The sequence below is a fragment of the Streptomyces termitum genome, from assembly GCF_014650175.1.
GTDB classification, from domain to species: domain Bacteria; phylum Actinomycetota; class Actinomycetes; order Streptomycetales; family Streptomycetaceae; genus Streptomyces; species Streptomyces termitum.
Window position 1 is genome coordinate 1 of the sequence record NZ_BMUL01000006.1, and the last position, 54,832, is coordinate 54,832.

A 54,832-nucleotide genomic window follows, 5' to 3' on the forward strand; every position below is an offset into this window, starting at 1 on the left:
GAAACCGGCCGGACGGGGTATCAACTAATCTGGCGTTGATTTTTGGCACGCTGTTGAGTTCTCAAGGTGCGGACGCTTCCTTCGGTCCCGTTTCCGGGCCCTCCGGGCGCTTCCTTCGTTTCCGACTCTATCAGATCTTTCCGATCCGATTTCCCCGGTGCTTTCCGGGCCTTTTCGCTTTCGCTCCGGGCCCTTCCGGCGTGTCCACTACTTTAGCCGATTTCCCCGGCGACTCATAATCGAGCCTTTCGGAACTTAATTACGGCATGCCGAAATAAGCCCCGGAGGGATTCGTCGTGATCAGTGGATGGCCGCTCTCGGCGTGTCAGGAAAAACCACGACCTTCTCAAGCGGCTCGGGCCACGTTACGCCTCCGCTCGTCCCGGGTCAAGTCGTCGCTTCCGGGGCGTGTGGGGACGGTACGGACTCACGGTGGGGTCGCCGGCGATCCAGAAGCGCCCCTGTGCTCAGTCGGACGGCGCCAAGGAGGTGTGCGCCTGCCGTACGGGATCGCTGTCAGGGGTGCCGGTGAGCCAGGTGCCGTCGCCCAGGGGCACCAGTTCGTAGGCGCTGGTCGCCTCGATGGTGAGCTCACCGTCGACCTTGCCGGTGCGCACGTCGACCAGGTGGCAGCGGAACCACTCGTCCCCCTCCCTCTCGCCCTGGCCTTCGCGGCCCACGGTGACGATGGCCAGGTCCGGAGTCAGGTAGCCGCCGCTCCATTCCACCCACGTTTCCTCCGGGTCGTGTCCGAGGGCTTCCACCGGCAGGGTGAACAGGACGTCCCCGCTGGGATGGTGGTGGAAGGCGACGTCCGCCTGGCCGTGGTCGACGGTCATGAACTGCTTGCCGTCCGGCGCCAGGTCGATCAGACAGCGGTCCGACCACGGATACGTCACGAATTCCGGCTCGCCGTCGGCCCCTGCCGCCATTCTGACGATGACGGAGCCGTCCTGGCCCTCCCCGACGTCGAGGTACATGCCGCCGTCCGAAGGGTGCACGTGCTGGAAGGCAGCATGCCCGACCGTGTCCAGCTCCCGGCGGGCGAGAACAGCCCCGCTGTCGGCGTCGTGCATCACCCACTGGTCCGCACCCCCGCGTCCGGCCATCCCGTCCGGGCGGAAGACCCATACGCTCCGGCCGTCCAGGGACAGCTCACAACCAGGGTGGTGGCCGTGGGGCCGGTCCGAGTGCGGTTCGAACTTCGACGTCCACACCACGTCACCGGCGCGCGTGAGGCAGACGACGCCGTTCAGCGTCGTGTAGACGACCCGTTCCAGACTCGGCCAGACCGCCGACTCCACCACCTCGTCCCCGCGCCGGGGCCGGAACACCGCGGCGGGCTCCAGCGTCCCCAGCGCTCCGGAGTCCACCACGTACGCGAGGATCGCCCCGTCGCGGTGGCGCGTGACCACCTTCGAAGGCCGCACAGGATTCATGCACGGAGGCTAGCCCCCCGCTCGTCCGGCCCGGCTTCCGCACCGACTCACCCGCGGGCCGTGGGAAAAGGCGCGCGGCGGCTCAGGATCCGGCGGGCGGTTCGGCTCGCGGGCTCAGTCGGTACGCCGAGACCGTCGGATCACCGGCGAGGTAGAACCGGTGTTCCCAGTCGTGGGCCTTGCTCACGCCCACCCGGGGGCCGACCCGGATGAGCGCGCCGGGCACCGGCTCGCCCTCGGACAGCGTGACCGAGGTGCCCGTCAGGAGGTCCGCGCCGTTGTGCTCCGCCGTGATGCCGAGTGCCTGGCCGACGTTCCCCGGGCCTCGGGCGAGACGTGGGGTCTCGACCCTTTCGCCCCGCCGCCTGCGGGCCAGGTCCTCGCCCTCGACGACCCGGCCCGCCCGGACGAGGACACCCGAGGCGATGCCGTCCGTTCCGGTGACGACGTTGGCGCACCAGTGGAGGCCGTGGGACCGGTAGACGTAGAGGTGTCCCGCGGGCCCGAACATGGTGGCGTTGCGGGCAGTCCGGCCGCGGTACGCGTGGGAGGCCGGGTCGGCCGTACCGGAGTACGCCTCGGTCTCCGTGATGGCGATGCTCACCGTCCCCTCGGAGGTCGTGCAGGTGAGGACGCATCCGAGCAGCTTGGGGGCGACTTCTTCGGCGGGGTGCGCGAGGAGATCGACGTTCATGCGGACCACCTTGGCATGCGGTGGGTGAAGTGGCGGCCCGGGAGGTCGGGGGCGGCCTCCAGGACGGGGCGGTCGAAGGAGCTCCGCGGGAGCGGCGTACGGTCAGGGCTCTCGCTCATGGCGTCCGAGCGCGACGGGGAACACGGGGAACACGGGGGACACGGTGGAACCGGCTACGGTCGTCGGGCGTATCTAGGGGACAGGACCGACGAGGAAGACGAGGAAGAGGTTCGACATGGGATTCAAGAAGCTGCTGGCGAGTCTGGGTGCCGGTGGGGCGACCGTGGAGACGGTGCTCACCGAGGAGAACGTGGTGCCGGGCGGCGTCGTCCAGGGCGAGGTCCGGATCCAGGGCGGCACCGTCGACCAGCAGATCGAGGGCCTGTCCGTCGGGCTCCAGGCGCGCGTCGAGGTCGAGGGCGGCGACCAGGAGCACAAGCAGGACGTCGAATTCGTGAAGGTGCGGCTCGGCGGGGCCTTCGAGGTGAAGGCCGGGGCGGTGCACGTGGTGCCGTTCGGGCTGGAGATCCCGTGGGAGACGCCGGTCAACACGATCGCCGGGCAGCGGCTGCGCGGCATGGAGATCGGGGTGAAGACCGAGCTGGAGATCGCGCGCGCGGTGGACTCCGGCGACCTCGACCCGATCAACGTGCACCCGCTTCCGGCGCAGCAGGCGATCCTCGACGCCTTCCTCCAGCTGGGCTTCCGCTTCAAGAGCGCCGACATGGAGCGCGGGCACATCCGCGGCACGCGCCAGCGGCTCCCCTTCTACCAGGAGATCGAGTTCTTCGCGCCGCAGCAGTACCGGGGCCTGAACCAGGTGGAGGTCAGCTTCGTCGCGGACGACCGCGAGATGGACGTCGTCCTGGAGATGGACAAGAAGCCGGGCCTGTTCACCGAGGGCAGCGACTCCTTCCGGGCGTTCAAGGTGGGGCTGCACGACTACCAGGGCACCGACTGGGCGGCGTACCTGAACGCGTGGCTCGCCGAGGTCGGCGGCCGGCGCAACTGGCTCTAGGCTCGACCGCGCAAGACGAGACGGACGATTGCGAGGTTCCGACATGTCCGAGGGTCAGCGGGCGCCGCTCCCCCACGCCTTCCATCCGCCGGTCGCCGCGTTCACCGCGACGAGCGACGACGTGGCGCCGGGCGGGGTGCTGAAGGACGACCAGGTGTACGCGGCGGGGAACACCTCCCCCCAGCTGAGCTGGGAGGGGTTCCCGGAGGGGACCAGGAGCTTCGCCGTCACCTGCTTCGATCCGGACGCGCCGACCGGCAGCGGGTTCTGGCACTGGGTCCTCTTCGACCTCCCGGCGTCGGTGACGGAGCTCCCGGCGGGCGCCGGGTCCGGCTCCTTCGCGGGGCTGCCGGCCGGCGCCGTGCACGTACGGAACGACTACGGGTCGAAGGAGTTCGGCGGGGCGGCCCCGCCGGCCGGGGACCCGGCGCACCGCTACGTCTTCACGGTGTACGCCGTGGACACGGAGAAGCTGGGGCCCGACTCCGACGCGTCGCCCGCCGCGGTCGGCTTCCACCTGCGGTTCCACACGCTGGGCCGGGCCCAGTTGATCGGTGAGTACGCGGCTCCCGCGGCAGGCTGATCGTTCGTTTGTTGTTTGCCCGCTTCTGGTCTTGGAGAGATCAGAAGCGGGCATCTTTTGTTTCGCACGAAATTACGTTGTCCGACCCGGCCGGCCCGGCCATCGTTGATCCAAGCCCGCGGTCCTAGGGAAGGACCGGGCCGGCACACGGGAGGTGGGCACCATGCGGGACACGCTGGTTCTGAACGCGAGCTTCGAGCCGCTTTCGACGGTCACTCTCAACCGCGCGGTGGTGCTCGTCCTCCAGGACAAGGCCGTCGTGGAGCAGTCCCATCCCGATCTGCGGGTGCGTGCCGCCGCCGTCGACCTTCCGGTGCCGCGGGTGATCAGGCTCTGCCGCTTCGTCCGGGTGCCGTTCCGAAGACAGGCCCCGTGGTCGAGGAGGGGGGTGCTGGTCCGGGACCAGCACCGGTGCGCGTACTGCGGGAAACGGGCGTCGACCGTGGACCACGTCGTGCCGAGGGCGCAGGGCGGTGGGGACAGCTGGCTGAACACGGTCGCCTCGTGCGCGGAGGACAACCACCGCAAGGCGGACCGGACGCCGGAGCAGGCGGGGATGCCGCTGCTGTACCAGCCGTTCGTGCCGACGCCCGCGGACGCGATGCTGCTGGCGATGCGGGCGGGCGAGCGGTCGGAGCTGCCGGAGTGGCTGGCGCGCGCCGCCGCCTGAGCCGTACCGCGTGGTGAGGGCCCGTCCCTGGTGAGGGGCGGGCCCTTCGGCGTGCCGGGGCTACCTCAGGGTGAGCTGGAGAATGGCGACCACGCCGACGGCGATGATCACGCCGCGCAGGACGGCGGGCTTGAGGCGGCGGCCGACCTTGGCGCCGATCTGGCCGCCGAGGGTGGAGCCGACGGCGATGAGGAGGACGGCGGTCCAGTCGAAGTCGGCGACGAAGAGGAAGAAGACGGCGGCGACGCCGTTGACGAGGGCGCCGAGGATGTTCTTGACCGCGTTGATCCGCTGGAGGTCGTCGTGGAGGAGCAGGCCCATCAGGGAGAGGTAGAGGACTCCCTGCGCGGCGCCGAAGTAGCCACCGTACATGCTGGCGAGGGTGAGGCCGACGAGGAGGACGGGGCCGCCGTCGGGGTGGGCCTCGCTGCCGGTCCGTTCGCGGCGGCGCTGGACGGCGGCGGCGATGCGCGGCTGGAAGAGGACCAGGACGAGGGCGAGTCCGATGAGGACGGGGACGATCGCGTCGAACGCCTCGGACGGCAGGGCCAGCAGGAGGACCGCGCCGATCAGGCCGCCGACGAGGGCGGCGGCGCCGAGGCGGAGCACCCGGCGGGTCTGGCCCTTGAGTTCGCGGCGGTAGCCGATGGCCCCGCTGATGGAGCCGGGGACGAGGCCGAGGGCGTTGGAGACGTTCGCGGTGATCGGGGGCAGGCCGGTCGCCAGGAGGACCGGGAACGTCAGGAGCGTCCCCGATCCGACGATGGTGTTGATGGCGCCGGCCCCGATGCCGGCGGCGAAGACCGCCAGGGCTTCCCAGATGGACAAAGCCGCTTCCTCACATGGTCGGTGAATCGCCTCCCCGCCCTGCGTGGAGCAGGGTCGAGGGGCTCGCACCGATCATGCCCGGGATTACGTGTACGTGTCAGTCAGTCGACGGTGGGTTCTTCGCGCCGCGCGGACGGGACGTCCTTGGTGAGCGGGGAGGGCGCGGGGGCGCCGGGCGCCATGCCGCCGAGGGCGCCGGAGAGGCCCTTGAGGGCGTCGCCGATCTCGCTGGGCACGATCCAGAGCTTGTTGGCGTCGCCCTCGGCGATCTTCGGGAGCATCTGGAGGTACTGGTACGAGAGGAGCTTCTGGTCCGGGTCTCCGGCGTGGATGGCCTCGAAGACGGTGCGGACGGCCTGGGCCTCGCCCTCGGCCTTCAGCGCGGCGGCCCGGGACTCGCCCTCGGCGCGGAGGATCGCGGACTGCTTCTCGCCCTCGGCGCGGAGGATCTCGGACTGCCGGACGCCTTCGGCCTGGAGGATCGCGGCGCGCTTGTCGCGGTCGGCGCGCATCTGCTTCTCCATCGAGTCCTGGATGGAGGTCGGCGGCTCGATCGCCTTGAGCTCGACGCGGTTGACGCGGATGCCCCACTTGCCGGTGGCCTCGTCGAGGACGCCGCGGAGGGCGGCGTTGATGTCCTCGCGGGAGGTGAGGGTCCGCTCCAGGTCCATGCCGCCGATGATGTTGCGGAGCGTGGTGACGGTGAGCTGCTCGATGGCCTGGATGTAGCTGGCGACCTCGTAGGTCGCGGCCCGGGCGTCCGTCACCTGGTAGTAGATGACGGTGTCGATGTTGACGACCAGGTTGTCCTGGGTGATCACCGGCTGGGGCGGGAAGGGGACGACCTGCTCGCGGAGGTCGATGCGGTTGCGGATCGTGTCGATGAACGGGACCACGATGTTGAGGCCGGCGTTGAGGGTGCGGGTGTAGCGCCCGAAGCGCTCCACGATCGCGGCGCTGGCCTGCGGGATGACCTGGATCGTCTTGATCAGGGCGATGAAGACGAGCACCACCAGAATGATCAGGACGATGATGACTGCTGACATCGTGTTCCCCGTGCCCTTCGCTGCCGGTTGTCTGCCGGGTTTCTTCCGATGATCGAGTTTCCCAGACGCCGGGGCGTCGTGGGGCGGGGTTCGGTCAGATGACCACGGCGGTGGCCCCTTCGATCTCGACCACGTCGACCTCGTCGCCCGGCTCGAAGGTCCGGGTCGCGTCGAGCGCGCGGGCGGACCAGATCTCCCCGGCGAGCTTGATGCGGCCCCCTTCGGCGTCCACCCGCTCCACGACCCGGGCCTGACGGCCCTTCAGGGCGTCGATGCCGGTGGCGAGGGCGGGATCGGCCGCGCGGTGGCGGGCGGCGATGGGCCGCACCACGGCGATGAGGGCGACCGAGACCACCACGAAGACGATCACCTGTGCCACGACCCCGAAGCCGAGGGCGGCCGTGACCGCCCCGGCGACCGCGCCGACGGCGAACATGCCGAACTCCGGCATCGCGGTCAGGACGAGGGGGATGCCGAGCCCCACCGCGCCGATCAGCCACCAGACCCATGCGTCGATGTCCACGGGTCCCATGGTAGGCGGGTGGGGTCGAACGGGACAGGGCGCGGCGCCGGAACTGTGCGGGTCACGGCGTCAACGGCCCTTTCCGGCCGGGCTACTTGAGGGGCAGGCCCCGGGCGGTCCAGCGGTCGCCGAGGCGCTCGACGACGAGCGGAAGGCCGAAACAGAGCGACAGGTTGCGGGAGTTGAGCTCGGTCTCCATGGGTCCGGCGGCGAGCACCTTGCCCTGACGGATCATCAGGACGTGGGTGAAGCCGGGCGCGATCTCCTCGACGTGGTGGGTGACCATGACCATGGAGGGGGCGTACGGGTCCCGGGCCAGCCGGCCGAGGCGGCGGACCAGGTCCTCGCGGCCGCCGAGGTCGAGGCCGGCGGCGGGCTCGTCGAGGAGGAGGAGCTCGGGGTCGGTCATCATCGCGCGGGCGATGAGGGTGCGCTTGCGCTCGCCCTCGGAGAGGGTGCCGAAGCGGCGGTCCAGGTACTCGTTCATGCCGAGGCGGTCGAGGAAGGCGCGGGCGCGGGCCTCGTCGACCGGGTCGTAGTCCTCGTGCCAGGTGGCGGTCATGCCGTACGCGGCGGTGAGGACGGTCTGGAGGACGGTCTGCCGCTTGGGCATCTTCTCCGCCATCGCGATGCCGGCCATGCCGATGCGGGGGCGCAGCTCGAAGACGTCGACGCCGCCGAGGCGGTCGCCGAGGATGGTGACGGAGCCCGTGGTGGGGAAGAGGTAGCTGGACGCGAGGTTGAGGAGGGTGGTCTTGCCGGCGCCGTTCGGGCCGAGGATGACCCAGCGCTCCCCCTCCTTGACCGACCAGGAGACCTCGTCCACCAGAGCGCGTCCGTCGCGGACCACGGATACGTCCACCAGCTCCAGTACATCGCTCATGAGCGCGTTGTCTCCCCTTGCCGTCGAGTCGTGTCGGCTCGTGTCGTCACCTCGCGCCGCGGGCGCGGCGTCCACGGGAAAACCTACGTCATCGGCGGGGCGGGCCGGTCCCTAGGGCTGGTCCCCGGGGCCGGTCCGGGTGCCTACTCTGGGGGGATGCTTTCGGAACCACGTTCAGGACGCCTGGCCGCCTGGGGCAATGCCCTGCTGGCCGGGGCGGTGTCGCCGGACGACGCGGCGCAGGCGATTGTCGGGGAGGACGCGGCGCACCGGGTGGTGGGGCTGCCGGGTGAGGCGGGGCCGGTGGGGCTGACGCTGGCGCTGGGGCGGCTGCGGCGGCTCGGGGTGACCGGGTGGCGGGTCGCGCTGCCCGCGCCGGGGCATCCGCTGGGGCTGAGCGGGCCGCCGGAGTTCAACGCGCGGGCGCTGGACGCGGCGGAGGCCGCGGTCGGCTTCGGCGCGCCGTACGGGCTGGTGCCGGAGGTCTCGGAGGCGGGGCCCGCGGGGGACGTGCACGTGGAGGTGGTGTGGCGCTGCCTGGCCGTGCGGGAGGCGCCGCCGGCGGACGTGCCCTCGCTGGGCGAGGCGGAGCGCGAGCTGGCGGAGGCGCTGCGGGAGGCGACGGCGGCGCTCACCCGGTTGGACGTGGCCGCGTCGGGCCCGGCGGCGGAGGCGGCGCGGGACGCCTACCGGGCGCGGTCGGAGGCGGGCGGCGAGGTCCTGGCCCCCGGCTACCCGCCGCGCGCGGTGCGGGTCCTGGAGCTGGCCCGGCGGATCGGCCTCCTGGTGGAGCTGGCGTACGGCGGCGGCCACGGCGGCGCGGTCACCTCTTCGGAGATCGCGGCGCGGGGTGCCGCGCTGGCGCCGGTGGAGCGGGTGGCCCGGCGGGCCCAGGTCGCCGCGTACAACGCGTACGTGGAGGAACGGGAGCGCGGGCGGGGGTTCTGAGCAAGGGCTGAGCGGGCGGGGACGCTTCCGGTCGGTGGTCGGGGTCCGGCGCGGCGGGCCGGACCCCGGGAGGCGCCCCGGCGCCGCGCGGTGCGAGGGACGCGGGAGGCAGAAGGGCCCCGCGGCGCGGGGTGCGCGCGGTGCGAGGGCTGCCGCGCCGGGGCCGGGAAGGGGTCGGCCCCCGGAGGGGACGCCGGGGGCCGGGAGGGGTGCGCGGGTCAGCCGTTGACGGCGCCGTTGCCGAAGGCGGGGTTGAGCAGGCCGATCACGTTGACCGTGTTGCCGGAGACGTTCACGGGGACGTGGACCGGGACCTGTACGAGGTTGCCGGAGGCGACGCCCGGGGAGTTGAGGGCCTTGCCGGTGGCCTCGGCGCCGTGGGCGGAGGCGACACCCGCGCCGGCGGCGACGATGCCACCGGCGACCATGGTGAGGGCGGCGGCCTTCTTGAGGTTCTTCACTTGGTACTTCCTCCTGGTCCCGCTGCGGCCGGTCCGCCGCAGCACGCCCTGGAGAACGCCGCTCCCCCCTTGAGGTTGCGCCGAACGGGGGACATACACCCGACGGTATGACGTATTGAACGGTCGTGCGCCCGGCGTGTTCGGGGGGCGCGTCAGCCGGTGAGGCCGTTCCGGACCGCCCAGAGCGCGGCCTGGGTGCGGTCGGCCAGGTCGAGTTTCATGAGGATGTTCGAGACGTGCGTCTTGACCGTCTTCTCGGAGAGGACGAGGGCGCGGGCGATCTCGCGGTTGGAGCGCCCGTCGGCGATGAGGCCGAGGACCTCCCGCTCGCGCTCGGTGAGGGTGGTGCCCCGGCCCGTGCCGCCCTGGGCGTCGTCCTGGGCGAGGAGGGCGCCCGCGACCTCCGGCTGGAGCAGGACGTGCCCGGCGTGGACCGCGCGGATGGCCCCGGCGAGGGCGTCGGGGTCGATGTCCTTGTAGACGTACCCGGAGGCGCCGGCGCGCAGGGCGGGGACGACGGTGCGCTGCTCGGTGAAGCTGGTGACGATGAGGACCCGCGCCGGGTTGTCGAGGGCGCGCAGCCGCCGCAGGGCCTCGATGCCGTCGGTGCCGGGCATCTTGATGTCCATGAGGACGACGTCGGGGCGGAGCTCCTCGGCGCGGGCGACGCCCTCGGCGCCGTCGGCCGCCTCGCCGACGACGGCTATGTCGTCCTGCACCTCCAGGAAGGTGCGCAGGCCGCGGCGGACGACCTGGTGGTCGTCGACCAGGAGCACGCGGATGGGCTTGTCAGCCACCGGGGACCTCCATGTCGATCGTGGTGCCCTCGCCGGGTGCGGAGGTCACGGTGAGGGCGCCGCCGACGCCCGCGGCGCGGTCCCGCATGGAGACCAGGCCGAGGTGGCGGCCGGCGCTGTGGACCCGCCCGGGGTCGAAGCCGCGGCCGTCGTCGGCGACGGTGAGCCGGGCGCCCTGGCCGTGCCGGGCGAGGGTGACGGTGACGAGTCCGGCGCCGGAGTGCCGCAGGGCGTTGTGCAGGGCCTCCTGGGCGACCCGGAGGACGGCCTCCTCCTGGGCTGCGGGCAGGGCCCGTACACCGGGACTGTCGAAGACGACGCGGGCGGCGTGGGCCCGGTCGAGGACCTGGATCTGGGTGCGCAGGGTGTGGACCAGGCCGTCCTCGTCGAGGGCGGCCGGGCGGAGCTCGACGACGGCGGCCCGCAGCTCGTCGGCGGCCTCGGCGGCAAGGTAGGCGACCTGCTGGAGCTCGCCCTTGGCGCGGGCCGGGTCGCGGTCGACGAGGGCGGCGGCGGCCTGGGCGGTGAGCCGGAGGGAGAAGAGCTTCTGGCTGACGGCGTCGTGCAGCTCGTGGGCGAGCCGGGAGCGCTCCTCGGCGATGGTCAGCTCGCGGCTGCGCTCGTACAGCCGGGCGTTGGTGAGGGCGATGGCGGCGTGCTGGGCGAGGATGCCGAGCAGTTCCTCGTCCTCGGCGGTGAAGCCGCAGCTCCCCTCGGGCTTGGGGCAGCGCTTGTTGGCGAGGAAGAGGGCGCCGAGGGTCTCGTCGCCGTCGCGGATCGGGAGGCCCAGGAAGTCGGAGAGGTCGGGATGGGCCTCGGGCCAGCCGCCGAAGCGGGGGTCCGCGCGGACGTCGGCGAGCCGCTCGGGCTCGGCCCGGTGGAGCATCGCGGCCAGGACGCCGTGCTGCCGGGGCAGCGGGCCGATGGCCTTCCACTGCGCGTCGGTGACGCCGTCGACGACGAACTGGGCGAAGCCGCCGTGGTCGTCGGGGACGCCCAGGGCCGCGTACTCGGCGTCGAGCAGTTCGCGGGCGGAGGCGACGATCGTCCTGAGGACGTCGCGGACCTCCATCCGCCTGCTCATCGCGAGGAGGGCGGTGCTCACGGCGGCGAGGCCGGAGCCGGGTCGGTGGCTCATGTCCTCACCGTACCGGCGGGGTACGGCCCTCCGGATGGGGCTGTGGACGGCGGTGGGGCGGGGCGCGGGACCTAGGTCGAAGTACCCCCCTCCCGCCTCGGACCGGTCCCGGAGGGGCGCCGGGCCCGGAGGGAGGAAAGGGGAGCACGCGCGCGTACGTGCGTACGCGCGTGCACGCCCGTTCCGGGAGGACGGGGCCGGGCGGGGCCGGACCGGGGGCGGAGCGGGGGCGGGCCCGGAGGACGAGGGGCGGGCGGGAGTTCGTCCTCCTCGGGGAGGAGAAGGCTCACTGTGTGAATTGCTTGCGCAACCCGGAGTAATTCCAGCGGGGTCGACGTGTGAGCCGCCACATAGGGCGCAGATCACTTACGAAGCGGGCTAGTGGAGGTTTATGGGGCGTTTCCTGCCGGGACGAACTGGACTTGTTGCCAACTGTCGGGCAGGGGTGCAGGGGCCGGGTCCACTATCCGGCTTCGTACGTCACCCCTTTGCCACGCAATTTTGCTGCCGCTAAGAATTGCCCCCGTCGCCGCCGAGCAGGCGCAGCGCCGCCCCGGCCCAGCGACCCCCAGCGATCCGAAGAGGTAGTCCTGCATGTCTCAGAACACCCCTGGCCACAGTCGTGGTCTGAAGAAGACCCACAAGGCCACGATCGCCGGTGTCGCCGCTCTGGGCGCCGCGGCCCTGACCCTCTCGCTCGCCACCGGCGGCCAGGGCTCGACCGAGGTCGAGCCGCAGGCGCTGACCGCGAACCAGAAGGTGGCGTGGGGGTACGACGCGGGCGACCCTCAGACGAAGGCGCTGGCCGCGAGCCTCGGCGACCAGCACACCGCGCTGGGCCTGAAGGCCAAGCAGGACGCGGAGACGCGCGCCAAGGCGCAGGCCGCCGCTCAGGCGAAGGAGAAGGCGGCGAAGACGAAGGCCGCCGCCAAGGCGAAGGCGGACGCCCGTGAGCGCGCCGCGCGGGCCGAGGCGAAGGCGAAGACCTCGGCGAAGAAGCGGAGCTCCACGAAGGCGGCCGCGAGCCGCTCCACGACCCGTGCGCCGATCTTCTCGAACAACCTCGACGGCTGGATCCGCGAGGCGCTGTTCATCATGGACAAGAACGACATCCCGGGCAGCTACCACGGCCTGCACAAGAACATCATGCGCGAGTCCAGCGGCAACCCGCTCGCGATCAACAACTGGGACATCAACGCCCGCAACGGCGTCCCGTCCAAGGGCCTGCTCCAGATCATCTACCCGACCTTCAAGGCGTACCACGTGCCGGGCACCAAGTTCGACCAGTACGACCCGGTCGCCAACATCGTCGCCTCGGCCAACTACGCGGCCGACCGCTACGGCTCGATCGACAACGTCAACAGCGCGTACTGAGCCCCGCCCCCGCCGGGCCCGGGAACGCGGAAGGGCGGCACCCTGTGCGGGGTGCCGCCCTCCTCGCGTACGCGCTCGGGGCCGTTACTTGCGCATGACCTCGGGCTCGTGGCGGCGCAGCAGCCGGACGACGACGAAGCCGAGGACCGTGGCCATCAGCAGCAGTACGCCGACGTTGATGCCCCACTGGCCGGCGCTGTGCTCCCACAGCGGGTCCAGGTCCGTGGGGTTCTTCGGGTCCCACGGCGCCATCAGGTGGGCCAGGTCGAGGGTGGTGCCGGCACCGGCGATGGCCCAGCGGGAGGGCATCAGCCAGGCGAACTGCTCCAGGCCGGGCGAGCCGAACACCTTGAAGAGGATGCCGGTGAAGACGACCTGGACGATCGCGAACATGACCAGCAGCGGCATGGTCTTCTCGGCGGTCTTCACCAGCGAGGAGATGACCAGGCCGACCATCATCGAGGTGAAGCCGAGCGCGATGACGACGAGGCACAGCTCGACGGCGGGCGGCATGATCAGGCCCTCGGCGGGCAGGTCGCGGATGGCGAAGCCGATGACGCAGAGGATGACGCCTTGGAAGGCCGTGATGACGCCGAGGACGATCACCTTCGACATCAGGTACGCCGAGCGGGACAGGCCGGTGGCGCGCTCCCGCTCGTAGATGACCCGTTCCTTGATCAGCTCTCGGACCGAGTTGGCCGCGCCGGAGAAGCACATGCCGACCGTGAGGATCAGCATGATGATGCCGGCGTCGCCGTTGAACCGGGACGGCGGCGTGGGCGGGGCCAGGCCGAAGTCGGAGGGGATGACGACCGAGACCGAGCCGATGACCGCCGGGAGGATCACCATGAGGGCGAGGAAGCCCTTGTCGGAGACGATCACCGAGGTGTAGCGGCGGATCAGGGTCCACAGCTGGGAGCCCCAGCCCTGCGGCTTGGGCGGGCGGGACATCGCCTGCTGCGGCATCTGGACCGGCTGCGCGGCGACGGCGTCGATGTCGGCGGCGTACAGCTGGTAGTGCTGCGAGCCCTTCCAGCGGCCGGCCCAGTCGTAGTCGCGGTAGTTCTCGAAGGCGGAGAAGACGTCGGCCCAGGTCGAGTAGCCGAAGAAGTTCAGCGCCTCGTCCGGCGGGCCGAAGTAGGCCACCGAGCCGCCGGGCGCCATCACCAGGAGCTTGTCGCAGAGCGCCAGCTCGGCCACCGAGTGGGTGACGACGAGGACGGTGCGGCCGTCGTCGGCGAGGCCGCGGAGCAGCTGCATGACGTCGCGGTCCATGCCCGGGTCGAGGCCGGAGGTCGGCTCGTCCAGGAAGATCAGCGAGGGCTTGGTCAGCAGCTCCAGGGCGACGGAGACGCGCTTGCGCTGGCCGCCGGAGAGGGAGGTGACCTTCTTCTCCTTGTGGATGTCCAGCTTGAGCTCGCGCAGCACCTCGTCGATGCGGGCCTCGCGCTCGGCGGTGGCGGTGTCACCGGGGAAGCGGAGCTTGGCCGCGTACCGGAGCGCCTTCTGGACGGTCAGCTCCTTGTGCAGGATGTCGTCCTGCGGGACCAGGCCGATGCGCTGGCGCAGCTCGGCGAACTGCTTGTAGAGGCTGCGGTTGTCGTAGAGGACGTCGCCCTCGTTGGCGGGCCGGTAGCCGGTGAGCGCCTTGAGGAGGGTCGACTTGCCGGAGCCGGAGGGGCCGATGACGCCGATGAGCGACTTCTCCGGGACGCCGAAGGTGACGTCCTTGAGGATCTGCTTGCCGCCGTCGACCGTGACGGTGAGGTGGCGGGCCGAGAAGGAGACCGAGCCGGTGTCGACGAACTCTTCGAGCTGGCCGCCGACGATCCGGAAGGTCGAGTGGCCGACGCCGACGATGTCGGACGGGCCGAGGAGGGCGGTGCCGCCCTTCGGGATCGGCTGGCCGTTGACGTAGGTGCCGTTGTGCGAGCCGAGGTCGCGGATCTCCATGCGGCCGTCGGGCGTGACGTGGAACTCGGCGTGGTGGCGCGAGACCTGGAGGTCGGAGACGACCAGCTGGTTCTCCAGCGCGCGGCCGATCCGCATCACGTGGCCGAGGGCCAGCTGGTGGAAGGTGGTCGGGCTGCGGTCGGAGTAGGCCGACGACGCCCCCGCGGCGGCGCCGGGCCGGGCCTGGCCCTGGTCCTGCTGGACCGGCGGCTGCGCCGGGTGGCCCTGGTGGGGCACCTGCGACGGGGCCTGTCCCGCGTGGCCCTGCTGCGGGCCGGGCTGCTGCCAGCCGCCCTGCTGTGCGGGGGCCTGGGCGGCCCAGTCGGCCTGCGCCGGAGCGCCCTGCGGGACGTGGGCCTGCGGCGCGTGGGCCTGGGCCTGCGGTGCGGCCTGCTGTGCCGCCGGGGCGCCGGCCGGTGCGGCGAGGTTCAGCCGCGGTCCGTCGGTCGGGTTGCCCAGGTGGACGGTCGTGCCGGGGCCGACCTCCAGCTGCTGGATCCGCTGTCCCCCGACGAAGGAGCCGTTGGTGGAGCCGTGGTCCTCCATGACCCAGCTCCGGCCGTTCCAGCTGATGGTCGCGTGCCGCCAGGAGACCCTGGCGTCGTCGATGACCAGATCGCCCTGCGGGTCGCGCCCCAGGGTGTACGACCGGGACGGCTCCAGCGTCCAGGTCCTGCCGTTCAATTCGAGTACGAGTTCTGGCACTCCATGCCCCACTGTGTGTCCCCCGTTGCACCCCCGTGGGGGCCAGGGATGGCGAATCATCCTGGGGAACTATTTCAGGCCGGGTCCCCGATCCGGAAGTCGGGCGGTGTGAAGTGCTCGGGAAGCACCGGGGGCGGGGGCGGACGGGGTCCGCGCGGAGCCCGTGCACGGGTGCGTCCGGACGGGTGTCCGGTACGCGGGACGGGCCGCCGGGCGGCGTCGGGTGCCCGATACGGTGGGAGCACCATGAGCGCATCGCAGACACCGGACGTTCCCGCCGTGCCCACCGTTCCCGCCGCGGACGTGCCCACGCTTCTCGTCAAGATCTTCGGGAAGGACCGCCCCGGGATCACCGCCGGCCTGTTCGACACCCTGGCCGCCTTCTCCGTCGACGTCGTGGACATCGAGCAGGTCGTCTCGCGCGGCCGGCTCGTGCTGTGCGCGCTCGTCACCGAGCCCACCGTCGCCCCGCCCGGCGAGCTGCGGGCCACCGTGCACAGCTGGGCCGAGTCCCTGAAGCTCCAGGCCGAGATCATCTCGGGCACCGGTGACAACCGGCCGCGCGGCGAGGGCCGCTCGCACGTGACCGTGCTCGGGCACCCGCTGACGGCGGAGCAGACGGCGGCCATAGCGGCCAGGATCGCCGGGGCGGGCGGCAACATCGACCGTATCTTCCGGCTGGCGAAGTATCCGGTGACGGCGGTCGAGTTCGCCGTCTCGGGCTGTGCGACCGAGGTGCTGCGGACGGCGCTGGCCACCGAGTCGCACACGATCGGCGTGGACGTGGCCGTGGTCTCCGCCGGGCTGCACCGCCGGGCGCAGCGGCTGGTCGTGATGGACGTGGACTCGACGCTGATCCAGGACGAGGTCATCGAGCTGTTCGCGGCGCACGCGGGGTGCGAGGACCGGGTCGCCGAGGTGACGGCGGCGGCGATGCGGGGCGAGCTGGACTTCGAGCAGTCGCTGCACGCGCGGGTGGCTCTCCTGGAGGGCCTGGACGCGTCCGTGGTGGACAAGGTGCGGTCCGAGGTGCGGCTGACGCCGGGGGCGCGGACCCTGATCCGGACCCTCAAGCGGCTCGGCTACCAGGTGGGCGTGGTCTCCGGCGGGTTCACTCAGGTCACCGACGACCTGAAGGAGCGCCTCGGGCTCGACTTCGCCCAGGCGAACACCCTGGAGATCGTGGACGGGCGGCTCACCGGGCGGGTGACGGGCGAGATCGTGGACCGGGCGGGCAAGGCGCGGCTGCTGCGCCGGTTCGCGGAGGAGGCCGGGGTGCCGCTGGCCCAGACGGTCGCGATCGGCGACGGCGCCAACGACCTGGACATGCTGAACGCGGCGGGCCTCGGGGTGGCGTTCAACGCCAAGCCGGTGGTGCGCGAGGCGGCCCACACGGCGGTCAACGTGCCCTTCCTCGACACGGTCCTCTACCTGCTGGGGATCACCCGCGAGGAGGTCGAGGCGGCGGACGGCCGGGAGGACGGCGCGGAGCCGGCGCCGCACTGAGCGGTCCCTCGCGCCCTTCTCGTACGGGTGGCGGGGCCCGGTCTCGTACGGGTGGTGGGCCCGGTCGCCTCGGTGGCGGCCGGGCCCCTTCGCGTACGGGTGTACGGGTGTCCTCGTGTACGGGTGTGTACGGGTATGTACGGGACCGGGGCGGGTGGGTCAGGAGTGCGGGGCCCAGAAGTCGGTGAGGCGACCGGTGCCGTGCTCGACGTCCTTCCAGGAGCCGCCGAAGGCGAGGACGGCGTAGGCGGCGGTCGGGAAGCCGCTGCGGTTCATCCGGGCGAGGAGGTCGTCCTCGGCCTCTCCGGCGAGGGCGTCGGCCATCGCGTGCATGCCGGGGTTGTGGCCGACGAGGAGGAGGTCGCGGACCTCGTCCGGGACCTCGTTGACGAGCGCGATCAGTTCGCCGAGGGACGCCTCGTACATCCGGTCCTCGTAGACGGTCCTGGGGCGCTCGGGCAGTTCCTGGACGGCGAGCTTCCAGGTCTCGCGGGTGCGGGTCGCGGTGGAGCAGAGGGCCAGGTCGAAGCCGATGCCGGCGTCGGCGAGGCGGCGGCCGGCCACGGGGGCGTCCTGGCGGCCCCGGTCGGCGAGCGGGCGCTCGTGGTCGGACTCCTGGCCCCAGTCGGCCTTCGCGTGCCGGAGGAGCACGATCCTGCGGGAAGTTTCGACGCTCATGGTCAACAGCTTGGCACGGAACGGCCCGTCCTGACTCAGAGAGTGAGGGTTTGCCCGATCCGCTGGAGGAGCTCTCCCATCCCGGGGGCCCCGCCGGTCGCGGCGGCGCCGTCGGCTCCGGTGACCAGCAGGAGCAGGAAGGTGAAGGCGGCGACCGGGAGGGCGAGGGCCCACCAGGGCAGCCGGGTGTCGACGCCGGCGGGCGCGGTCCGGTCGCCGGTGCGGGTGAGGGCCGTCATGGCCGCCTCCGTGGAGTGGTGGTGGAGCCGCGTGGATCGCGGCGTGTCTCCACCGTAGGGAGCGCGGACGGTGCGGCCCATCCGGCGGTCCACCCACTCACCCCTGAGGCCGTCCCCTAGGGGACAGGGGGGCAGGCCCTACCCCTGGAGGCGTGGGCGGGGAGTCGGCTTCCCGGTGGCGCGGGGGCGCGGCGGCGCGGAATCACCGGGTCGGCGGGGCGCCGGGGCGGTGGCTCACCGGCTCGGTGGGGCCCTGGTTCACGGGGAGGCGAAGCTGGCGATGACGGCGATGACGACCGTGATGCCGAGCATCGCGCCGAGCACGATGAGCAGCTTCTTCTGGCCGCCCTGGGGATTGGGTTCGAGAACGGGCATGGGCCCAGTCTCGCATCCCGGCCCCGGTCCCCGGCTCTCAGCCCTCGTCCTCGACCGTCCGGTCGCGTCCGGCGAGGAAGCCCACGACGATCTGCGGCACGAGCAGGCCGCCCATGAGGGCGATCGGCACGTTCCAGCCGCCGGTGTGCTGGTAGAGCACGCCGACCAGGAGCGGGCCGGGGATGGAGATCAGGTAGCCGACGCTCTGCGCGAAGGCGGAGAGCCGGACGACGCCCGCGCCGGTGCGCGAGCGCAGGCCGATCATGGTGAGGGCGAGCGGGAAGGAGCAGTTGGAGACGCCGAGGAGGATGGCCCAGACCCAGGCGCCGCCGGACGGGGCGAGGAGGAGGCCGGTGTAGCCGATGAGGCCGCAGCTGCCGAGGGCGATGACGATCGGGCCCTGGTGGCGCATCCGGCCGGCGAGCCGGGGGATGACGAAGGCGAGCGGGACGCCCATGGCCATGGTGACCGCGAGCAGCACGCCGGCGGTGGAGGCGGGGACGCCAGCGTCGCGGAAGATCTGCGGCATCCAGCCCATGGTGATGTAGGCGCCGGTGGCCTGGAGGCCGAAGAAGCAGGCCAGGGCCCAGGCGGTGCGGCTGCGGACCATCGGGCGGACCGGGGCCTCGGCGGCCGGGGCGGCGGTCACCGGGCCGGTCTCGGTGCGCGGCGTGCCCGCGCGGTCCCTGACGAGCGGAAGCCAGGGCAGGACGGCGAAGGCGGCGAGCACCGCCCAGACGCCGAGGCCGAGCCGCCAGTCGCCGCCGAGGGAGTCGGTGACGGGCACGGTGAGGGCGGCGGCGAGCGAGGTGCCGAGGGCCAGCGCCATGGAGTACAGCCCGGTCATGCTGCCGATGCGGTCGGGGAAGTACCGCTTGACCAGCACCGGCATGAGGACGTTGCTGACGGCGATGCCCATGAGGGCGAGGGCGCTGGCGGCGAGGAAGGCCGCGGTGCCGGTGGCGAAGGGGCGCAGCAGCAGGCCCGCGAAGATGGCGGCCATGCCGGCGCAGACGACGGCGGCGGGGCCGAAGCGGCGGGCGAGGCGGGGGGCCATGACGCCGAACAGCGCGAAGCAGAGGGGCGGCACGGAGGTGAGGACGCCGGCGACGGTGCCGCTCATGTGCAGGTCGGCGCTGACCTCTTCGAGGAGGGCGCCGAGGCTGGTGATCGCGGGGCGCAGGTTGAGGGCGGCGAGGACGAGGCCGACGGGGACGAGGCCGAGGGCCCAGCGGGAGGCCCGGCCGGGGGCGGGCGCGGGCTCGGACGGGGCCCGGGGCGCGGCGGTGGGCGGCCGGGCGGCGGTGGGGTCGAGGGTCTTCGGCTCGTCTGACATGGAGCCATCATAGAATCATGGGATGATTGGTTGTCCAATCTCGAACAAAAGACGTCCACTCGTCACCTCACCGCTCCGTATCCTCACAGAACGTCCCGATTGCCCTCCCTCACCCGTGAAGGCGGACCCACCATGGCCCTCGGCCACCCCCGGCGCACCGGTCTCACCGACCAGGTGATCGCCGAGCTGCGGAACCAGATCACCTCCGGCGAATGGCCGGTCGGATCCAGGATCCCGACCGAACCCGAACTGGTCGAGCAGCTGGGCGTGGCCCGCAACACCGTCCGCGAGGCCGTCCGGGCCCTCGCCCACAACGGGCTGCTGGACATCCGGCAGGGCTCCGGCACCTATGTGGCCGCCACCAGCGAGCTGGCCGGGGTGATGCACCGCCGGTTCGCCGGCTCCGACCCCCGGCACGTGGCCGAGCTGCGCTCCACCCTGGAGTCGGCGGCGGCCCGGTTCGCGGCGCGGCGGCGCTCCGAGCGGGACCTCAAGCAGCTGGACGCACTGCTGGCGCGGCGCGAGGAGGCGTGGGAGTCGGGGGACGCGGAGCGGTTCGTGACCGCGGACGCGGCCTTCCACCACGCGGTGGTCGCCGCCTCGGGCAACGACGTCCTCACCGAGCTCTACGCGGACCTCGGGGACCTGCTGCGGGACTGGCTGCGCGACGACGTCGGGCGGGTGCTGCGGCCGGAGAACCACATGGACCACGCGCGGCTGGTGGACGCCATCAGGACCGGGGACGCGGAGCGGGCGGCGGAGGAGGCGGCCGGCTACCCCTTCATGTGCCTCAGGGCCGCGGCGCCGGATCCGGAGTGACGGCCGCGGGCGGGCCGGGGTCCGTCACCGGTTCGTGGGTGATCCACGCCGAGCCGACCCGCTTCCAGCAGCGGCCGGAGACGGTGGCGTAGTCCGCGGGGCCGACGTCCACGGGGGCGCTGTCGTTGTCGACGTCCCACCAGAGCGCGCACTCGACGTGGAGCCGGATCCGGTCGGTGCGGGGGTAGGGGTTGCGGCAGTGGGCCGTGACCCGGGAGCCCTCGACGAGGGTCTGGCAGGAGGCGCCGAAGTCCTCCGGTTCCCCGGCGGCCGGGGCCCGTACCGCGGCCTCCTCGGCGGGCGGCGCCGCGTGGACCTCCGCGGCGACGGCGGTGCCGGTCAGCAGGGCGGCGACCGAGGCGTAGGCGGCGAAGCCGCGGTGGAGCGCGCGCATGCCCGTACCTCCTCCCCGTGAGTCGTCGGAACACCACGACACGCTCCGACCAGTCTGCGGTGGTTCGCGGCATTCTTCGAATCGGGGACGCGTCCGGGAGCGGCGGCGTCGGGTCGGGGGCACGCCGGGAGCGGCGTTCTTCGGGGCGGGCGCGCGCACCGGAGGGGGCGTTCTTCGGGGCGGGGCGCGTCCCGGAGGGGCGGGAACGACGCGGGGCCGGGTGCCCGGTCCGGGAAGGACCGGGCACCCGGCCCCTGCCGGTGCGGTGCGGGCGCGGTCAGGCGCCGATCGCGTGCAGACCGCCGTCGACGTGGATGATCTCGCCGGTGGTCTTCGGGAACCAGTCGGAGAGCAGCGCGACGACGCCGCGGCCGGCCGGCTCCGGGTCGGTGAGCTCCCACTCCAGCGGGGAGCGGCTGTCCCAGACGGAGGCCAGCTCGCCGAAGCCCGGGATGGACTTGGCGGCCATCGAGCCGAGCGGACCCGCCGAGATCAGGTTGCAGCGGATGTTCTGCTTGCCCAGGTCGCGGGCCATGTAGCGGCTGGTGGCCTCCAGGGCGGCCTTGGCCGGGCCCATCCAGTCGTACTGCGGCCAGGCGAACTTCGCGTCGAAGGTGAGGCCGACGACCGAGCCGCCCTCGCTCATCAGCGGCAGCAGCGCCATCGTCAGGGACTTCAGGGAGAAGGCCGAGACGTGCATCGCGGTGGCGACGGACTCGAACGGCGTGTTGAGGAAGTTGCCGCCGAGGGCGTCCTGCGGGGCGAAGCCGATGGAGTGCACGACGCCGTCGAGACGGTCGCCCAGGTGCTCGCGGACCTGGCCCTCCAGGCGGGCGAGGTGCTCGTCGTTGGAGACGTCGAGCTCCAGGACCTTCACGTTCTCCGGGTGGGGCAGCTTCTTGGCGATGCGCTCGGTCAGCGTCGGCCGGGGCCAGGCGGTGAGGATGATCTCCGCGCCCTGCTCCTGCGCCAGCTTCGCCGTGTGGAAGGCGATGGAGGACTCCATCAGCACACCGGTGATGAGGATCTTCTTGCCCTCGAGGATTCCAGCCATGGTGATCAGTGACCCATTCCCAGTCCGCCGTCAACCGGGATGACGGCTCCAGTGATGTACGAGGCGTCGTCGGAGGCCAGGAACCTCACGGCCGCGGCGATCTCCTCCGGCTGCGCGTAGCGGCCGAGCGGGACCTGGGACACGATGCCCGCGCGCTGCTCGTCGGTGAGCACGGCGGTCATGTCGGTGTCGACGAAGCCGGGGGCGACGACGTTGAAGGTGATGTTCCGCGAGCCCAGCTCGCGGGCGAGGGAGCGGGCGAAGCCGACCAGACCGGCCTTGGAGGCGGCGTAGTTGGCCTGGCCCGCGGAGCCCAGCAGACCGACGACCGAGGAGATGAGGACGACGCGGCCCTTCTTGGCGCGCAGCATGCCGCGGTTGGCCCGCTTCACGACGCGGAAGGTGCCGGTGAGGTTGGTGTCGACGACCGAGGTGAAGTCGTCCTCGGTCATGCGCATGAGGAGCTGGTCGCGGGTCACGCCGGCGTTGGCCACGAGGACCTCGACCGGGCCGTGCTTCTCCTCGATCTCCTTGTACGCCTGCTCCACCTGCTCGGCGTCGGTGATGTCGCACCGGACCGCGAGGCAGCCCAGCTCGGCGAGCTCGGCCGGGGGCTCGCCCGAACGGTGGGTGTACGCGACCTTGTCGCCCGCCTCGGCGAACGCGCGGGCGATGGCGAGGCCGATGCCCCGGTTTCCTCCGGTGACGAGAACCGAGCGGCTCAACGGATCACCCTTTCGATCAGCGGTCTGGTACACCGAAAACCTATCGGTCCGTTCCGCGATCCGCGGAATCGGGCCCTGACAGTGGCTTCCGCATGCCACTGTCGGGTCCCTACAGAATTGCCTGGGCATCCCGGCCCAAAGCGCGACATGATCGGGACGACCGGTGCCACACGACAGGAGAGAGCTGTGCCAACTGGGGCCCATTCCATCGATCCGGCCTTCACGGCCCTTCCGCTGAGGGCGCTCGCCGACGCGGCGCTCGCGCGGGCGCGGGCGCTCGGCGCCGAGCACGCGGACTTCCGCCTGGAGCGGGTGCGCAGTGCCGCGTGGCGGCTGCGGGACGCCAAGCCGGCGGGTTCGTCGGACACCACCGACCTCGGGTACGCGGTGCGGGTGGTGCACGGCGGGGCCTGGGGCTTCGCCTCCGGGGTGGACCTGACCATGGACGGGGCGGCGAAGGTCGCCTCGCAGGCGGTCGCCATGGCCAAGCTGTCCGCGCGGGTGATCGCGGCGGCCGGGTCGGACGAGCGGGTGGAGCTGGCCGCGGAGCCGGTGCACGCCGACAAGGTGTGGGTGTCGGCGTACGAGGTCGACCCCTTCACGGTGCCCGCCGAGGAGAAGGGCGCGCTGCTCGCCGACTGGTCGGCGCGGCTGCTGCGGGCCGACGGGGTGGCGCACGTGGACGCGTCGCTGCTGACCGTCTTCGAGAACAAGTTCTACGCGGACACCGCGGGGACCGTCACCACCCAGCAGCGGGTGCGGATCCACCCGCAGTTCACGGCGGTCGCCGTGGACGGGACGACCGGCGAGTTCGACTCGATGCGGACGATCGCGCCGCCGGCCGGGCGGGGCTGGGAGTACCTGACCGGGACCGGCTGGGACTGGGACCGGGAGCTGGAGGAGATCCCGGGGCTGCTCGCGGAGAAGATGCGGGCGCCGAGCGTCGAGGCGGGCCGGTACGACCTGGTCGTGGACCCGTCGAACCTGTGGCTGACGATCCACGAGTCGATCGGCCACGCCACCGAGCTGGACCGGGCGCTGGGCTACGAGGCGGCGTACGCGGGCACCTCCTTCGCCACCTTCGACCAGCTGGGGAAGCTGGCGTACGGCTCCTCGGTGATGAACGTGACCGGCGACCGCACGGCGGAGCACGGGCTGGCGACCATCGGGTACGACGACGAGGGCGTCGAGGCGCAGTCCTGGGACCTGGTGAAGGACGGCACGCTCGTCGGCTACCAGACGGACCGGCGGATCGCGCGCCTCACCGGCCTCGGCCGGTCGAACGGCTGCGCGTACGCGGACTCCCCCGGCCATGTGCCGGTGCAGCGGATGGCGAACGTGTCGCTCCGGCCGGACCCGGGCGGCCTGTCCACGGAGGACCTGATCGGCGGGGTCGAGCGCGGCGTCTACGTGGTCGGCGACCGGTCCTGGTCGATCGACATGCAGCGGTACAACTTCCAGTTCACCGGCCAGCGCTTCTTCCGCATCGAGAACGGCCGGCTGGCCGGGCAGCTGCGGGACGTGGCGTACCAGGCGACGACCACCGACTTCTGGGGCTCGATGGAGCAGGTCGGCGGCCCGCAGACGTACGTGCTCGGCGGCGCCTTCAACTGCGGCAAGGCCCAGCCGGGCCAGGTCGCGGCCGTCTCCCACGGCTGCCCCTCCGCCCTCTTCCGCGGCGTCAACATCCTCAACACCACCCAGGAGGCCGGTCGATGAGCCCGGTGAGCAAGCCGTACGAGATCGTCGAGCGGGCCCTGGAGCTGTCCCGCGCGGACGGCTGCGTCGTCATCGCCGACGAGGAGTCCTCGGCCAACCTCCGCTGGGCGGGCAACACGCTCACCACGAACGGCGTGACCCGGGGCCGTACCCTCACCGTGATCGCGACCGTGGACGGCGCCGAGGGCACCGCCTCCGGCGTGGTGTCCCGCTCCGCGGTGACCGCCGGGGACCTGGAGCCGCTGGTGCGGGCCGCCGAGGCGGCGGCGCGGGCGGCCGGGCCCGCCGAGGACGCGCAGCCGCTGGTCACCGGCGTGCCGTCGTCCCCCGACTTCACCGACGCCCCGGCGGAGACCTCCTCCGCCGTCTTCGCGGACTTCGCGCCGGCGCTCGGCGAGGCGTTCGCCCGCGCGCGGGCGGGCGGGCGGGAGCTGTACGGCTTCGCGAACCACGAGCTGACCTCCACCTACCTGGGCACCTCGACCGGGCTGCGGCTGCGGCACGACCAGCCCACCGGCACCCTGGAGCTCAACGCCAAGTCCCCGGACCGGAGCCGGTCCGCCTGGGCGGGGCGCTCGACCCGGGACTTCAAGGACGTGGACCCGGCGGCGCTCGACGCGGAGCTGGCCGTGCGGCTGGGCTGGGCGGAGCGCCGGATCGAGCTGCCGGCCGGGCGGTACGAGACGCTGCTGCCGCCGACGGCCGTGGCCGACCTGCTGATCTACCAGCTGTGGTCCTCGGCGGCCCGGGACGCGGTGGAGGGCCGGACGGTCTTCTCCCGGCCCGGCGGCGGGACCCGGATCGGGGAGACCCTCTCCCCGCTGCCGCTGACCCTGCGCAGCGACCCGTACGAGCCGGGCCTGGAGTCCGCGCCGTTCGTGATCGCGCACGCCTCCGGCGACGAGGAGTCCGTCTTCGACAACGGGCTGCCGGTCGGCCCGGTGGAGTGGATGCGGGCGGGCGCCCTGGACCGGCTGATCACCACCCGGCACACGGCGGGCCTCACCGGTCTGCCGGTGGCGCCGGGGGCGGGGAACCTGATCCTGGACGGGGGCGGCGAGCGCTCCCTGGAGGAGATGGTGGCGTCCACCGAGCGGGGGCTGCTGCTGACCTGCCTGTGGTACATCCGCGAGGTGGATCCGGCGACGCTGCTGCTGACCGGCCTGACCCGGGACGGCGTCTACCTCGTCGAGAACGGCGAGGTGGTCGGCGAGGTCAACAACTTCCGGTTCAACGAGTCGCCGGTGGACCTGCTGTCGCGGGCCACCGAGGCGGGCCGGACGGAGCGGACCCTGCCGCGCGAGTGGAGCGACTGGTTCACCCGGGCCGCGATGCCCGCGCTGCGGGTCCCCGACTTCAACATGAGCTCGGTCAGCAAGGGCGTCTGACCCGCCTAGACTGGGCTGTCACCCGTATCTATCCAAGGAGACTGACGACCGTGACGGACATCGTCGACGAGCTGAAGTGGCGCGGGCTCTTCGCCCAGTCCACCGACGAGGACGCCCTGCGCAAGGCGCTCGCGGACGGTCCCGTCACCTTCTATTGCGGTTTCGACCCGACCGCGGCCAGTCTCCACGTCGGCCACCTGGTGCAGGTGCTCACCGTCCGCCGGCTCCAGCGGGCCGGGCACCGGCCGCTGGCGCTGGTCGGCGGGGCCACCGGCCAGATCGGCGACCCCCGTCCGACCGCCGAGCGCACCCTGAACGACCCGGAGACGGTCGCGAACTGGGTGACCCGGCTGCGTTCGCAGATCGAGCCGTTCCTGTCCTTCGAGGGCGAGAACGCGGCGGTCATGGTGAACAACCTGGACTGGACCGCCGGCCTGTCGGCGATCGAGTTCCTGCGGGACATCGGCAAGCACTTCCGGGTCAACAAGATGCTGACCAAGGACTCCGTGGCCCGCCGCCTGGAGTCCGAGCAGGGCATCAGCTACACCGAGTTCAGCTACCAGCTGCTCCAGGGCATGGACTTCCTGGAGCTGTACCGGCGGTACGGCTGCACGCTCCAGCAGGGCGGCTCCGACCAGTGGGGCAACCTGGTGGCGGGCCTGGACCTGATCCACCGCCTGGAGCCGGGCGCCGAGGCGCACGCGCTGGCGACGCCGCTGATGGTCAAGGCGGACGGCACCAAGTTCGGCAAGACCGAGGGCGGCGCCGTCTGGCTGGACCCGGAGATGACCACCCCGTACGCGTTCTACCAGTTCTGGCTGAACGTGGACGACCGGGACATCTCCACCTACATGCGGATCCTCTCCTTCAAGTCCCGCGAGGAGCTGGAGGAACTGGAGGCGCAGACCGCCGAGCGGCCGCAGGCGCGGGCCGCGCAGCGGGCGCTGGCGGAGGAGCTGACCACGCTGGTGCACGGCGCCGAGCAGTGCGCGGCCGTCATCGGCGCCTCCCGGGCGCTGTTCGGGCAGGGCGACCTGGCCGAGCTGGACGGGCCGACGCTGGCCGCCGCCCTCTCCGAGCTGCCGCACGCGCGCGTGACCGAGCTGGGCCAGGTGGTGGACCTGTTCGCCGAGGTCGGGCTGGTCGCGAGCAAGTCGGCGGCCCGCCGCACGGTGAAGGAGGGCGGCGCCTACGTGAACAACGTGAAGGTGACCGCCGAGGACGCCGTCGTCGGGGCGGACGAGCTGCTGCACGGCCGGTGGCTGGTGCTGCGGCGCGGCAAGAAGAACCTGGCGGCGATCGAGTTCGCCGGCTAGCCGGCGCGCGTCTTCGCACGAGCGCGCCGGAGGCCCGGTACGGCGGTCCGCCGTACCGGGCCTCCGGCGTATCCGGGGTCAGCCGCGTTGCCGGTTGCCCTTGACGGAGACCCACAGCATGTCTCCGACGCCGACCACCGCCACGGCACCGATGATCTGGAGCAGGTGCCGGGTCCAGTCGATGCCCTTGGTGTCGTTGACGCCGAGCCAGGTCGCGACGGCGTTGCCGAGGACGCTGCCGAGAATGCCGAAGATCGTCGTCAGCCAGAGGGGGATCTGCTGCTTCCCCGGCAGGATCGCCTTCGCGATCAGACCGAGGACGAAACCCACGATGATCGCCCACAACCAACCCATAGTCGCCTCCTCGTGCGCCGATGGCCCCAGTGTCGTCCCCTCGCCCATACGGCGCATGTCGGGCGCCGCCGTCCGTGCCCCGGCCTCGTCGGCCGGGAGCCGGGGGCGTACCGTGAGGCGAGGTCCGGACCGGGGAGGTTCCGGCGCGAGCGGCGGGTGGTGGAACACGATGCGGAAGCGGGGCGGGTCCGAGGTCTTCCGGATCACCGGGGCCCGGCAGGGACTCGCGGAGGACGTCCGGGGCAGGCAGCGGCGGTACGTCATCTCGATGTCGGTGCGGACGGTCTCGGTGATCGCGACGGCGGTGCTGTGGAACGTGGAACGGCACGTGGCGATCGTGACGCTGGCGCTCGGCGTGCTGCTGCCGTACATCGCGGTGGTGATCGCCAACGCGGGCCGCGAGACGGCGCCCTCGCTCCCCTCCACCTTCGTCCCGGCGCCGGTGCGGCCGGCACTCGGCGCGGACGGCTCCGCACCGGAATCCGGAGCGGAACGCCCCTGAGCGGCGGCCCCGTGCGGAGTCCCGCCGTCCGGTCACGGAACGTGGTGAGGACCCCGTCGGGAAGCTCAAGAAAAGCTCAGATCAATCGTGAAGTTCTGGTGCACCTCCCCCCGGGTGCCGTGACATACTGCGTACGCGCTCCGCATCCCCCGTCGGAGCGACGGACCGATGCCGGGCAGCTCCCCCCGTGGCTGCTCGGCATCGCTGTTGCTGGACAATGTTCCGGTGATCCAGGGTCCCGTGAGTGACGAGAAGCCGATCTGTTCCGCCAAGGGCTGCCGGGCCGCCGCCGTGTGGGTGCTGGCGTGGAACAACCCCAAGCTGCACACGCCGGAGCGGCGCAAGACGTGGCTGGCCTGCGAGGAGCACCGCGAGCACCTCTCCCAGTTCCTGGGGGTGCGGGGGTTCCTGAAGGACGTCGTCGCGCTCGCCGAGTGGGAGTCCGCCGAAGCCGACGGTACCGGCACCGGCGGCTGACCGCTCCTAGCCGCCGATCGCCGACATCGGGCGGTCGGGCTGGAGGAAGCCGGGGTCGTCCAGGCCGGAGCCGGCCTTCTTGCCCCACATCGCCTTCCGCCACAGCTCCGCGACGGCCTCGTCCCCCGCGTCGGAGCGGAGGGCGGCCCGCAGGTCGGTCTCCTCGGTGGCGAAGAGGCAGGTGCGGACCTGGCCGTCGGCGGTGAGCCGGGTCCTGTCGCAGGCCCGGCAGAACGGGCGGGTGACCGAGGCGATGACGCCGACCGTGTGCGGTCCGCCGTCGACGGTCCACCGCTCGGCGGGGGCCGAGCCGCGCTCCCCGGCGCCCTCGGGGGCGAGGTCGAAGCGGGTGCGGAGGGACTCCAGGATGTCCCCGGCGGTGATCATGCCGTCGCGCTTCCAGCCGTGCTGGGCGTCGAGGGGCATCTGCTCGATGAAGCGGAGCTCGTACCCCTGCTCGATCGCCCAGGCGAGGAGGTCGGGGGCCTCGTCCTCGTTGAGTCCCGGCATCAGGACGGCGTTGACCTTGACGGGGGTGAGGCCGGCCTCGCGGGCGGCGGCCATGCCGTCGAGGACGTCCTGGTGGCGGTCGCGGCGGGTGAGGGTCTTGAAGACGTCGGGGCGCAGGGTGTCCAGCGAGACGTTGACCCGGTCCAGGCCGGCCGCCTTCAGGGCGGTGGCGGTGCGCTTGAGTCCGATGCCGTTGGTCGTCAGGGACATCCGGGGGCGGGGCTCCAGGGCGGCGCAGCGCTCGACGATCCCGACGAGGCCGGGCCGGAGCAGCGGTTCGCCGCCGGTGAAGCGGACCTCGGTGACGCCGAGTTCGGTGACGGCGATGCGGATCAGCCGGACGATCTCGTCGTCGGTGAGGAGGTCGGGCTTGGCCAGCCACCGCAGGCCCTCCTCGGGCATGCAGTAGGTGCAGCGCAGGTTGCACCGGTCGGTGAGGGAGACGCGCAGATCGGTGGCGACCCGCCCGTACGTGTCGATGAGCACTGGGCCCCCTCCCCCTTCTTCCGGTTTCTTCCGCTCTCGGCTTCTTCTCTTCGAGCGTACGTGACCCCTGTGACGGGGGGCACGGCCCGATTGTCACGAGGACGGCACCGGCCGCGTCGTAGAACTCTACGACGCGGCCGGTGTCCGGTCGCGGACCGTATACGGCCCGGTGCGCTGCGGTCAGTGGCGGACCGCCTCGGCGGTACCCACGCCGGTGAGGGAGCGGACCTCCAGCTCGGCGTACTTGACCGGGTCGGGCTCCTCCTTGGAGAGGAGGGAGCCGAGCCAGCCGAGGAGGAAGCCGAGCGGGATGGAGACCAGGCCGGGGTTCTCCAGCGGGAACCAGTGGAAGTCGACGTCCTTGATCATCGAGGAGGCGGCGCCGGAGACCACCGGGGAGAAGACGACGAGGACGACGGAGGAGATCAGGCCGCCGTAGATGGACCAGAGGGCGCCCTGGGTGGTGAAGCGCTTCCAGAAGAGGGAGTAGAGGATCGTCGGCAGGTTGGCCGAGGCGGCGACCGCGAAGGCGAGGGCGACCAGCCCCGCGACGTTGAGGTCGCGGGCGAGGGCGCCGAGCGCGATCGAGACGATGCCGATGAGGACGGTGGCCCAGCGGGCGGCCTTCATCTCCTGCTTCTCGGTGGCCTTCCCGCGCTTGATCACATTGGCGTAGATGTCGTGGGCGAAGGACGAGGAGGAGGCCAGGGTCAGGCCGGCGACCACGGCGAGGATGGTGGCGAAGGCGACCGCGGAGATGACGGCGAGGAGGATCGATCCGCCGGTGGAGCCGGCGCCGCCGCCGACCTCCAGGGCAGTCAGCGGGGCCGCCGTGTTGCCCGCCTTGTTGGACGCCTTGATGGTGTCGCCGCTGAGCAGGGCGGCGGCGCCGAAGCCGAGGACGATGGTCATCAGGTAGAAGGCGCCGATGATGCCGATGGCCCAGTTGACCGACTTCCGGGCGGCCTTGGCGGTGGGCACCGTGTAGAAGCGGATGAGGATGTGCGGCAGGCCGGCGGTGCCGAGGACCAGGGCGATGCCGAGGGAGAGGAAGTCGAGCTTGGAGACCTCGGAGACGCCGTACTTGAGGCCGGGCTCCAGGAAGGCGTCGCCCTTGCCGCTGTTGGTGGCGGCGGCGCCGAGCAGGTCGGAGAGGTTGAAGTCGAACTTGAGCAGGATGAGGAAGGTGATGAGCAGGGTGCCCGCGATGAGGAGGACGGCCTTGACCATCTGCACCCAGGTGGTGCCCTTCATGCCGCCGATGGTCACGTAGACGATCATCAGGACGCCGACCAGGGCGACGATGGCGATCTTGCCACCGTCGCTGGTGATGCCGAGGAGCAGGGAGACGAGGACGCCCGCGCCGGCCATCTGGGCGAGCAGGTAGAAGATCGAGACGACGATGGTGGAGGTGCCGGCGGCGGTGCGGATGGGGCGCTGGCGCATCCGGTAGGCGAGGACGTCGCCCATGGTGAACCGGCCGGAGTTGCGCAGGGGTTCGGCGACCAGGAGGAGGGCGACGAGCCAGGCGACGAGGAAGCCGATGGAGTAGAGGAAGCCGTCGTAGCCGTAGAGGGCGATGGCGCCGCTGATGCCGAGGAAGGACGCGGCGGACATGTAGTCGCCGGAGATGGCGAGGCCGTTCTGGAAGCCGGTGAACTGGCCGCCGCCGGCGTAGAAGTCGGCGGCGCTGCGGGTCTGCCGGCCGGCCCAGATGGTGATGCCGAGGGTGGCGAGGACGAAGGCGGCGAAGAGGGCGATGATCAGCGGCCGGTGCTCGGTGGTGGCGCTGTCGGCGGCGAGCAGGGCGGAGGCGGCGGGGATGGTCATGCGTCGCCCTCCATACGGGCCTTGATGGCCTCGGCCCGGGGGTCGAGGCGGTGGGCGGCGTGGCGGGAGTAGAGCCAGGCGATGAGGAAGGTGGTGGCGAACTGGCCGAGGCCCAGGACGAGCGCCACGTTGATGTGGCCGAAGAGGCGGATGGCCATGAAGCCGCCCGCGTAGTTGGAGAGCAGGACGTAGAGCAGGTACCAGGCGATGAAGGCGATCGTCAGGGGGAAGGCGAACGAGCGGTAGGTGCGGCGGAGTTCGCCGAACTCCTCGCCGCGCTGGACCTCGACGAAACGCTCCGGGGCGGGGCCTGCCCCCGTGCCGGAGGGGCCGGGACCGGGGTCGGTCCCCCTGCCGTTTCTCTGCGGTGGTACTTCGGTGGCCACGGTCTCTCCTGGTGACGCGGGGGCGGGCGGCATGGTCATGGGGGCCTCACCTGGGGGTGCGGGAAACGGGGTCGCCGGCCGGCGCCCCTCCCCTGCTCAACGGCACGGGGCCGGATGTGAAGCGGTTCACCGGCGGGGAATCTTCGCGCGAATCTTCATCAAGTCTTCTCAACTCATTGATGACCAGGGAAGATCAGCGATAGCTTCGGCCGTCATGCACCTGCTCAGACGCAACCCCGCGTCCGGGCAGTACAGACGGATGATGTGGAGAACCCATGGCTCATCTGGGATCGAGGCGCGGCCGAGTACTCGCTCTGCCTGCTGGTCTCGCGCTCACCGCCTCGCTCGGCTTCCTTCCCTCCGGCGCCGCCTCCGCCGCGGAGCTGAGCGATGCCCCGGCGTCCGCCGCCGTCGCGACGAGCGGTGCGAAGCTCACCTACGTCGTGAACGTGGCGAACGGCCGCGGCACCGCGACCGCGGTGAAGAAGGCCGTGAAGGCCGCGGGCGGCGAGGTCGTCGCCGACTACGACCGCATAGGCGTGCTGGTCGTCCACTCGCAGAACCCGGCCTTCGCCCAGCAGATACGCAAGGCGCGCGGCGTGGTGTCGGCGGGTGCGACGCGCACCGCCCCGCTCTCCGCGCAGCGCGACGACTCCGTCGGCGGCGCGGCCGAGGCGCTGACGGCCGCCGAGGCGCTGTCCGCCGCCGCGAACGCCTCCGACGAGCAGGACCCGCTGGAGCCGTTGCAGTGGGACCTGCCGGCCATCAAGGCCGACAAGGCGCACAAGAAGACCCTCGGCAGCAGCCGGGTCACCGTCGGCGTCATCGACACCGGCGTGGACGACACCCACCCGGACCTGGCGCCGAACTTCGACGCCCGCAAGTCCGCGAACTGCGTCTCCGGCGTGCCGGACACCACGCCCGGTTCGTGGCGTCCCAACCCGGGCGAGTCGGACCACGGCACCCACGTCGCCGGCACGATCGGCGCGGCCAAGAACGGCGTCGGCGTCACCGGTGTCGCCCCGGGCGTGAAGCTCGCCGGCATCAAGGTGTCCACCCCGGACGGCTTCTTCTACACCGAGGCCGTGGTCTGCGGCTTCATGTGGGCCGCCGAGAACGACATCGACATCACGAACAACAGCTACTACACCGACCCGTGGATGTTCGCCTGCAAGAACGACGCGGACCAGAAGGCCCTCGTCGAGGCGGTCACCCGGGCGACCCGGTACGCGGAGAAGAAGGGCACGGTCAACGTGGCCGCGGCCGGCAACTCCAAGTTCGACCTGGCGGCCGACTCCATCCTGGACAACTCCAGCCCGAACGACACCACTCCGGGCGACCGGGTCATCGACCCGAAGAAGTGCGTGGACTACCCGGCGATGCTGCCGGGCGTCGTGACGGTCTCCGCGACCGGCGCGAAGGGCCTGAAGGCCTCGTACTCGAACTACGGCCGCGGGGTCATCGACGTCTCCGCCCCCGGCGGCGACCGCACGGCCTACCAGACCCCGGACGCCCCGGCGACCAACGGTCTGATCCTGTCGACCACGGTCAACGGCGGCTACAACTACAAGGCCGGCACGTCGATGGCGTCGCCGCACGCCGCCGGTGTGCTGGCGCTGCTGAAGTCGACGCACCCGAAGGCGAGCCCGGCCTCGCTGAAGGCGCTGCTGTACGCGCAGGCCGACGAGCACGCCTGCACCAACCCGTACGACATCGAGGGCGACGGCACGATCGACGCCGTCTGCGAGGGCGGCAAGCAGAAGAACGGCTTCTACGGGGCCGGTCTGGTGGACGCGCTGGAGGCCGTCCGCCGCTGATGACGGCCTGACCCGACGCGAGGGCCCCGGTGCGGCGTGCCGCACCGGGGCCTTTCGCGTGCCCGGGGGTGGCACCGGGTGCCATAGTGCGGGCATGGAGTGCACGGTGCGGAGCGGTACGGAGTCGTTGTGGGCGGCGCTGGGCGGCGATCCCGCCCTGGTGGACCGGGTCGAGTACGGCGGGGTGTCCGGGCTGCTGCCCGCGCGGCTGCCGGTGATGGACCTGGCGCGGGCGACGGTCGCGGTCTGCGGGCTCGCGGCGGTGGAGCACGCGGGGGCGGCGGGGCCCGTGCGGGTGGACGACGGGGCCGTCGCCACCGCCTTCGTGAGCGAGCGGCACCTGCGGATGGACGGGCGGGCGCCGGTGAGCTTCGCGCCGCTGTCGCGGTTCTGGCGGGCGGCCGACGGCTGGGTCCGCACCCACGCCAACTATCCGCACCACCGGGCGGCCCTGCTGGCGGCGCTGGACGCCGACGGGTCGGCAAAGGCGGTGGCGGAGGCGGTCGGCGCCCGCACCGCCGCCGAGGTGGAGGAGGCGGTGTACGCGGCCGGGGGCCTGGCGGTGGCGGTGCGGACGCCCGCCGCGTGGGCCGCCCACCCGCAGGGCCGGGAGGTCGCGGCGCGCCCGCTGCTCACCCGGGAGCGGGTCGACGACGCGCCGGCCCGGCGCCGGGCCGGCGGGCCGCCGCGGGTCCTGGACCTGACCCGGGTGATCGCGGGCCCGGTGGCGACCCGGACGCTGGCGCTGCTCGGCGCGGACGTGCTGCGGATCGACCCGCCGGGCCGCCCGGAGCTGGCGGACCAGCACGCGGACGGGGACGTGGGGAAGCGGACGGCGGCCCTGGACCTGGACCGGCCGTCGGACCGGCGGAGCTTCGACGAGCTGCTGGACGCGGCGGACGTGCTGGTGACCGGCTACCGGCCGGGGGCGCTGGAGCGGTACGGGCTGGAGCGGCCGGGGCTGGTGACGGCCCGGCTGTCGGCCTGGGGCGACCACGGGCCCTGGGGCGGGCGGCGGGGCTTCGACAGCCTGGTGCAGGCGGCGACCGGGATCGCGGTGACGGAGGGGTCGGAGGAGGAGCCGGGGGCGCTGCCCGCGCAGGCGCTGGACCACGGCACGGGGTACCTGCTGGCGGCGGCGGTGCTGCGGTCGCTGACCGAGCGGGAGCGGGACGGCGGCGGGCGGCTGGTCCGGCTGTCGCTGGCGCGCACCGGGCACTGGCTGGCGCACGGCCTGCCCCGGTACGACCCCGGGCGGTACGTCGCGGAGTCGGACGGGCCGCTCGGACGGCTGCGGCACGCGGTGTCGCCGGTGGCGTACGAGGGCGGCCCGGCGGGCTGGTCGCGCCCGCCGGGGGTGGCGGGCGCGGACCGGGCGGCCTGGCTCAGGGCCTGACGAGGACCTTGAGGGCGGTGCGTTCGTCCATGGCCCGGTAGCCGTCGGGGACGCCGTCGAGGTCCACGGTCAGGTCGAAGACCGGGGACGGGTCGAGCGTGCCGTCGAGGACGTCGGCGAGGAGTTCGGGCAGGTAGGCGCGGACGGGGGCGACGCCGCCGCGCAGGGCGATGTTGCGGTCGAACATGACGGAGAGGTCGAGGCCGGTGCCGGAGCCGTGCGGGACGCCGACGTAGCCGACGGAGCCGCCGTCGCGGGCGATGTTCACGGCGGTGCGCATGGACTGCTCGGTGCCGACGGCCTCGATGACGCCGTGGGCGCCGTGGCCGCCGGTGAGTTCGCGGACGGCGGCCTCGGCGGCCTCGCCGCGCTCGGCGACGACGTCGGTGGCGCCGAAGAGGCGGGCGATGTCGGTACGGGCGGGGTGGCGGCCCAGCGCGATGATCCGCTCGGCGCCCAGGCGGCGGGCGGCGAGGACGCCGCAGAGGCCGACGGCGCCGTCGCCGACGACGGCGACGGTGGAGCCGGGGCGGACGCCCGCGCCGAGGGCGGCGTGGTGGCCGGTGCCCATGACGTCGGAGAGGGCGAGCAGGGCGGTCAGCAGCCGGTCGTCGGAGGCGGCGTCGGCGGGGAGCCGGACGAGGGTGCCGTCGGCGAAGGGGACGCGGACGGCCTCGCCCTGGCCGCCGTCGGAGCCGCCGGAGCCCCAGAAGCCGCCGTTGGGGCAGGAGGTCTGGAGGCCCTCGGCGCAGTAGTCGCAGGTGCCGTCGGACCAGACGAAGGGGGAGACGACGAGGTCGCCGGTCCGCAGGCCGCCGACCCCGGGTCCGGTGGCCTCGACGACGCCGAGGAACTCGTGGCCGATGCGCTGGCCGGGCGTGCGGGCGGACTCGCCCCGGTAGGCCCACAGGTCGCTGCCGCAGACGCAGGCGCGCAGGACCCGGACGACGGCGTCGCCGGGATCCCGCACGACCGGGTCGGGCACCTCCTCCACGCGCAGGTCGAACGGGGCGTGGATGGTGGTGGCGCGCATGGTTCCTCGCTGTCAGCTGGTCGTACGACGTTCACCGTACATCGCGTCCGGCGCGGTCGCCGCGGGGGCGGTCGCGGGGGTGGCGGCCAGGGCGCCCGCGGTCAGCAGGTACTGGGCGGCGATGTAGGTCAGCATGACCCAGAAGTCGGGGGCCGGCAGCTGGGGCCAGTCGGCGATGCCGGTGGCGATGAGGGTGTCGGAGAGCAGGAAGAGCGCGCCGCCGACACCGGCGAGGACGCCCAGCGAGCTGGCGCGGTAGGCCATCGCGGCGAGCAGCAGGGAGTAGCCGGCGACGGGGATCCGCAGGTCGGCGGGGAGGTCGGGCCAGAGGGCGACGACGGTGCCGAGGAGGGCGAGGGCGTAGAGGCCGCCGAGGAGCGGGGAGGTGCGGCGGCGGCCGAAGAGGACCAGGTAGCAGACGTGGCCGAGGGCGAAGGAGCCCATGCCGACGAGGAAGGCCCAGTCGGCGTCGAGGAGCAGGAAGACGTCGCCGCCCCAGCCGAAGAGGAGGGCCGCGACGAGGAGGCGGGGGGCGCCCCGGGTGGCCGCGAAGGCGGCGAGCAGCGGCAGCAGGAGCGGCTTGGCGATCAGGTGGCCGGCGTCGGCGCCGGCGAGGAGCGAGCCGAGGTCGGTGGCGGCGGCGAGCAGGAAGGCGCCGAGCAGGAGGCGGGAGGGGGTGTTCACGCGGCGGGCTCCGGGGCGGTCGGTTCGGGTGCGGGGGTCGGGCGGGGGGCGGGCTGCCAGCCGGGGCCGCGGAAGATCCGGCCGGCCCGTTCGCGCCAGTCGCCGGCCGCGCGGACGTCGCGGGCGATGGCGGCGTACTCGTGGGTGGCGACGCGGAGCGGGTTGTGGGTGTCGATGTTCTTGGTGAGCCCGTAGACGGGCCGCTCGGTCTCGCCCGTCCAGGAGCCGAACATCCGGTCCCAGACGATGAGGATGCCGCCGAAGTTGCGGTCCAGGTAGCCGCCCTGGGAGGCGTGGTGGACGCGGTGGTGGGACGGGGTGTTGAGGACGTACTCGAAGGGGCGGGGCAGTCTGCCGACGCGCTCGGTGTGGATCCAGAACTGGTAGACGAGGTTGATCGAGTGGCAGAACGCGACGGCGGCGGGGTGCACGCCGAGCGCGATCAGCGGCAGGTAGAACGGCCATCCGGTGAGGCTGGTCCAGGGCTGGCGGAGCGCGGTGGTGAGGTTGAACCTGCGGCTGCTGTGGTGGACCACGTGGCAGGCCCAGAGGATGCGGACGACGTGGTGGCCGCGGTGCTGCCAGTAGTAGAAGAAGTCCTGGGCGAGCAGCATGAGCGGCAGCGTCCACCACAGGAAGGGCACCCGCAGCGGCGTCAGCTCGTAGACGGCGGTGTAGATCGCGACGATGGGGATCTTCCACAGCGCGTCGAAGGCGAGGCTGCCGAGGCCCATGCCGATGCTGGTGGCGGCGTCCTTCGTCTCGTACCCGGCGGCGTCCTCGTCGGGGTGGAACCGGTGGGCGGCCATCTCCACGACGGTGAGCAGGACGAACGCCGGTATGGACCAGAGCACGACATCGGGCAGGTTGGGCATGCCGATGACGGTAGGGGTCGGCCGGGGGCACGGCTAGAGGTTGTTACCAACAAGTATGCGAGACGACTTGTCAGCAGCTTTTGGCGGCTTCCGACAAGGCGGGTTCCGGTGCGCGGCGGCGGGAGGGGCTCCGGGCCCGCTCACACCCCCGCCGCGCCCAGCACGGAGCCCGCCCCGTAGGTGACCGCCATGGCGAGGGCGCCCCCGGCGACGGTGCGCAGGGTGCCGCGCGCGGTGGGGGCGTCGGCGAGGCGGGCGGCCCACCAGCCGGTGAGGGTGAGGGCGCCGAGGACCGAGACGACGGTGACCCAGAGGCGCGCGGAGGCCGGGGGCAGGACGATCGCGAGGAGCGGCAGCAGGGCGCCGGCCGTGAAGGCGAGGAAGCTCGCCCAGGCGGCGTGCCAGGGGTTGGTGAGGGCGTCGGGGTCGATGCCGAGCTCCACGCGCGCGTGCGCCTTGAGCGCGTCGCGGGCGGTGAGCTGCTCGGCGGCCTCGCGGGCGACGGCGGGGCTGAGGCCGTGCCCGGCGAGGAGGGCGGTGAGCTCGTCGAGCTCCTCCTCCGGGCTCTCGTGGAGCTCGCGCTTCTCGGCGGCGAGGGCGGCGGTCTCGGAGTCGCGCTGGACGGAGACGGAGACGTACTCGCCGACGGCCATGGAGAGGGAGCCCGCGAGGAGGCCGGAGAGACCGGCGGTGAGGAGGGCGTCGCGGGACCCGGTGGCCCCGGCGACGCCGACGACGAGGCCGGCGGTGGAGACGATGCCGTCGTTGGCGCCGAGCACGGCGGCCCGGAGCCAGTTGAGCCGGGTGCCGAGGCCGCCGCCCTCGGCGGCCTGGTGGTGGGCGGGAGGAGGCGTCGCGTCGGTCACGTCAGGAGGGTCGCACCCGGCCGCCCGCGCGCCGGGGAGCGACCCGCCCGCGCCGGTGCGCGGCGCGCACCGGGGGCTCGCGGAGCGCGATGACGACGGTGCCGCGCCTCCCGCACACGCGCGCGTACGAGGTGACATACCAGACATCGAGGACAGCGGGGGCGGTGGTGTCGGTCGCGGGCCGTATTCTCAATGACCATGCTCGACGACCGCACGACAGCAGCGACATGGCCGGCCGCCTACCCGCAGGGGTACGCGGTCGTCGACGTGGAGACCACCGGCCTCGCCCGCGACGACCGGATCGTGTCCGCCGCCGTCTACCGGCTCGACGCCCAGGGCGACGTCGAGGACCACTGGTACACGCTGGTGAACCCGGAGCGGGACCCGGGACCGGTGTGGATCCACGGCCTGACCGGCGACATGCTCGCGGGCGCGCCGCTGTTCACGCAGGTCGCCGAGGAGTTCGCGGCCCGCCTCGACGGCCGCGTCCTGGTCGCGCACAACGCGATGTTCGACTGGCAGATGATCGCCCGCGAGTACGCCCGCGCCGAGAGCACCGCGCCCGTGCGCCAGCGGCTGTGCACCATCGCGCTCTCCAAGGAGCTGGCGCTGCCGCTGCCCAACCACAAGCTGGAGTCGCTCGCCGCCCACTTCGGCGTGGTGCAGCGGCAGGCGCACAACGCGCTGGACGACGCGCGCGTGCTCGCGGAGGCGTTCCGCCCCAGCCTGCACGCGGCGGCCGAGCGGAACGTCCGGCTGCCGCTCCTGGAGTGCCGGCCGCTCACCGAGTGGGCCCCGTCGCCGGCCCGCCCGGCGGCCGGCGGCCCGTCCCCGTACCGCGCGGGCGGCTGGCGCCCCTCCCGGAAGCGCCCGGCCTGCCCGTACCCCAACCCCGGCCGGTACGAGAGCGACAAGCCGCTCAAGCAGGGGATGCGGGTCGCCTTCTCCGGCGACACCTCCGTCGACCGCGAGCTCCTGGAGGACCGCACGGTCGAGGCGGGGCTGCACGTCGCCACCTCCGTCTCCCGGCTCACCAGCCTGCTGGTGACCAACGACCCGGACGCGTACACCTCCAAGACGGTGAAGGCGAAGTCCTTCGGCACCCCGATCGTCGACGAGGCCGCCTACGCCCACCTGCTGCGGGACGTGGCCCCGGCAGACGGGTGACGCCCCGGGCGCGGCGCCCGGCGCGCGGCGGCCCGAAACCGCACCCTGTGGCGCATGGCACGTTGTGAGGTCTGCGGAAACGATTACGGCATGTCGTTCGAGGTTCACGCCCAGGGCGCGATCCACGTCTTCGACTGCTTCTCCTGCGCCATCCACCGCATGGCGCCCATCTGCGAGCACTGCCGGGTCCAGATCATCGGACAGGGCGTCGAGGCCGAGGGGAAGTGGTACTGCGGCGCCCACTGCGCCCGCGCGGAGGGGAGGGCGGGCATCGTCGACCGGGTCTGACACCGGTGGGGCCTTCCGCCCGGAACTCCTGAGGAAACGATTCCGGAGGGGCCCGGCCGGGGCCGTCCGACCCCTGTGCGGGCACGCCGCGACGGGCGCTGTACCGTCGACGGCGTGTACCGCTTCCTGTTGTCCCGGCAGTGGGTGATCCTCACCCTCGTCGCCCTCGCCCTCGTCCCCGTGATGATCGAGCTGGGCTTCTGGCAGTTCCACCGGCACGAACGCCGGGTCGCCCAGAACACCCTGATCGCGGACAACCTGAAGGCGGAGCCGGTCCCGGTCGAGCGGCTCACCTCCCCCGGCCACACCGTCCCGCGCGCCGACTACTGGCGCCGGGTCACCGCCACCGGCACCTTCGACACCGCCCACGAGGTCGTCGTCCGCCGCCGCACCTCCTCCGACGACCGCGTCGGCGCGCACGTCCTCACCCCGCTGGTCCTCCGGGACGGGCGGATCGTGCTGGTCAACCGCGGCTGGGTGCCGGCCGCCGCCGACCAGCGCGCCTTCCCGCAGGTCCCGCCCGCGCCGAAGGGCGAGGTCACCGTCACCGGCCGGCTCAAGGCCGACGAGACCACCGGCGCCAGCGGCATCAAGGACCTCAAGGGCCTGCCGGACCGGCAGGTGATGCTCATCAGCAGCGCCCAGCAGGCCGAGCTGATCGGGCGCGAGGTCCTCGGCGGGTACGTCGAGCAGACCGCGCCCGAGCCGGCCGGCGACTCGCCCGAGCAGATCCCCGAGCCGGACCACGAGTCGATCGGCGCCCACATGGCGTACGCCGTCCAGTGGTGGCTGTTCAGCGCCGGCGTGCCGGTCGGCTGGTTCGTCCTCGCCCGGCGCGAGAAGCGCGACCGCGAGGCCGCCGCGGCCGGAGGGACCACCGCGGGACAGCCCGCGGACCAGGACGCCGTCGAGGCGGCCGCGCCCCGCTGATTGACCGCGCCCGCTTCCGGGAACAGCCCAGAGCGTGACGCGACGTATCGACGACTACGCCCTCATCGGCGATCTCCAGACCGCCGCGCTCGTCGGCCGCGACGGATCGATCGACTGGCTGTGCCTGCCCCGCTTCGACTCTGCGGCCTGCTTCGCCGCCCTCCTCGGCGACGAGGAGAACGGCCACTGGAGGATCGCCCCCAAGGGCGCCACCCGCTGCTCCGGCCGCCGCTACCTGCCCGACTCCCTGGTCCTGGAGACCCTTTGGGAGACCCGCACCGGCACCGTCAAGGTCGTCGACTTCATGCCCCAGCGGGACCGCGCGCCGGACGTCGTCCGGATCGTCGAGGGGGTCAGCGGCAGCGTCGAGATGGCCGCCGTCCTCCGCCTCCGCTTCGACTACGGCTCGATCGTGCCGTGGATGCGCCGTGCCGAGGGGCACCGGGTCGCGGTCGCCGGCCCGGACGCGGTGTGGCTGCGCAGCGAACCGGCCGTGAAGACCTGGGGCCAGCAGTACTCCACCTGCTCCTCCTTCACCGTGGCCGCCGGGGAGAAGGTCGCCTTCGTCCTCACCTGGCACCCCTCCCACGAGCGGCGCCCCGCGCGCGTCGACCCCCACGAGGCACTGGCGCAGTCCCTCGCCGACTGGCGGGAGTGGACCGCCCGCTGCTCCTACGACGGCCCCCACCGGGAGGCCGTGGTCCGCTCCCTGATCACTCTGAAGGCCCTCACCTACGCCCCCACCGGCGGCATCGTCGCCGCCCCCACCACCTCCCTGCCCGAGGAGATCGGAGGCGTACGGAACTGGGACTACCGGGCCTGCTGGCTGCGCGACTCCTCCCTCACCCTCGGCGCGCTGCTCGCCGCCGGATACGCCGACGAGGCCGCCGCCTGGCGGGACTGGCTGCTCCGCTCGGTCGCCGGCGACCCCGCCGACCTCCAGATCATGTACGGGCCCGCCGGGGAGCGCCGGCTCCCCGAGACCACGCTGCCCTGGCTGCGCGGCTACGCCGACTCGGCCCCGGTGCGGACCGGGAACGCGGCCGTCGACCAGTTCCAGCTCGACGTCTACGGCGAGGTCATGGACACCCTGTCGCTGGCGCGCGAGGCCGGCATCCCCGCCCGGCGGCACGCCTGGAACCTCCAGCTGAGCCTGCTCGGCTTCCTGGAGTCGCACTGGCGCGAGCCCGACGAGGGCCTGTGGGAGGTGCGCGGCCCGCGCCGCCACTTCACCCACTCCAAGGTGATGGCCTGGGTGGCGGCCGACCGGGCGGTGCGCACCCTGGAGGCGGACCCCTCGCTGCCCGGGGAGCCGGACCGCTGGCGGGCGCTGCGCGACGAGATCCACGCCGAGGTGTGCGCGAAGGCGTACGACCCCGGGCGCAACACCTTCACCCAGTCGTACGGCTCCGCGGAACTGGACGCGGCCACCCTGCTCATCCCCCGGGTCGGCTTCCTGCCGCCGGAGGACCCCCGGGTGAAGGGCACCGTGGACGCGGTCCGGGCCGAGCTGACCCACCACGGCCTGCTGCGCCGCTACAGCCCCGGCGAGGGCTCGGTGGACGGGCTGCCGGGGCAGGAGGGCACCTTCCTGGTGTGCTCCTTCTGGCTGGCGGACGCGCTGCGGATGACCGGCCGGACCCGGGAGGCCCGGGAGCTGTTCGAGCGGCTGGCGGGGCTGGCCAACGACGTGGGGCTGCTGGCGGAGGAGTACGACCCGGTGACGGGCCGGCAGCTCGGCAACTTCCCGCAGGCGTTCAGTCACATCGGGCTGGTGGGCACGGCGCTCGCCCTGGCCGGGGACGACGCGGCAGGATAGGTCCATGGATCTTGGACTGAAGGACCGGGTGTACGTGGTGACCGGCGCGACCCGGGGGCTGGGCCGCGCCACCGCCGAGGCGCTGCTCGCGGAGGGGGCCCGGGTGCTGGTCACCGGGCGCGAGGAGGCGACCGTCGCCGAGGCGGTGGCCGCGCTCGGCGAGGGCGCGGCGGGGCTGGCCGCCGACAACGACGACCCGGCGACCCCGGCCCGGCTGATCGCCGCGGCCCGGTCCCGGTTCGGCGGCTTCGACGGCATCCTGATCAGCGTCGGCGGCCCGGCGCCCGGCTTCGCGGCCGACAACACCGACGAGCAGTGGACGGCCGCCTTCGGCACCGTCTTCCTCGGCGCGGTCCGGCTGGCGCGCGCCGCCGCCGAGACGCTCGGCGAGGGCGGTGTGATCGGCTTCGTGCTGTCCGGCTCGGTGCACGAGCCGATCGCGGGACTGACCATCTCGAACGGGCTGCGGCCGGGGCTCGCGGGCTTCGCCAAGTCGCTCTCCGACGACCTGGGGCCGCGCGGCATCCGGGTGGTCGGCCTGCTGCCGAGCCGGATCGACACCGACCGGGTCCGGCAGCTCGACGCGCTCTCCGGCGACGCGGAGGCGTCCCGGGCGGCGAACGAGGCGAACATCCCGCTGCGCCGCTACGGCACCCCGGAGGAGTTCGGCCGGACGGCGGCCTTCCTCCTCTCCCCCGCCGCCTCGTACCTGACGGGGGTCATGCTGCCGGTGGACGGCGGCGCGCGGCACGGCTTCTGAGCCGGGCGGTCCGCGCCGCCGGACGCGGCGTCAGGTGACGCGGCGGGCGCCGTGCTTCACGGCGCGCAGCCGGGCCTCGGTCGGGAGGGCGGCGAGGCCCGCCGCGTCCCGGGCCCGGGTGAGGGCCTCGCCGCTGAGCCCGGCCAGCGCCTCGCCCGGGGAGGCGTACGGCTCCAGGTGGAGCGCGATCCGGGTGCGGGGCGCGGTGCGGCGGCCGGTGAGGGCGACCCGGGCGCGGGCCACGCCCTCCTGCGCGGTCGCGTCGGCCGCCAGGACGTCCTCCAGGGCCCGGCCGCGCAGCAGGGCCGCGTCGCCGTCGCCGGTGTCCACCAGGAGCTCGGCGAGCCGGGCCCGCCGGAACTGGGCGAGCAGCCACCACAGGGCGAGCAGGACGAGGACGCCGAGGACCGCGATGACGGTCGGCCACCACCAGCCCTCGTCCCGCCACCGCCGCCGGTCGGCGGCGGACAGCAGGACGTCGGAGGAGCCGGACCAGGGCCACCAGGACGGGACGGCCAGGTCGAGGGCGGCGGCCAGGACGGCGCCGCCGGCGAGCAGCAGGAGCACTCCGGCGAGGCCGAGGAGGATGCGGTCGACGCGCCGCAGGACGGTGGTGGCGGGGGCGTTCACGGGCGCGTCATCCCTTCGTGGGCGGGCGGTCCACCCGGATCTTCAGGGCGGGCGGGGCGGCGAGCCCCAGGTCCCGTACCCCCTGGGCGAGGACGGTCTCGACGTCGGTCCTGACCTCGTCGAGCGGCCGGAAGTGGGAGCGGGCCCGGACGGCGACCTTGCGGCGGCCGGCCTTGACCCGGACGGACTGGACGCCGGAGACCTCCATGGCCCGGTCGCGCAGGGCGAGGGCGGCGGCCTTCCGGTCGAGTCCGGCGCGGACGTCGGGGTGGGTGCGGCGCATCGGCAGCACGGACCGCAGGCCGGGGGTGACGGCGAGGAGCAGCAGCCAGAGGCCGAGGAGGGCCGCGAGGGAGGCGCCCACGAGGACCACGGGGTCGTCGAGGGGCTTGGTGGCGAGGCCGCGGGCGAGCGAGCGCCGCCACTCCATGGCGGTGTGCCCGGCCCGGACGGCGGCCACGTCGTAGAGCAGGAGGCCGGCGCCGGCCAGGACGACGGCGGCGAGGAGGGCGGCGGGGACGCGGCGGACCGCCCAGAAGCGCCGGACGCGCTCCCCTCCGCCGTCCCCGCCGAGGACGGGGACGGCGTCGGGGGCGTCGGGAGCCTCGGGCGCGGTGGTGCCGGAGCCGGCGGCCGGCGTCCCGGCCGGGGGTGGTGTGGTCATGCCAGACGGCCCTTCCCGGCGGTGGGGGCGGTGCGGGCCGAGTGGAGGCGCTCGACGTGGACGGAGACCTCGTGGACCTCCATGCCGACGAGTTCCTCCACCCGGCTGCGGACCCGCCCCCGGACGGCGCCGCAGCGGCGGCCGACGTCCGAGGGGTAGCCGAGTTCGAGGCTGATCGAGATGCGGGCGGCGTCCCGGTGGACGACCACCGAGGCGTGCGGCGGGTGGCCGCCCTCCGGCACGCCGCCCAGGGCTTCCCGGGCGGCCCGCGCGGAGATCTTGGCGACCACCCGGTCGGCGATCGCGGTGGCGCCGCGCTCGCGGACCGGGGCCCGTACGGCGAGGTCGGTGGGCACCGTCACCTCCGCCGGTCGGCGCGGTCGCGGACCCGGAGCAGATCGCCGGGTTCGAGGTCGCCGTCGAGGAAGCGGCCGACGACGAAGCCGACCGCCCCCAAGGCCGCGACCAGGAGGAACGCCCCGAAGCCGCCGAAGTATCCGGCGAAACCGAGGCCCATGCCGGCCAGCAGGCCGGTCACCGCCATGCTCATCCGTTTCCCTTTCCGGGCCCCTGTGCGGCCCCTTGTCCCGCGGCCGGCTACTGGAGCCGGGACTCGGGCTCGTCTTCCTCGTCGTCGGGCAGCTTGACGTCGCTGACCGCGATGTTGACCTCGACGACCTCCAGTCCGGTCATCCGCTCCACGGCCGTGATCACGTTCTCCCGGACCGCTCCGGCGACATCGGCGATGGAGACGCCGTAGTCGACGACGATCTCCAGGTCGAGGGCGGTCTGGACCTCGCCGACCTCGGCCTTCACGCCCCGGGTGACGCCGGCCTTGCCGCCGCCCCCGCCGGGGACGCGGTCGCGGACCGCGCCGAGGGTGCGGGAGAGCCCGCTGCCCATGGCGTGGACGCCGACGACGTCCCGGGCCGCCATGCCGGCGATCTTCTCGACGACTCCGTCGGCGATGGTGGTCTTCCCCCGGACCGCGGCGGCACCGCCGCCGCGCTTGGTGACCGAGGTGGTCTCACCGCTGCGTTCACTGTCCGTCATCAGGATCAGCCCCTTCTGGGATATTTCGGGGTTCTTCGCTCACATTAAGGGCGGTTTCCCACTCTCGCTCCGGGGATACGGCAGGCTGGGGCAATGACCATGAGTGACGGTGGGATCACGGCGGTGCGCGCCCGGCTCGCTCCGGGGCGGCTGCTGCCGCTCGGTACGGCGGCGGACGGGGCCTGGCTCGCGGAGCGGGCGGCCCGGGAGGTGCTGCTCCGGGCGGCCTCGGCGGTACGGGGCGTGGTCCCGGGCCGGCTGGGGATCGGCCCGGCGGAGGAGGCGGCCGGCCCGCCGCCGGAGGGGGTGCCGCCGGGCGGGCTGCCGCCGGGGCCGCTGCGGATCGCGGCGGAGTTCGCGGCGGTGAGCGGCCGGCCGCTGCCGGCGGCGGCCGGGGAGCTGCGGGAGGTGCTCCACGCGGCGGCGGAGGGGCTGGACCTGGCGGTGGCCGAGGTCGACCTGCGGGTGACGGAGCTGCTGGACGCGGCCCCGGCCCGGGAGCCGGGGCCCGTCGCTCCGGAGCCGGGGCGGACCGCTCCGGCGACGGACGATCCGGTGGCGCTGGCGGCGCTGCGGGTGCCGGGGGTGGCCGGGGTGGCGGACGCGCTGGGGCCGCCGGTGCACCGGATGCCGGGGGCGGTCCGGGTGGAGTGCGCGGTGACGGCGGGCCGGCGGCCGGCGGAGGTGGCGCGGGCCGTCCGCGCGGCGGTGGCGGAGGCGGCCTTGGAGGGGACCTCGGTCACCGTGCTGGTCTCGGAGCTGCGTTAGCCCGTCGGAGTGACGACGGCCGGTGCGGCGCCCTCCTCACGGGTGCCGCACCGGCCGTCGCGCGCTGTCGGGTCAGTCGCCGAGGCCGGCCAGGTCGCGCAGGCGGCGGCCCTGGGCGGCGCGCTCGGCGGCGCGCTGCTCCTCGTAGTCCCGGCCGACGGCGCCCTGGAGCAGGGCCTTGGTCTCGACGACCGCGTCGCGGGGCGCCGCGAGCAGGGCGGCGGCGAGGTGCCGCACGGCCGCGTCGAGGCCGTCGGCGGGTACGGCGGTGTTGGCCAGGCCCAGCCGGACGGCCTCGTCCGCGTGGACGAAGCGGCCGGTGGCGCAGATCTCCAGGGCGCGGGCGTAGCCCACGAGGGAGACCAGCGGGTGCGTCCCGGTGAGGTCGGGGACGAGGCCCAGGCTGGTCTCGCGCATCGCGAACTGCACGTCCTCGGCGACGACCCGCAGGTCGCAGGCGAGGGCGAGCTGGAAGCCGGCGCCGATGGCGTGGCCCTGGACGGCCGCGATGGACACGAGGTCGCTGCGGCGCCACCAGGTGAACGCCTCCTGGTACTCGGCGATGAGGGCGTCGAGGTCCGCTTCGGAACCCCGCGCCATGTCGAGGAAGGACGGCTCCCCGTCGAAGCCCTCGGGCGTGAACGCCTGACGGTCGAGTCCGGCGGAGAAGGACTTGCCCTCGCCGCGCAGGACGACGATCCGCACGCTGCCCGGCAGTGACCGGCCGGCTTCCGTCAACGCCCGCCACAGAGCGGGAGACTGGGCGTTGCGCTTCGCCGGGTTGGTCAGCGTCACCGTGGCGACGGCGTCCTCGACGGTGAGCCGTACACCGTCCTTGTCGAAGACGAGCTGAGAGTCGTCGGGCGTGGTCATGGGGCGCCTCCGGGTCCGGTGCAGCACGCTGTCAGGTGCTAAGTGACTGCACAGTAACCACCCGGCCGGTCCGTGGACCGACCGGGTGCCCACCGGGAGGGTCCCGGTGGGCCGGCGGAGCCCCCGGCGTCAGGCCGAGGCCGCCTTCTTGCCCCGTGTCGCTCCGCCGCGACCACGCAGCGTGACTCCGGATTCGCTGAGCATCCGGTGGACGAATCCGTAGGAGCGGCCGGTTTCCTCGGCCAGCGCCCGGATGCTCGCACCGGAGTCGTACTTCTTCTTCAGGTCTGCCGCGAGCTTGTCGCGCGCGGCGCCGGTCACCCGGCTGCCCTTCTTCAGAGTCTCGGCCACCCGTGCCTCCTCATGGGAAGTGCGCTCTGGACTTCTCATGATCACCCCTCCCCGCCGTCCTGGCCACCCATTCGACAAGGTCCGTCCCGTCCTGTTCGCGGACGAGTACGCCGTCCACACGACCGGAATCTCATGTTCCGCATGGTTCGGAGCCGGAGGCCGTACGAATCGATCAAGGAACCGGCAGGTCAGCGGGGTGCGCCGGGAAAAGGTGCGGCGCGGGCCCTGCCGGAAGGATTCAGCAGGGCCCGCGCCGGAGGTACGAGGTCGGCTCACTCAGATGATGGATCACCGATGAGCCGAATGATCCAGCCCGGCCTCAGGCCAGGGCCACCAGGTCCGCGTAGTCCGGACCCCAGAGGTCCTCGACGCCGTCCGGGAGCAGGATGATCCGCTCCGGGTCGAGCGCCTCGACGGCGCCCTCGTCGTGGGTGACCAGGACGACCGCGCCCTTGTAGGTGCGCAGCGCGCCGAGGATCTCCTCGCGGCTGGCGGGGTCGAGGTTGTTGGTGGGCTCGTCGAGCAGCAGCACGTTGGCCGAGGAGACGACCAGGGTCGCGAGCGCCAGCCGGGTCTTCTCGCCGCCGGAGAGCACCCCGGCCGGCTTGTCGACGTCGTCGCCGGAGAAGAGGAAGGTGCCGAGCGTCTTGCGGACCTCGACCAGGTCGAGGTCGGGGGCGGCGGAGCGCATGTTCTCCAGGACGGTGCGCTCCGGGTCCAGGGTCTCGTGCTCCTGGGCGTAGTAGCCGAGCTTGAGGCCGTGACCGGGGGTGACCTCGCCGGTGTCGGGCTTCTCCACGCCGCCGAGGAGGCGGAGCAGGGTCGTCTTGCCGGCGCCGTTGAGGCCGAGGATGACGACGCGGGAGCCCTTGTCGATGGCCAGGTCGACGTCGGTGAAGATCTCCAGCGAGCCGTACGACTTGGACAGGCCCTCCGCGGTGAGCGGGGTCTTGCCGCAGGGCGCGGGCTCCGGGAAGCGCAGCTTGGCGACCTTGTCGGAGACGCGGACCGCCTCCAGGCCGGAGAGCAGCCGCTCGGCGCGCTTGGCCATGTTCTGCGCGGCGACGGTCTTGGTCGCCTTGGCGCGCATCTTGTCGGCCTGCGAGTTGAGCGCGGCGGCCTTCTTCTCGGCGTTCTGCCGCTCGCGCTTGCGGCGCTTCTCGTCGGCCTCGCGCTGCTGCTGGTAGAGCTTCCAGCCCATGTTGTAGACGTCGATCACGGACCGGTTGGCGTCCAGGTAGAAGACCTTGTTGACGACGGTCTCCACGAGGTCCACGTCGTGGGAGATGACGATGAAGCCGCCGCGGTAGGTCTTCAGGTAGTCGCGCAGCCAGGTGATCGAGTCGGCGTCGAGGTGGTTCGTCGGCTCGTCGAGGAGCAGGGTGTCGGCGTCCGAGAAGAGGATGCGGGCCAGCTCGATCCGGCGGCGCTGACCGCCGGAGAGGGTGTGCAGCGGCTGGCCGAGGACCCGGTCGGGCAGGCCGAGGGCGGCGGCGATGGTGGCCGCCTCGGCCTCGGCGGCGTACCCGCCCTTGGTGAGGAACTCGGTCTCCTGGCGCTCGTACTGCTTGAGGGCCTTCTCGCGGGTGGCGCCGGAGCCGGTGGCGATCCGCTCCTCGTTCATCCGCATCTTGCGGATGAGGACGTCGAGGCCGCGCGCGGACAGGACGCGGTCGCGGGCGAGGACGTCGAGGTCGCCGGTGCGGGGGTCCTGCGGGAGGTAGCCGACCTCGCCGGAGCGGGTGATGGTGCCGCCGGCGGGCTGGCCCTCGCCGGCCAGGCACTTGGTGAGGGTGGTCTTCCCGGCTCCGTTGCGGCCGACGAGGCCGATGCGGTCGCCCTTGGCGACGCGGAAGGAAGCGTTCTCGATGAGGATGCGGGCACCGGCACGCAGCTCGATACCGGAAGCGGTGATCACGGACAGACTCCAGGGCGGTGGGGATACGGCGGATGACGACAGGTGACGGGCTGCGGCGCCGCTAGTGCACCCAGGGGAGGATGTCCCAGGGGAGAATGTCCATACGGCCATTCTATCGGGCGCGGGCAACTGGGTTTCGGCCGCACGGGGGACCCGGCCGCGATCGGGAGCTTTCTCTCTTCTCGCCCGAGAGGGGAACAAAAGGGGCGACCGGCCGGAGGGCGTCCGATACTCGGCGGAGGGCGGCGGTCAGGACCGCCGCGCCGACGCGGAGGTGGACCGTGCAGTTCGACGACGACGCCCGACTCGACACCTCGGAGGTCAAGGATGTCCGCGGCAGCCGCGTCCCCGGCGGGCGGGCCACCATCGGCGGCGGCATCGCCGGGCTCGTCGCCCTCGTCCTCGGCCTCCTCTTCGGCGTCGGCCCCGAGCAGCTCGGGCTCACCGACGGCGGGGACCAGCCCGCCGCCAGCTCCTCCTCCGCCGCCGAGGTGAACCGCAGCTGCCGGACCGGCGCCGACGCCAACAGCCGCGAGGACTGCCGCACGGTCGCCGTGGCCAACAGCCTCCAGGACTACTGGCGGGCCGAGTACACCCGCCGCGGCGGCACCTACTCCCCCGCCACCACCGTCCTGTTCACCCAGCGGGTGAACACCGCCTGCGGCGCGGCGACCTCCGCCGTCGGCCCCTTCTACTGCCCCGGCGACCGACAGGTCTACCTCGACCTCGGCTTCTTCGACGAGCTGCGGACCACCTTCGGCGCCGACGGCGGGCCCTTCGCCCAGGCGTACGTGGTGGCCCACGAGTACGGGCACCACATCCAGAACCTGATGGGCACGCTCAGCCGGGCCCAGGACGGGCGGACCGGGGCCGGGTCCAACGCCGTGCGGGTCGAGCTCCAGGCCGACTGCTACGCGGGCGTGTGGGCGCGGCACGCGACCGGCACCCCCGACGAGTCCACCGGCCGGCCGCTGATCACCCGCCTGGACGACGCCGACATCCGCGACGGCCTCGACGCGGCGGCCGCCGTCGGCGACGACCGGATCCAGGAGCGCTTCCAGGGCCGGGTCACCCCGGAGAGCTGGACGCACGGCTCCGCCGCGCAGCGCCGGCAGTGGTTCCGCACCGGATACGACACCGGCGACATGGCCCGCTGCAACACCTTCCGGTGAACCCGCCGCCCCGGTTCGGCCGGGGCCGCGGGGCGGGCACCGGCGGCGGGTCAGGAGCCGCCGGTGTGGACCTGGAAGGCCGCCCGGCGGACCGCCTTGGCCAGGGCCGGGTCCGGGTGGGCCGCCGCCAGCGCCACCAGCACCTGCACCGTCCGGGGATGGCCCACCGCCCGCACCTCGTCCAGCAGCGCCGGGACCGTGCCCTGCACCGCCGAGTCCAGGTGCCGGACCAGCAGCTCGCTCTCCCCGTGGTCGGCGACGGCCGCCGCCGTGTCCACCCACAGCCAGGTCGCCTCCTCCCGGGTCAGGACCTCCGGGGCGTCGTCCGGGTCGGTGCCCTCGTACTCGGCGAGCCAGAGCAGCGCGTACGGGCGCAGCGACGGCTCCGCGACGGCGGCGCGGACCTCCGCCTCCGCCGGGGCGCCGACCACCCGCAGCGCCTCGAAGGCGAGCCCGCGCAGCAGGGCGTCCTCGCCGCGCGCCACCCCCACCAGCTCGGCGACCGCGCCGGCCAGCGTGCGGGCCGCCAGCCACGCCCGGTACTCGTCGCGGGCCGGGCCCGGCCGCAGCCGGGCGCAGCCCCGGAGCATGTCGGCGGCCGACTGCTCGATGTTGCCCGCCGGGCTCTGCGCGGCCACGCAGATCTGCTCCAGCTTGACCCAGACCGCCCAGTTGCCCAGCGGCGTCAGCGTCGCCTGCCGGCCCTCGGGCTCCCGGTCCAGGGTCAGCGCGCCCACCTCCGCCAGGCCCTCCAGGGCCCAGTCGAGGAGCCCCGGCAGACCGGCCGCCGGGGCCTCCGGCGCGGACGGGCGGACCGGCACGCCGTCGCCCGGCACCTCGCAGCGCTCCTCCCGCAGCTCGTCCACCCGCTGCCCCAGGAGGTCCAGGAGGACCGGGAGGAGCACCGGGCCCTGGGAGAGCTGGAGCAGCGACAGGACCTGCGGGACGGCCTCCACGACCTCCGCCACCGCCCCCGCCGGCACGCCCTCGGGGGCCGGGTGGACCAGGGACCAGGCGTCGAGGAGCGCGACCCAGCCGCGCAGCACGGCCGAATCGTCGCGGTCCCACGCCTGGAGCCGCCAGCCCGGCCGGACGGCGGCGCCGTGCAGCTCGACGAGGCCGGCCAGCCGGGCGCGGTCCCAGCCGGCCCGGATCCGCTCCGGCGTCAGGTCGAGCTCGGCGGCGGCCCGTTCGGCGTCCGCCGGGGTGTCCAGCGGGCCGCCGCCGGGCGCCTTCGCGGACATGCCGCGGGGACCCGTCTGCGCGCCGCGCGGCACGGCCGCCCAGCGGGCGATCCGCACGGCGTCGGCCAGGACGAGCCGGGCCTGCCGGGCCAGTTCCGCGCGGGGCGGGGTGCCCTCGGGCGGCCTCGGGGCGGGCCGGGTGCGCCGCGTCGTCGCGGCCCGCCGGGCGGTGGCGAGGGACCGCGGACGGACGAGTCGGAGTCTGGAGTTGCGCGCCAATGGTTCATCGGGCTTTCGAGACGTCACGGGGGCAGTCTTCCCGCTGACGGCCCGAAAGCCCAATCGGAATCCCCCCGCGCCCCGTCCCCGCGCGGGGACGGCGTGGCGGGGCGGCCCCGGGGGGTCACATGAGGGGGGTGAGGAAGCGGCGGAGGGCCTCTTCGTAGCGCAGGGGGTCCGCGTTCCACATGGCCGTGTGCGGAGCCTCCCGAACGGTGAGGAGGCTGACCAGGTCCGGCCGCCGGGCGGCGAGTTCGACGGAGGGCTCCCAGGGGGCGATCGTGTCGTCCGGCCCGTGGGCGAGGAGGACGGGGACCCGCAGGGCGTCCGGCGCGGTCGCGGCGGCGAGCCGGTCGGCGTGCGGCCCGGTGCGGCCGAGGGCGGCGCGGACGGCGAGCGGGACCAGCGGCCCGGGGACGCCGCGGGCGGCGGCGAGCCTGCGGACGGTGGTCTCCCAGTCGAGGACGGGCGAGTCGAGGACGAGGCCGACGATCCGGTCCCGTACCCCCGACTCGGCGGCGGCGCGCAGGGCCATGGAGGCGCCGGTGCCCCAGCCGTGCAGGACGATCTTCCCCGCCCCGCGCCGGACCGCGTACCGCAGGGCCGCGTCGACGTCGCGCCATTCGGTGTCGCCGAGCCGGCCGAGCCCGTCGGCGGGCGCGGGGGCGCCCTCGTCGCCGCGGTAGGCGGGAACGAGGACGGGGACGCGGCGGCGGGCGTAGAAGGGGACGAGGTTGAGGGCGTGCTCGCGGCCGGTGCCGACGCCGTGGACGGTGACCACCCAGGTGGGGCGGGGGCCGGTGACGAGCCAGGCGGGCAGCGGGCCGAGTTCGCCGGGGAGCTCGATGTCCTCGTGGGGCAGGCCGAGGGCGGTCTCGGGGGTGCCGGTGTGGAGCTGGGGGGTGAGGCGGACGCGGGTGCCGGGCGCGAGGGCGCCGCGCTCGACGCGTTCGAGGCGGCGGACGACGGTGTCGGCGGTGTGCGGGAAGCGGTCGAGCGGGGGGCCGACGACGGCGTGCAGGCCGTGCCCGGTCATCCCGTACGTGCCGGGGCGCAGCGAGGCGAGGCTGCGGGTGAGGGTGACCCGGTCGGGTCCGGTGGCGTGGACGGTGAGTCGGGGGTCGCCGGGCAGGGGGCGGCCGGAGGCCGTCCCGAGGGCGACCTCGCTGGCGTGGCGGCCGGCCGCGACCGCGACCGCGCCGACACCGATCAGAGTGGTGACGGCCGCTGCCGTCGCTGTAGCCGGGCGCACGTTCCCAGTCTCGGCAGGAGCCCGGCAGCCTGCCACCGGACGGGGCCATCGGCGGGACGGGACGGCCCGGAGACGCTCCCGAAGGGGCCCGGGAGCGCCCCCTTCCTGCCCCCAAGAGGGTGATGAGGGTCTCCTCCTGGGGTGATGTGTGCGGAGGGTTCGGGGGTGGTGGTGTCCAGGGGGTGGAACATGTCCGGGTGGACAGAAAGCCCGGTCCGTCCGGTGCGTCCGGTACCGGGCGGTATTACCGGGGGTCACGGGTGACCGGATGGTGGACACCGGGACCGCGCCGAGGCGCGTCCGAGGGCCAAGCGGAATCCTCGCGCGCCGATTAGGGACACCGTGATGCCCCGCCCAGTTCACCTTCTGTTCACTCAGATTGCCTACGTTCAACCAGCCACTGACGTCAAACGATTGCCTGGGTAAATGGAACACATCACGCTGCTGCTCGCCATTGTGGTCGTGACAGCTCTCGTGTTCGATTTCACGAACGGTTTCCACGACACCGCCAACGCGATGGCGACCACCATCTCGACCGGTGCGCTCAAGCCCAAGACGGCGGTGGCCATGTCCGCCGTGCTGAACCTGGTCGGTGCCTTCCTCTCCGTCGAGGTCGCCAAGACGATCTCCGGCGGCATCATCAATGAGGAGGGCATCAGAACCGAAGTGATCTTCGCCGCCCTCGTCGGCGCCATCCTGTGGAATCTGCTGACCTGGCTCCTCGGCCTGCCGTCGAGCTCCTCCCACGCCCTCTTCGGCGGCCTCATCGGCGCCGCGGTCATGTCGGCCGGCTGGTCGGCCGTCAACGGCTCCACCATCGTCACCAAGGTCCTCATCCCGGCCGTAGCCGCGCCGATCGTCGCCGGCCTCGCCGCGGCGGCCGCGACCAAGCTGACGTACCGGATCAAGGCGAACCCCGAGGCGAAGGCCACGGCCAAGGGCTACCGGGCCGGCCAGATCGCCTCCGCCGGTCTCGTCTCGCTCGCCCACGGCACCAACGACGCCCAGAAGACGATGGGCATCATCACCCTCGCCCTGGTCACCCAGGGCGTCGTCGCCCCCGGCTCGAACCCTCCCCTGTGGGTCATCGTCTCGGCCGGCATGGCGATCGCGCTCGGCACCTACCTCGGCGGCTGGCGCATCATCCGCACCATGGGCAAGGGCCTCACCGACCTCCAGCCGCAGCAGGGCTTCGCCGCCCAGACCAGCGCCGCGACGGTCATCCTGGCCTCCTCGCACCTCGGCTTCTCCCTCTCCACCACCCAGTCCTGCTCGGGTGCCGTGATGGGCGCCGGCCTCGGCCGCAAGGGCGGCGTCGTCCGCTGGTCGACCGCCACCCGGATGTTCGTCGCCTGGGGTCTGACGCTCCCGGCCGCCGGCCTGGTCGGCGCGGGCGCCGAGTTCCTCACCAAGCAGGGCACCTGGGGCATCGTCCTGGTGGCGGTCCTCCTGGTCGGCGGCTCGGCCGTGATCTGGGCGCTCTCCCGCCGCCAGCCGGTGGACCAGCACAACGTCACCGCCGACGACCTGGACGCGCCGGCCGAGGCGCCGGGCGTCGTGACCACCGCCATCGCGGCCGTCACCCCGCCGCCCGCCGCGGGCTCCGTCGCCGCGGTCGCCGACGAGGGCCTCAAGAGCACCATCCCCACCCCGGGTCCCACCGACCCCGCCGCTCCCCCGGCCCCCGCCGCCGCGGTCTAAGGAACTGGAACCAAGCGCATGAAGATCGACTGGGCAGCTCTCGGCTCCGTCTTCGGGGTCAGCCTCGTGGCCACCGTCGCCCTCGTGGGCCTCTTCTCCCTCGGCATCGTCGGCCTCACCAAGCAGGAGGCCGCCGAGGCCCGGGGCGGCTCCGCCGTCCTCGCCCGCACCGGCGCCTACGCCTGCTTCGCGCTCTGC

58 protein-coding genes (1 of these 58 cut by a window edge) are annotated in these 54,832 nt (G+C 73.3%); 23 read left to right on the forward strand and 35 right to left on the reverse strand.

The features are described from left to right. Nucleotides 1-467 precede the first annotated feature (467 nt). Both IE219_RS12930 and IE219_RS12935 read right to left on the reverse strand, forming a co-directional pair. Complete coding sequence (locus IE219_RS12930) at nt 468-1,439, reverse strand: hypothetical protein (RefSeq protein ID WP_189976818.1); 972 nt, start codon at nt 1,437-1,439, stop codon at nt 468-470. Nucleotides 1,440-1,521: 82 nt separating this feature from the next. After that, nucleotides 1,522-2,133 (reverse strand): DNA-3-methyladenine glycosylase, encoded by a 612-nt coding sequence (locus IE219_RS12935; RefSeq protein WP_189976819.1) that lies wholly within the window; start codon nt 2,131-2,133, stop codon nt 1,522-1,524. Nucleotides 2,134-2,368: 235 nt separating this feature from the next. Between IE219_RS12935 and IE219_RS12940 the strand changes: the two genes are divergently transcribed. The 3 genes from IE219_RS12940 to IE219_RS12950 all read left to right on the forward strand — a co-directional run bounded on the left by IE219_RS12940 (nt 2,369) and on the right by IE219_RS12950 (nt 4,404). Then, nucleotides 2,369-3,151, forward strand: a complete 783-nt coding sequence (locus tag IE219_RS12940) for a sporulation protein (protein WP_189976820.1) — start codon at nt 2,369-2,371, stop codon at nt 3,149-3,151. A gap of 43 nt (nt 3,152-3,194) precedes the next feature. Then, nucleotides 3,195-3,734 (forward strand): YbhB/YbcL family Raf kinase inhibitor-like protein, encoded by a 540-nt coding sequence (locus IE219_RS12945; protein WP_189976821.1) that lies wholly within the window; start codon nt 3,195-3,197, stop codon nt 3,732-3,734. Between the two features lie 163 nt (nt 3,735-3,897). Next, nucleotides 3,898-4,404 (forward strand): HNH endonuclease, encoded by a 507-nt coding sequence (locus IE219_RS12950; protein WP_189976822.1) that lies wholly within the window; start codon nt 3,898-3,900, stop codon nt 4,402-4,404. A gap of 60 nt (nt 4,405-4,464) precedes the next feature. On the opposite strand, the gene IE219_RS12955 is transcribed toward IE219_RS12950, so the two are convergent. The 4 genes from IE219_RS12955 to IE219_RS12970 all read right to left on the reverse strand — a co-directional run bounded on the left by IE219_RS12955 (nt 4,465) and on the right by IE219_RS12970 (nt 7,684). Further along, nucleotides 4,465-5,232, reverse strand: a complete 768-nt coding sequence (locus tag IE219_RS12955; RefSeq protein ID WP_189976823.1) for a sulfite exporter TauE/SafE family protein — start codon at nt 5,230-5,232, stop codon at nt 4,465-4,467. A 101-nt stretch (nt 5,233-5,333) separates the two neighbouring features. After that, nucleotides 5,334-6,278 carry an SPFH domain-containing protein gene (locus tag IE219_RS12960; protein WP_189976824.1) on the reverse strand — a complete coding sequence of 315 codons (945 nt, stop codon included), beginning with the start codon at nt 6,276-6,278 and terminating at the stop codon, nt 5,334-5,336. Between the two features lie 94 nt (nt 6,279-6,372). Further along, a complete protein-coding gene (locus IE219_RS12965) occupies nt 6,373-6,801 on the reverse strand; it encodes an NfeD family protein (RefSeq protein ID WP_189976825.1) in 429 nt (142 codons plus the stop codon). 91 nt (nt 6,802-6,892) lie between these two features. Further along, nucleotides 6,893-7,684, reverse strand: a complete 792-nt coding sequence (locus IE219_RS12970; RefSeq protein WP_189976826.1) for an ABC transporter ATP-binding protein — start codon at nt 7,682-7,684, stop codon at nt 6,893-6,895. A 156-nt stretch (nt 7,685-7,840) separates the two neighbouring features. Here IE219_RS12970 and IE219_RS12975 point away from each other — a divergent pair, with 156 nt between their 5' ends. Next, a complete protein-coding gene (locus IE219_RS12975; protein ID WP_189976827.1) occupies nt 7,841-8,632 on the forward strand; it encodes an Rv1486c family protein in 792 nt (263 codons plus the stop codon). A gap of 218 nt (nt 8,633-8,850) precedes the next feature. Here IE219_RS12975 and IE219_RS12980 read toward each other — a convergent pair whose 3' ends face one another. The 3 genes from IE219_RS12980 to IE219_RS12990 all read right to left on the reverse strand — a co-directional run bounded on the left by IE219_RS12980 (nt 8,851) and on the right by IE219_RS12990 (nt 11,028). Then, on the reverse strand, nt 8,851-9,093 hold the full coding sequence (locus IE219_RS12980; RefSeq protein WP_189976828.1) for a chaplin: 243 nt from the start codon (nt 9,091-9,093) through the stop codon (nt 8,851-8,853). Between the two features lie 152 nt (nt 9,094-9,245). Continuing rightward, nucleotides 9,246-9,890 carry a response regulator gene (locus IE219_RS12985; RefSeq protein ID WP_189976829.1) on the reverse strand — a complete coding sequence of 215 codons (645 nt, stop codon included), beginning with the start codon at nt 9,888-9,890 and terminating at the stop codon, nt 9,246-9,248. Continuing rightward, the gene (locus tag IE219_RS12990; protein WP_189976830.1) at nt 9,883-11,028 is read right to left on the reverse strand and encodes a GAF domain-containing sensor histidine kinase; all 1,146 of its coding nucleotides are present in this window, start codon (nt 11,026-11,028) and stop codon (nt 9,883-9,885) included. Before IE219_RS12990 ends, IE219_RS12985 begins: the two co-directional genes overlap by 8 nt. Nucleotides 11,029-11,622: 594 nt before the next feature. On the opposite strand from IE219_RS12990, the gene IE219_RS12995 reads away from it, so the two are divergent. Then, on the forward strand, nt 11,623-12,402 hold the full coding sequence (locus tag IE219_RS12995; protein ID WP_189976831.1) for a transglycosylase SLT domain-containing protein: 780 nt from the start codon (nt 11,623-11,625) through the stop codon (nt 12,400-12,402). An 84-nt stretch (nt 12,403-12,486) separates the two neighbouring features. On the opposite strand, the gene IE219_RS13000 is transcribed toward IE219_RS12995, so the two are convergent. Next, nucleotides 12,487-15,060, reverse strand: a complete 2,574-nt coding sequence (locus tag IE219_RS13000) for an ABC transporter ATP-binding protein/permease (RefSeq protein ID WP_229849745.1) — start codon at nt 15,058-15,060, stop codon at nt 12,487-12,489. Nucleotides 15,061-15,306: 246 nt separating this feature from the next. Here IE219_RS13000 and serB point away from each other — a divergent pair, with 246 nt between their 5' ends. Further along, the gene (gene serB / locus IE219_RS13005; protein WP_189976833.1) at nt 15,307-16,566 is read left to right on the forward strand and encodes a phosphoserine phosphatase SerB; all 1,260 of its coding nucleotides are present in this window, start codon (nt 15,307-15,309) and stop codon (nt 16,564-16,566) included. Nucleotides 16,567-16,725: 159 nt separating this feature from the next. Here the strand turns inward: serB and IE219_RS13010 are convergent, their stop codons facing one another. From IE219_RS13010 to IE219_RS13020, 4 genes are all read right to left on the reverse strand, one after another. Further along, nucleotides 16,726-17,244, reverse strand: coding sequence for a SixA phosphatase family protein (locus tag IE219_RS13010; RefSeq protein WP_189976834.1), 519 nt, complete (start codon nt 17,242-17,244; stop codon nt 16,726-16,728). A 35-nt stretch (nt 17,245-17,279) separates the two neighbouring features. Continuing rightward, on the reverse strand, nt 17,280-17,483 hold the full coding sequence (locus IE219_RS13015; RefSeq protein WP_189976835.1) for a hypothetical protein: 204 nt from the start codon (nt 17,481-17,483) through the stop codon (nt 17,280-17,282). A gap of 258 nt (nt 17,484-17,741) precedes the next feature. After that, nucleotides 17,742-17,858 carry an SGM_5486 family transporter-associated protein gene (locus IE219_RS32255; protein ID WP_268256847.1) on the reverse strand — a complete coding sequence of 39 codons (117 nt, stop codon included), beginning with the start codon at nt 17,856-17,858 and terminating at the stop codon, nt 17,742-17,744. 37 nt (nt 17,859-17,895) lie between these two features. Continuing rightward, the gene (locus IE219_RS13020; protein ID WP_189976836.1) at nt 17,896-19,194 is read right to left on the reverse strand and encodes a CynX/NimT family MFS transporter; all 1,299 of its coding nucleotides are present in this window, start codon (nt 19,192-19,194) and stop codon (nt 17,896-17,898) included. Nucleotides 19,195-19,326: 132 nt separating this feature from the next. On the opposite strand from IE219_RS13020, the gene IE219_RS13025 reads away from it, so the two are divergent. Beyond that, on the forward strand, nt 19,327-20,013 hold the full coding sequence (locus tag IE219_RS13025; protein WP_189976837.1) for a FadR/GntR family transcriptional regulator: 687 nt from the start codon (nt 19,327-19,329) through the stop codon (nt 20,011-20,013). Here IE219_RS13025 and IE219_RS13030 read toward each other — a convergent pair. The 3 genes from IE219_RS13030 to fabG all read right to left on the reverse strand — a co-directional run bounded on the left by IE219_RS13030 (nt 19,985) and on the right by fabG (nt 22,186). Then, entirely contained in the window at nt 19,985-20,407 is a 423-nt protein-coding gene (locus IE219_RS13030) for a hypothetical protein (protein ID WP_189976838.1), read from the reverse strand. The two genes, IE219_RS13025 and IE219_RS13030, sit on opposite strands and share 29 nt — an antisense overlap. Nucleotides 20,408-20,684: 277 nt before the next feature. Next, a complete protein-coding gene (gene fabI / locus IE219_RS13035) occupies nt 20,685-21,461 on the reverse strand; it encodes an enoyl-ACP reductase FabI (RefSeq protein ID WP_189976839.1) in 777 nt (258 codons plus the stop codon). A 5-nt stretch (nt 21,462-21,466) separates the two neighbouring features. After that, a complete protein-coding gene (gene fabG / locus IE219_RS13040) occupies nt 21,467-22,186 on the reverse strand; it encodes a 3-oxoacyl-[acyl-carrier-protein] reductase (protein ID WP_189976840.1) in 720 nt (239 codons plus the stop codon). 207 nt (nt 22,187-22,393) lie between these two features. Here fabG and IE219_RS13045 point away from each other — a divergent pair, with 207 nt between their 5' ends. The 3 genes from IE219_RS13045 to tyrS are packed head-to-tail and all read left to right on the forward strand — an operon-like array spanning nt 22,394 to nt 26,609. Then, the gene (locus IE219_RS13045; protein WP_373298833.1) at nt 22,394-23,905 is read left to right on the forward strand and encodes a TldD/PmbA family protein; all 1,512 of its coding nucleotides are present in this window, start codon (nt 22,394-22,396) and stop codon (nt 23,903-23,905) included. Then, on the forward strand, nt 23,902-25,293 hold the full coding sequence (locus IE219_RS13050) for a metallopeptidase TldD-related protein (protein ID WP_189976842.1): 1,392 nt from the start codon (nt 23,902-23,904) through the stop codon (nt 25,291-25,293). The genes IE219_RS13045 and IE219_RS13050 overlap by 4 nt, the downstream gene beginning before the upstream one ends. Before the next feature lie 50 nt (nt 25,294-25,343). After that, nucleotides 25,344-26,609: a tyrosine--tRNA ligase gene (gene tyrS, locus IE219_RS13055; RefSeq protein ID WP_189976843.1), complete on the forward strand. Its 1,266-nt coding sequence runs from the start codon at nt 25,344-25,346 to the stop codon at nt 26,607-26,609. A gap of 78 nt (nt 26,610-26,687) precedes the next feature. On the opposite strand, the gene IE219_RS13060 is transcribed toward tyrS, so the two are convergent. Beyond that, on the reverse strand, nt 26,688-26,963 hold the full coding sequence (locus IE219_RS13060) for a GlsB/YeaQ/YmgE family stress response membrane protein (protein WP_189976844.1): 276 nt from the start codon (nt 26,961-26,963) through the stop codon (nt 26,688-26,690). Between the two features lie 169 nt (nt 26,964-27,132). On the opposite strand from IE219_RS13060, the gene IE219_RS13065 reads away from it, so the two are divergent. After that, nucleotides 27,133-27,465 carry a DUF3099 domain-containing protein gene (locus tag IE219_RS13065; RefSeq protein ID WP_189976845.1) on the forward strand — a complete coding sequence of 111 codons (333 nt, stop codon included), beginning with the start codon at nt 27,133-27,135 and terminating at the stop codon, nt 27,463-27,465. A gap of 240 nt (nt 27,466-27,705) precedes the next feature. Then, entirely contained in the window at nt 27,706-27,942 is a 237-nt protein-coding gene (locus IE219_RS13070) for a hypothetical protein (protein WP_229849747.1), read from the forward strand. Between the two features lie 6 nt (nt 27,943-27,948). Here the strand turns inward: IE219_RS13070 and moaA are convergent, their stop codons facing one another. The 3 genes from moaA to IE219_RS13085 form a co-directional block, all read right to left on the reverse strand. Continuing rightward, a complete protein-coding gene (moaA, locus tag IE219_RS13075) occupies nt 27,949-28,938 on the reverse strand; it encodes a GTP 3',8-cyclase MoaA (RefSeq protein ID WP_189976847.1) in 990 nt (329 codons plus the stop codon). A 180-nt stretch (nt 28,939-29,118) separates the two neighbouring features. Continuing rightward, nucleotides 29,119-30,768, reverse strand: a complete 1,650-nt coding sequence (locus IE219_RS13080; RefSeq protein ID WP_189976848.1) for a monocarboxylic acid transporter — start codon at nt 30,766-30,768, stop codon at nt 29,119-29,121. Then, nucleotides 30,765-31,154, reverse strand: a complete 390-nt coding sequence (locus tag IE219_RS13085; RefSeq protein ID WP_229849748.1) for a DUF485 domain-containing protein — start codon at nt 31,152-31,154, stop codon at nt 30,765-30,767. Before IE219_RS13085 ends, IE219_RS13080 begins: the two co-directional genes overlap by 4 nt. Before the next feature lie 275 nt (nt 31,155-31,429). Here IE219_RS13085 and IE219_RS13090 point away from each other — a divergent pair, with 275 nt between their 5' ends. Both IE219_RS13090 and IE219_RS13095 read left to right on the forward strand, forming a co-directional pair. Continuing rightward, the gene (locus IE219_RS13090) at nt 31,430-32,971 is read left to right on the forward strand and encodes a S8 family peptidase (RefSeq protein WP_189976849.1); all 1,542 of its coding nucleotides are present in this window, start codon (nt 31,430-31,432) and stop codon (nt 32,969-32,971) included. 94 nt (nt 32,972-33,065) lie between these two features. Then, entirely contained in the window at nt 33,066-34,367 is a 1,302-nt protein-coding gene (locus IE219_RS13095; protein ID WP_189976850.1) for a CoA transferase, read from the forward strand. On the opposite strand, the gene IE219_RS13100 is transcribed toward IE219_RS13095, so the two are convergent. The 4 genes from IE219_RS13100 to IE219_RS13115 all read right to left on the reverse strand — a co-directional run bounded on the left by IE219_RS13100 (nt 34,357) and on the right by IE219_RS13115 (nt 37,825). After that, complete coding sequence (locus IE219_RS13100; RefSeq protein ID WP_189976851.1) at nt 34,357-35,400, reverse strand: zinc-dependent alcohol dehydrogenase family protein; 1,044 nt, start codon at nt 35,398-35,400, stop codon at nt 34,357-34,359. The two genes, IE219_RS13095 and IE219_RS13100, sit on opposite strands and share 11 nt — an antisense overlap. A 12-nt stretch (nt 35,401-35,412) precedes the next feature. Further along, the gene (locus IE219_RS13105) at nt 35,413-36,084 is read right to left on the reverse strand and encodes a lysoplasmalogenase (RefSeq protein ID WP_189976852.1); all 672 of its coding nucleotides are present in this window, start codon (nt 36,082-36,084) and stop codon (nt 35,413-35,415) included. Then, entirely contained in the window at nt 36,081-36,959 is an 879-nt protein-coding gene (locus IE219_RS13110; RefSeq protein WP_189976853.1) for a sterol desaturase family protein, read from the reverse strand. Before IE219_RS13110 ends, IE219_RS13105 begins: the two co-directional genes overlap by 4 nt. A 140-nt stretch (nt 36,960-37,099) precedes the next feature. Then, on the reverse strand, nt 37,100-37,825 hold the full coding sequence (locus IE219_RS13115) for a VIT1/CCC1 transporter family protein (protein WP_189976854.1): 726 nt from the start codon (nt 37,823-37,825) through the stop codon (nt 37,100-37,102). Nucleotides 37,826-38,017: 192 nt separating this feature from the next. On the opposite strand from IE219_RS13115, the gene IE219_RS13120 reads away from it, so the two are divergent. From IE219_RS13120 to IE219_RS13140, 5 genes are all read left to right on the forward strand, one after another. Continuing rightward, nucleotides 38,018-38,992, forward strand: a complete 975-nt coding sequence (locus tag IE219_RS13120) for a DEDDh family exonuclease (RefSeq protein ID WP_189976855.1) — start codon at nt 38,018-38,020, stop codon at nt 38,990-38,992. 54 nt (nt 38,993-39,046) lie between these two features. Further along, on the forward strand, nt 39,047-39,280 hold the full coding sequence (locus IE219_RS13125) for a metallothionein (RefSeq protein ID WP_189976856.1): 234 nt from the start codon (nt 39,047-39,049) through the stop codon (nt 39,278-39,280). Nucleotides 39,281-39,394: 114 nt separating this feature from the next. After that, nucleotides 39,395-40,210 carry an SURF1 family cytochrome oxidase biogenesis protein gene (locus IE219_RS13130; RefSeq protein WP_189976857.1) on the forward strand — a complete coding sequence of 272 codons (816 nt, stop codon included), beginning with the start codon at nt 39,395-39,397 and terminating at the stop codon, nt 40,208-40,210. A 34-nt stretch (nt 40,211-40,244) separates the two neighbouring features. Continuing rightward, nucleotides 40,245-42,029: a glycoside hydrolase family 15 protein gene (locus IE219_RS13135; RefSeq protein WP_189976858.1), complete on the forward strand. Its 1,785-nt coding sequence runs from the start codon at nt 40,245-40,247 to the stop codon at nt 42,027-42,029. Nucleotides 42,030-42,033: 4 nt separating this feature from the next. Beyond that, on the forward strand, nt 42,034-42,789 hold the full coding sequence (locus tag IE219_RS13140; protein WP_189976859.1) for an SDR family oxidoreductase: 756 nt from the start codon (nt 42,034-42,036) through the stop codon (nt 42,787-42,789). A gap of 30 nt (nt 42,790-42,819) precedes the next feature. On the opposite strand, the gene amaP is transcribed toward IE219_RS13140, so the two are convergent. From amaP to IE219_RS13165, 5 genes are read right to left on the reverse strand one after another with little or no spacing between them, the layout of a single operon-like run. Beyond that, nucleotides 42,820-43,419: an alkaline shock response membrane anchor protein AmaP gene (gene amaP, locus IE219_RS13145; protein ID WP_189976860.1), complete on the reverse strand. Its 600-nt coding sequence runs from the start codon at nt 43,417-43,419 to the stop codon at nt 42,820-42,822. Nucleotides 43,420-43,426: 7 nt separating this feature from the next. Next, nucleotides 43,427-44,083: a DUF6286 domain-containing protein gene (locus tag IE219_RS13150; protein WP_189976861.1), complete on the reverse strand. Its 657-nt coding sequence runs from the start codon at nt 44,081-44,083 to the stop codon at nt 43,427-43,429. Continuing rightward, nucleotides 44,080-44,445: an Asp23/Gls24 family envelope stress response protein gene (locus tag IE219_RS13155; protein WP_373298821.1), complete on the reverse strand. Its 366-nt coding sequence runs from the start codon at nt 44,443-44,445 to the stop codon at nt 44,080-44,082. Before IE219_RS13155 ends, IE219_RS13150 begins: the two co-directional genes overlap by 4 nt. Further along, nucleotides 44,442-44,633: a hypothetical protein gene (locus tag IE219_RS13160; RefSeq protein ID WP_189976863.1), complete on the reverse strand. Its 192-nt coding sequence runs from the start codon at nt 44,631-44,633 to the stop codon at nt 44,442-44,444. Before IE219_RS13160 ends, IE219_RS13155 begins: the two co-directional genes overlap by 4 nt. 47 nt (nt 44,634-44,680) lie before the next feature. Next, nucleotides 44,681-45,136, reverse strand: a complete 456-nt coding sequence (locus IE219_RS13165; RefSeq protein WP_189976864.1) for an Asp23/Gls24 family envelope stress response protein — start codon at nt 45,134-45,136, stop codon at nt 44,681-44,683. A 93-nt stretch (nt 45,137-45,229) separates the two neighbouring features. Between IE219_RS13165 and IE219_RS13170 the strand changes: the two genes are divergently transcribed. Continuing rightward, nucleotides 45,230-45,904 carry a hypothetical protein gene (locus IE219_RS13170; protein ID WP_189976865.1) on the forward strand — a complete coding sequence of 225 codons (675 nt, stop codon included), beginning with the start codon at nt 45,230-45,232 and terminating at the stop codon, nt 45,902-45,904. 72 nt (nt 45,905-45,976) lie between these two features. On the opposite strand, the gene IE219_RS13175 is transcribed toward IE219_RS13170, so the two are convergent. The 3 genes from IE219_RS13175 to abc-f form a co-directional block, all read right to left on the reverse strand. Beyond that, a complete protein-coding gene (locus tag IE219_RS13175; RefSeq protein WP_189976866.1) occupies nt 45,977-46,777 on the reverse strand; it encodes an enoyl-CoA hydratase/isomerase family protein in 801 nt (266 codons plus the stop codon). A gap of 129 nt (nt 46,778-46,906) precedes the next feature. Next, nucleotides 46,907-47,128 carry a helix-turn-helix domain-containing protein gene (locus IE219_RS13180; RefSeq protein ID WP_006123601.1) on the reverse strand — a complete coding sequence of 74 codons (222 nt, stop codon included), beginning with the start codon at nt 47,126-47,128 and terminating at the stop codon, nt 46,907-46,909. A 319-nt stretch (nt 47,129-47,447) separates the two neighbouring features. Continuing rightward, nucleotides 47,448-49,046, reverse strand: a complete 1,599-nt coding sequence (gene abc-f / locus IE219_RS13185; RefSeq protein WP_189976867.1) for a ribosomal protection-like ABC-F family protein — start codon at nt 49,044-49,046, stop codon at nt 47,448-47,450. Between the two features lie 281 nt (nt 49,047-49,327). Here abc-f and ypfJ point away from each other — a divergent pair, with 281 nt between their 5' ends. After that, nucleotides 49,328-50,218, forward strand: a complete 891-nt coding sequence (ypfJ, locus tag IE219_RS13190) for a KPN_02809 family neutral zinc metallopeptidase (RefSeq protein ID WP_189976868.1) — start codon at nt 49,328-49,330, stop codon at nt 50,216-50,218. Between the two features lie 50 nt (nt 50,219-50,268). On the opposite strand, the gene IE219_RS13195 is transcribed toward ypfJ, so the two are convergent. Together IE219_RS13195 and IE219_RS13200 are read right to left on the reverse strand one after the other, a co-directional pair. Continuing rightward, a complete protein-coding gene (locus IE219_RS13195) occupies nt 50,269-51,708 on the reverse strand; it encodes a hypothetical protein (protein ID WP_373298822.1) in 1,440 nt (479 codons plus the stop codon). A gap of 97 nt (nt 51,709-51,805) precedes the next feature. Further along, a complete protein-coding gene (locus IE219_RS13200; protein ID WP_189976870.1) occupies nt 51,806-52,933 on the reverse strand; it encodes an alpha/beta hydrolase in 1,128 nt (375 codons plus the stop codon). Nucleotides 52,934-53,359: 426 nt separating this feature from the next. Between IE219_RS13200 and IE219_RS13205 the strand changes: the two genes are divergently transcribed. Both IE219_RS13205 and IE219_RS13210 read left to right on the forward strand, forming a co-directional pair. After that, nucleotides 53,360-54,634, forward strand: coding sequence for an inorganic phosphate transporter (locus tag IE219_RS13205; protein WP_189976871.1), 1,275 nt, complete (start codon nt 53,360-53,362; stop codon nt 54,632-54,634). A gap of 18 nt (nt 54,635-54,652) precedes the next feature. Next, nucleotides 54,653-54,832, forward strand: the 5' portion of a protein-coding gene (locus tag IE219_RS13210) for a hypothetical protein (RefSeq protein WP_189976872.1). Its footprint extends 42 nt past the window's final position; 180 of the gene's 222 nt are visible here — the first part of the coding sequence; it begins with the start codon at nt 54,653-54,655; the stop codon falls past the right edge of the window.

Bases quoted from the DNA above. Each gene is read 5' to 3' on its own strand.
- IE219_RS12930 (WP_189976818.1), bottom strand. From the start codon at position 1,439: ATGAATCCTGTGCGGCCTTCGAAGGTGGTCACGCGCCACCGCGACGGG.
- IE219_RS12935 (WP_189976819.1), bottom strand. From the start codon at position 2,133: ATGAACGTCGATCTCCTCGCGCACCCCGCCGAAGAAGTCGCCCCCAAG.
- IE219_RS12940 (WP_189976820.1), top strand. From the start codon at position 2,369: ATGGGATTCAAGAAGCTGCTGGCGAGTCTGGGTGCCGGTGGGGCGACC.
- IE219_RS12945 (WP_189976821.1), top strand. From the start codon at position 3,195: ATGTCCGAGGGTCAGCGGGCGCCGCTCCCCCACGCCTTCCATCCGCCG.
- IE219_RS12950 (WP_189976822.1), top strand. From the start codon at position 3,898: ATGCGGGACACGCTGGTTCTGAACGCGAGCTTCGAGCCGCTTTCGACG.
- IE219_RS12960 (WP_189976824.1), bottom strand. From the start codon at position 6,278: ATGTCAGCAGTCATCATCGTCCTGATCATTCTGGTGGTGCTCGTCTTC.
- IE219_RS12970 (WP_189976826.1), bottom strand. From the start codon at position 7,684: ATGAGCGATGTACTGGAGCTGGTGGACGTATCCGTGGTCCGCGACGGA.
- IE219_RS12975 (WP_189976827.1), top strand. From the start codon at position 7,841: ATGCTTTCGGAACCACGTTCAGGACGCCTGGCCGCCTGGGGCAATGCC.
- IE219_RS12990 (WP_189976830.1), bottom strand. From the start codon at position 11,028: ATGAGCCACCGACCCGGCTCCGGCCTCGCCGCCGTGAGCACCGCCCTC.
- IE219_RS12995 (WP_189976831.1), top strand. From the start codon at position 11,623: ATGTCTCAGAACACCCCTGGCCACAGTCGTGGTCTGAAGAAGACCCAC.
- serB (WP_189976833.1), top strand. From the start codon at position 15,307: ATGAGCGCATCGCAGACACCGGACGTTCCCGCCGTGCCCACCGTTCCC.
- IE219_RS13010 (WP_189976834.1), bottom strand. From the start codon at position 17,244: ATGAGCGTCGAAACTTCCCGCAGGATCGTGCTCCTCCGGCACGCGAAG.
- IE219_RS13015 (WP_189976835.1), bottom strand. From the start codon at position 17,483: ATGACGGCCCTCACCCGCACCGGCGACCGGACCGCGCCCGCCGGCGTC.
- IE219_RS32255 (WP_268256847.1), bottom strand. From the start codon at position 17,858: ATGCCCGTTCTCGAACCCAATCCCCAGGGCGGCCAGAAGAAGCTGCTC.
- IE219_RS13020 (WP_189976836.1), bottom strand. From the start codon at position 19,194: ATGTCAGACGAGCCGAAGACCCTCGACCCCACCGCCGCCCGGCCGCCC.
- IE219_RS13025 (WP_189976837.1), top strand. From the start codon at position 19,327: ATGGCCCTCGGCCACCCCCGGCGCACCGGTCTCACCGACCAGGTGATC.
- IE219_RS13030 (WP_189976838.1), bottom strand. From the start codon at position 20,407: ATGCGCGCGCTCCACCGCGGCTTCGCCGCCTACGCCTCGGTCGCCGCC.
- fabI (WP_189976839.1), bottom strand. From the start codon at position 21,461: ATGGCTGGAATCCTCGAGGGCAAGAAGATCCTCATCACCGGTGTGCTG.
- IE219_RS13050 (WP_189976842.1), top strand. From the start codon at position 23,902: ATGAGCCCGGTGAGCAAGCCGTACGAGATCGTCGAGCGGGCCCTGGAG.
- IE219_RS13060 (WP_189976844.1), bottom strand. From the start codon at position 26,963: ATGGGTTGGTTGTGGGCGATCATCGTGGGTTTCGTCCTCGGTCTGATC.
- IE219_RS13065 (WP_189976845.1), top strand. From the start codon at position 27,133: ATGCGGAAGCGGGGCGGGTCCGAGGTCTTCCGGATCACCGGGGCCCGG.
- IE219_RS13080 (WP_189976848.1), bottom strand. From the start codon at position 30,768: ATGACCATCCCCGCCGCCTCCGCCCTGCTCGCCGCCGACAGCGCCACC.
- IE219_RS13090 (WP_189976849.1), top strand. From the start codon at position 31,430: ATGGCTCATCTGGGATCGAGGCGCGGCCGAGTACTCGCTCTGCCTGCT.
- IE219_RS13095 (WP_189976850.1), top strand. From the start codon at position 33,066: ATGGAGTGCACGGTGCGGAGCGGTACGGAGTCGTTGTGGGCGGCGCTG.
- IE219_RS13100 (WP_189976851.1), bottom strand. From the start codon at position 35,400: ATGCGCGCCACCACCATCCACGCCCCGTTCGACCTGCGCGTGGAGGAG.
- IE219_RS13110 (WP_189976853.1), bottom strand. From the start codon at position 36,959: ATGCCCAACCTGCCCGATGTCGTGCTCTGGTCCATACCGGCGTTCGTC.
- IE219_RS13120 (WP_189976855.1), top strand. From the start codon at position 38,018: ATGACCATGCTCGACGACCGCACGACAGCAGCGACATGGCCGGCCGCC.
- IE219_RS13125 (WP_189976856.1), top strand. From the start codon at position 39,047: ATGGCACGTTGTGAGGTCTGCGGAAACGATTACGGCATGTCGTTCGAG.
- IE219_RS13140 (WP_189976859.1), top strand. From the start codon at position 42,034: ATGGATCTTGGACTGAAGGACCGGGTGTACGTGGTGACCGGCGCGACC.
- IE219_RS13150 (WP_189976861.1), bottom strand. From the start codon at position 44,083: ATGACCACACCACCCCCGGCCGGGACGCCGGCCGCCGGCTCCGGCACC.
- IE219_RS13160 (WP_189976863.1), bottom strand. From the start codon at position 44,633: ATGAGCATGGCGGTGACCGGCCTGCTGGCCGGCATGGGCCTCGGTTTC.
- IE219_RS13165 (WP_189976864.1), bottom strand. From the start codon at position 45,136: ATGACGGACAGTGAACGCAGCGGTGAGACCACCTCGGTCACCAAGCGC.
- IE219_RS13170 (WP_189976865.1), top strand. From the start codon at position 45,230: ATGACCATGAGTGACGGTGGGATCACGGCGGTGCGCGCCCGGCTCGCT.
- IE219_RS13175 (WP_189976866.1), bottom strand. From the start codon at position 46,777: ATGACCACGCCCGACGACTCTCAGCTCGTCTTCGACAAGGACGGTGTA.
- IE219_RS13205 (WP_189976871.1), top strand. From the start codon at position 53,360: ATGGAACACATCACGCTGCTGCTCGCCATTGTGGTCGTGACAGCTCTC.